This is a genomic window from Saccharopolyspora mangrovi (assembly GCF_035320975.1).
Lineage (GTDB): Bacteria > Actinomycetota > Actinomycetes > Mycobacteriales > Pseudonocardiaceae > Saccharopolyspora > Saccharopolyspora mangrovi.
On the sequence record NZ_JAWLNX010000024.1, the window covers coordinates 1 to 56,500 of the forward strand.

Annotated in this window: 53 protein-coding genes and 1 pseudogene (1 of these 54 cut by a window edge); 14 read left to right on the forward strand and 40 right to left on the reverse strand. The window is 70.6% G+C overall.

Annotated features, from left to right (window positions below):
* Positions 1–80: 80 nt before the first annotated feature.
* From hsaB to R4I43_RS26785, 13 genes are all read right to left on the reverse strand, one after another.
* Positions 81–635 carry a 3-hydroxy-9,10-secoandrosta-1,3,5(10)-triene-9,17-dione monooxygenase reductase subunit gene (gene hsaB / locus R4I43_RS26725; protein WP_324268070.1) on the reverse strand — a complete coding sequence of 185 codons (555 nt, stop codon included), beginning with the start codon at positions 633–635 and terminating at the stop codon, positions 81–83.
* Positions 636–646: 11 nt separating this feature from the next.
* Positions 647–1,558, reverse strand: coding sequence for an iron-dependent extradiol dioxygenase HsaC (hsaC, locus tag R4I43_RS26730; RefSeq protein ID WP_324268069.1), 912 nt, complete (start codon positions 1,556–1,558; stop codon positions 647–649).
* Between the two features lie 21 nt (positions 1,559–1,579).
* Positions 1,580–2,431: a 4,5:9,10-diseco-3-hydroxy-5,9,17-trioxoandrosta-1(10),2-diene-4-oate hydrolase gene (hsaD, locus tag R4I43_RS26735; protein ID WP_324268068.1), complete on the reverse strand. Its 852-nt coding sequence runs from the start codon at positions 2,429–2,431 to the stop codon at positions 1,580–1,582.
* Positions 2,431–3,603: a 3-hydroxy-9,10-secoandrosta-1,3,5(10)-triene-9,17-dione monooxygenase oxygenase subunit gene (hsaA, locus tag R4I43_RS26740; protein ID WP_324268067.1), complete on the reverse strand. Its 1,173-nt coding sequence runs from the start codon at positions 3,601–3,603 to the stop codon at positions 2,431–2,433. Before hsaA ends, hsaD begins: the two co-directional genes overlap by 1 nt.
* Positions 3,604–3,616: 13 nt before the next feature.
* Positions 3,617–4,660 carry a 4-hydroxy-2-oxovalerate aldolase gene (gene dmpG, locus R4I43_RS26745; protein WP_407691307.1) on the reverse strand — a complete coding sequence of 348 codons (1,044 nt, stop codon included), beginning with the start codon at positions 4,658–4,660 and terminating at the stop codon, positions 3,617–3,619.
* Complete coding sequence (locus tag R4I43_RS26750; protein ID WP_324268066.1) at positions 4,657–5,562, reverse strand: acetaldehyde dehydrogenase (acetylating); 906 nt, start codon at positions 5,560–5,562, stop codon at positions 4,657–4,659. The genes dmpG and R4I43_RS26750 overlap by 4 nt, the downstream gene beginning before the upstream one ends.
* Positions 5,563–5,572: 10 nt before the next feature.
* A complete protein-coding gene (locus R4I43_RS26755; protein ID WP_324268065.1) occupies positions 5,573–6,349 on the reverse strand; it encodes a 2-keto-4-pentenoate hydratase in 777 nt (258 codons plus the stop codon).
* Positions 6,350–6,460: 111 nt separating this feature from the next.
* Complete coding sequence (locus tag R4I43_RS26760; RefSeq protein ID WP_324268064.1) at positions 6,461–7,627, reverse strand: lipid-transfer protein; 1,167 nt, start codon at positions 7,625–7,627, stop codon at positions 6,461–6,463.
* On the reverse strand, positions 7,624–8,049 hold the full coding sequence (locus tag R4I43_RS26765; RefSeq protein WP_324268063.1) for a MaoC family dehydratase: 426 nt from the start codon (positions 8,047–8,049) through the stop codon (positions 7,624–7,626). The genes R4I43_RS26760 and R4I43_RS26765 overlap by 4 nt, the downstream gene beginning before the upstream one ends.
* Positions 8,046–9,011, reverse strand: coding sequence for a bifunctional MaoC family dehydratase N-terminal/OB-fold nucleic acid binding domain-containing protein (locus R4I43_RS26770; protein WP_324268062.1), 966 nt, complete (start codon positions 9,009–9,011; stop codon positions 8,046–8,048). The genes R4I43_RS26765 and R4I43_RS26770 overlap by 4 nt, the downstream gene beginning before the upstream one ends.
* A 14-nt stretch (positions 9,012–9,025) precedes the next feature.
* On the reverse strand, positions 9,026–10,180 hold the full coding sequence (locus R4I43_RS26775) for an acyl-CoA dehydrogenase family protein (protein ID WP_324268061.1): 1,155 nt from the start codon (positions 10,178–10,180) through the stop codon (positions 9,026–9,028).
* A gap of 9 nt (positions 10,181–10,189) precedes the next feature.
* Positions 10,190–11,245 carry an acyl-CoA dehydrogenase family protein gene (locus tag R4I43_RS26780; RefSeq protein ID WP_324268060.1) on the reverse strand — a complete coding sequence of 352 codons (1,056 nt, stop codon included), beginning with the start codon at positions 11,243–11,245 and terminating at the stop codon, positions 10,190–10,192.
* 78 nt (positions 11,246–11,323) lie between these two features.
* Positions 11,324–13,420 (reverse strand): acyl-CoA dehydrogenase, encoded by a 2,097-nt coding sequence (locus R4I43_RS26785; RefSeq protein WP_324268059.1) that lies wholly within the window; start codon positions 13,418–13,420, stop codon positions 11,324–11,326.
* 113 nt (positions 13,421–13,533) lie between these two features.
* Here R4I43_RS26785 and R4I43_RS26790 point away from each other — a divergent pair, with 113 nt between their 5' ends.
* On the forward strand, positions 13,534–14,217 hold the full coding sequence (locus tag R4I43_RS26790; RefSeq protein WP_324268058.1) for a class I SAM-dependent methyltransferase: 684 nt from the start codon (positions 13,534–13,536) through the stop codon (positions 14,215–14,217).
* A 225-nt stretch (positions 14,218–14,442) separates the two neighbouring features.
* Here R4I43_RS26790 and R4I43_RS26795 read toward each other — a convergent pair whose 3' ends face one another.
* From R4I43_RS26795 to R4I43_RS26805, 3 genes are read right to left on the reverse strand one after another with little or no spacing between them, the layout of a single operon-like run.
* Entirely contained in the window at positions 14,443–15,507 is a 1,065-nt protein-coding gene (locus R4I43_RS26795; RefSeq protein ID WP_324268057.1) for a prenyltransferase/squalene oxidase repeat-containing protein, read from the reverse strand.
* On the reverse strand, positions 15,494–16,207 hold the full coding sequence (locus tag R4I43_RS26800) for a methyltransferase domain-containing protein (protein WP_324268152.1): 714 nt from the start codon (positions 16,205–16,207) through the stop codon (positions 15,494–15,496). The genes R4I43_RS26795 and R4I43_RS26800 overlap by 14 nt, the downstream gene beginning before the upstream one ends.
* Before the next feature lie 2 nt (positions 16,208–16,209).
* Positions 16,210–17,466: a glycosyltransferase family 4 protein gene (locus R4I43_RS26805; protein WP_324268056.1), complete on the reverse strand. Its 1,257-nt coding sequence runs from the start codon at positions 17,464–17,466 to the stop codon at positions 16,210–16,212.
* 171 nt (positions 17,467–17,637) lie between these two features.
* On the opposite strand from R4I43_RS26805, the gene kstR reads away from it, so the two are divergent.
* Positions 17,638–18,243 carry a cholesterol catabolism transcriptional regulator KstR gene (gene kstR, locus R4I43_RS26810; protein ID WP_324268055.1) on the forward strand — a complete coding sequence of 202 codons (606 nt, stop codon included), beginning with the start codon at positions 17,638–17,640 and terminating at the stop codon, positions 18,241–18,243.
* Here kstR and R4I43_RS26815 read toward each other — a convergent pair.
* From R4I43_RS26815 to R4I43_RS26825, 3 genes are all read right to left on the reverse strand, one after another.
* Positions 18,229–19,254 carry an MBL fold metallo-hydrolase gene (locus R4I43_RS26815; RefSeq protein ID WP_324268054.1) on the reverse strand — a complete coding sequence of 342 codons (1,026 nt, stop codon included), beginning with the start codon at positions 19,252–19,254 and terminating at the stop codon, positions 18,229–18,231. The two genes, kstR and R4I43_RS26815, sit on opposite strands and share 15 nt — an antisense overlap.
* A 57-nt stretch (positions 19,255–19,311) precedes the next feature.
* Positions 19,312–20,217, reverse strand: coding sequence for an SDR family oxidoreductase (locus tag R4I43_RS26820; RefSeq protein ID WP_324268151.1), 906 nt, complete (start codon positions 20,215–20,217; stop codon positions 19,312–19,314).
* A 174-nt stretch (positions 20,218–20,391) separates the two neighbouring features.
* Positions 20,392–21,144, reverse strand: coding sequence for an SDR family oxidoreductase (locus R4I43_RS26825; protein ID WP_324268053.1), 753 nt, complete (start codon positions 21,142–21,144; stop codon positions 20,392–20,394).
* 94 nt (positions 21,145–21,238) lie between these two features.
* Here R4I43_RS26825 and R4I43_RS26830 point away from each other — a divergent pair, with 94 nt between their 5' ends.
* Genes R4I43_RS26830 through R4I43_RS26845 form a run of 4 tightly spaced genes read left to right on the forward strand, consistent with a single transcriptional unit; the run spans position 21,239 to position 24,665 of the window.
* Positions 21,239–21,988, forward strand: a complete 750-nt coding sequence (locus R4I43_RS26830; RefSeq protein WP_324268052.1) for an enoyl-CoA hydratase family protein — start codon at positions 21,239–21,241, stop codon at positions 21,986–21,988.
* Positions 21,989–22,858 (forward strand): CoA transferase subunit A, encoded by an 870-nt coding sequence (locus R4I43_RS26835; protein ID WP_324268051.1) that lies wholly within the window; start codon positions 21,989–21,991, stop codon positions 22,856–22,858.
* Positions 22,855–23,598: a CoA-transferase subunit beta gene (locus R4I43_RS26840; RefSeq protein WP_324268050.1), complete on the forward strand. Its 744-nt coding sequence runs from the start codon at positions 22,855–22,857 to the stop codon at positions 23,596–23,598. The genes R4I43_RS26835 and R4I43_RS26840 overlap by 4 nt, the downstream gene beginning before the upstream one ends.
* Before the next feature lie 11 nt (positions 23,599–23,609).
* Entirely contained in the window at positions 23,610–24,665 is a 1,056-nt protein-coding gene (locus R4I43_RS26845) for an NAD(P)H-dependent flavin oxidoreductase (protein WP_324268150.1), read from the forward strand.
* A 93-nt stretch (positions 24,666–24,758) separates the two neighbouring features.
* On the opposite strand, the gene R4I43_RS26850 is transcribed toward R4I43_RS26845, so the two are convergent.
* Genes R4I43_RS26850 through R4I43_RS26860 form a run of 3 tightly spaced genes read right to left on the reverse strand, consistent with a single transcriptional unit; the run spans position 24,759 to position 27,391 of the window.
* Positions 24,759–25,385: a TetR/AcrR family transcriptional regulator gene (locus R4I43_RS26850; protein ID WP_324268049.1), complete on the reverse strand. Its 627-nt coding sequence runs from the start codon at positions 25,383–25,385 to the stop codon at positions 24,759–24,761.
* Positions 25,386–25,430: 45 nt separating this feature from the next.
* The gene (locus tag R4I43_RS26855; RefSeq protein ID WP_324268048.1) at positions 25,431–26,204 is read right to left on the reverse strand and encodes an SDR family oxidoreductase; all 774 of its coding nucleotides are present in this window, start codon (positions 26,202–26,204) and stop codon (positions 25,431–25,433) included.
* Entirely contained in the window at positions 26,201–27,391 is a 1,191-nt protein-coding gene (locus tag R4I43_RS26860) for an acyl-CoA dehydrogenase family protein (RefSeq protein ID WP_324268474.1), read from the reverse strand. Before R4I43_RS26860 ends, R4I43_RS26855 begins: the two co-directional genes overlap by 4 nt.
* A 104-nt stretch (positions 27,392–27,495) precedes the next feature.
* On the opposite strand from R4I43_RS26860, the gene R4I43_RS26865 reads away from it, so the two are divergent.
* The 4 genes from R4I43_RS26865 to R4I43_RS26880 all read left to right on the forward strand — a co-directional run bounded on the left by R4I43_RS26865 (position 27,496) and on the right by R4I43_RS26880 (position 31,635).
* On the forward strand, positions 27,496–28,350 hold the full coding sequence (locus tag R4I43_RS26865; protein WP_324268475.1) for an enoyl-CoA hydratase: 855 nt from the start codon (positions 27,496–27,498) through the stop codon (positions 28,348–28,350).
* A 3-nt stretch (positions 28,351–28,353) separates the two neighbouring features.
* Positions 28,354–29,469: an acyl-CoA dehydrogenase family protein gene (locus tag R4I43_RS26870; protein ID WP_324268476.1), complete on the forward strand. Its 1,116-nt coding sequence runs from the start codon at positions 28,354–28,356 to the stop codon at positions 29,467–29,469.
* A complete protein-coding gene (locus R4I43_RS26875; RefSeq protein WP_324268477.1) occupies positions 29,466–30,440 on the forward strand; it encodes an acyl-CoA dehydrogenase in 975 nt (324 codons plus the stop codon). Before R4I43_RS26870 ends, R4I43_RS26875 begins: the two co-directional genes overlap by 4 nt.
* A 118-nt stretch (positions 30,441–30,558) precedes the next feature.
* Positions 30,559–31,635 carry an acyl-CoA dehydrogenase family protein gene (locus R4I43_RS26880; RefSeq protein WP_324268478.1) on the forward strand — a complete coding sequence of 359 codons (1,077 nt, stop codon included), beginning with the start codon at positions 30,559–30,561 and terminating at the stop codon, positions 31,633–31,635.
* On the opposite strand, the gene R4I43_RS26885 is transcribed toward R4I43_RS26880, so the two are convergent.
* Genes R4I43_RS26885 through R4I43_RS26895 form a run of 3 tightly spaced genes read right to left on the reverse strand, consistent with a single transcriptional unit; the run spans position 31,632 to position 33,696 of the window.
* Positions 31,632–32,066: a MaoC family dehydratase gene (locus R4I43_RS26885; RefSeq protein ID WP_324268479.1), complete on the reverse strand. Its 435-nt coding sequence runs from the start codon at positions 32,064–32,066 to the stop codon at positions 31,632–31,634. The two genes, R4I43_RS26880 and R4I43_RS26885, sit on opposite strands and share 4 nt — an antisense overlap.
* Positions 32,063–32,524: a MaoC family dehydratase N-terminal domain-containing protein gene (locus R4I43_RS26890; protein ID WP_324268480.1), complete on the reverse strand. Its 462-nt coding sequence runs from the start codon at positions 32,522–32,524 to the stop codon at positions 32,063–32,065. The genes R4I43_RS26885 and R4I43_RS26890 overlap by 4 nt, the downstream gene beginning before the upstream one ends.
* A gap of 11 nt (positions 32,525–32,535) precedes the next feature.
* The gene (locus R4I43_RS26895) at positions 32,536–33,696 is read right to left on the reverse strand and encodes an acetyl-CoA C-acetyltransferase (RefSeq protein WP_324268481.1); all 1,161 of its coding nucleotides are present in this window, start codon (positions 33,694–33,696) and stop codon (positions 32,536–32,538) included.
* Positions 33,697–33,918: 222 nt separating this feature from the next.
* On the opposite strand from R4I43_RS26895, the gene R4I43_RS26900 reads away from it, so the two are divergent.
* Positions 33,919–34,233: a hypothetical protein gene (locus tag R4I43_RS26900; RefSeq protein ID WP_324268482.1), complete on the forward strand. Its 315-nt coding sequence runs from the start codon at positions 33,919–33,921 to the stop codon at positions 34,231–34,233.
* Position 34,234: 1 nt separating this feature from the next.
* On the opposite strand, the gene R4I43_RS26905 is transcribed toward R4I43_RS26900, so the two are convergent.
* The 5 genes and pseudogenes from R4I43_RS26905 to R4I43_RS26925 all read right to left on the reverse strand — a co-directional run bounded on the left by R4I43_RS26905 (position 34,235) and on the right by R4I43_RS26925 (position 42,788).
* Complete coding sequence (locus tag R4I43_RS26905; protein ID WP_324268483.1) at positions 34,235–38,218, reverse strand: tetratricopeptide repeat protein; 3,984 nt, start codon at positions 38,216–38,218, stop codon at positions 34,235–34,237.
* A 192-nt stretch (positions 38,219–38,410) separates the two neighbouring features.
* Positions 38,411–39,616 carry a lysozyme gene (locus tag R4I43_RS26910; RefSeq protein WP_324268484.1) on the reverse strand — a complete coding sequence of 402 codons (1,206 nt, stop codon included), beginning with the start codon at positions 39,614–39,616 and terminating at the stop codon, positions 38,411–38,413.
* 210 nt (positions 39,617–39,826) lie between these two features.
* Positions 39,827–41,322 (reverse strand): annotated as a pseudogene (locus R4I43_RS26915) (tripartite tricarboxylate transporter permease).
* On the reverse strand, positions 41,323–41,784 hold the full coding sequence (locus tag R4I43_RS26920) for a tripartite tricarboxylate transporter TctB family protein (RefSeq protein ID WP_324268485.1): 462 nt from the start codon (positions 41,782–41,784) through the stop codon (positions 41,323–41,325).
* Between the two features lie 5 nt (positions 41,785–41,789).
* Entirely contained in the window at positions 41,790–42,788 is a 999-nt protein-coding gene (locus R4I43_RS26925; protein WP_324268486.1) for a tripartite tricarboxylate transporter substrate binding protein, read from the reverse strand.
* A 228-nt stretch (positions 42,789–43,016) separates the two neighbouring features.
* Between R4I43_RS26925 and R4I43_RS26930 the strand changes: the two genes are divergently transcribed.
* Positions 43,017–45,419 (forward strand): Tex family protein, encoded by a 2,403-nt coding sequence (locus R4I43_RS26930; RefSeq protein WP_324268487.1) that lies wholly within the window; start codon positions 43,017–43,019, stop codon positions 45,417–45,419.
* 54 nt (positions 45,420–45,473) lie between these two features.
* Here R4I43_RS26930 and R4I43_RS26935 read toward each other — a convergent pair whose 3' ends face one another.
* From R4I43_RS26935 to R4I43_RS26955, 5 genes are all read right to left on the reverse strand, one after another.
* Positions 45,474–45,668 (reverse strand): DUF397 domain-containing protein, encoded by a 195-nt coding sequence (locus R4I43_RS26935; RefSeq protein ID WP_324268488.1) that lies wholly within the window; start codon positions 45,666–45,668, stop codon positions 45,474–45,476.
* A gap of 422 nt (positions 45,669–46,090) precedes the next feature.
* Entirely contained in the window at positions 46,091–46,852 is a 762-nt protein-coding gene (locus R4I43_RS26940) for a MerR family transcriptional regulator (protein ID WP_324268489.1), read from the reverse strand.
* Between the two features lie 344 nt (positions 46,853–47,196).
* Positions 47,197–48,723, reverse strand: coding sequence for a tripartite tricarboxylate transporter permease (locus tag R4I43_RS26945; protein ID WP_324268490.1), 1,527 nt, complete (start codon positions 48,721–48,723; stop codon positions 47,197–47,199).
* Position 48,724: 1 nt separating this feature from the next.
* Positions 48,725–49,273: a tripartite tricarboxylate transporter TctB family protein gene (locus R4I43_RS26950; protein ID WP_324268491.1), complete on the reverse strand. Its 549-nt coding sequence runs from the start codon at positions 49,271–49,273 to the stop codon at positions 48,725–48,727.
* The gene (locus R4I43_RS26955) at positions 49,270–50,193 is read right to left on the reverse strand and encodes a Bug family tripartite tricarboxylate transporter substrate binding protein (RefSeq protein ID WP_407691320.1); all 924 of its coding nucleotides are present in this window, start codon (positions 50,191–50,193) and stop codon (positions 49,270–49,272) included. The genes R4I43_RS26950 and R4I43_RS26955 overlap by 4 nt, the downstream gene beginning before the upstream one ends.
* 293 nt (positions 50,194–50,486) lie before the next feature.
* On the opposite strand from R4I43_RS26955, the gene R4I43_RS26960 reads away from it, so the two are divergent.
* Entirely contained in the window at positions 50,487–52,019 is a 1,533-nt protein-coding gene (locus R4I43_RS26960) for a sensor histidine kinase (RefSeq protein ID WP_324268539.1), read from the forward strand.
* On the forward strand, positions 52,016–52,699 hold the full coding sequence (locus R4I43_RS26965) for a response regulator (protein WP_324268493.1): 684 nt from the start codon (positions 52,016–52,018) through the stop codon (positions 52,697–52,699). The genes R4I43_RS26960 and R4I43_RS26965 overlap by 4 nt, the downstream gene beginning before the upstream one ends.
* Before the next feature lie 108 nt (positions 52,700–52,807).
* Here the strand turns inward: R4I43_RS26965 and R4I43_RS26970 are convergent, their stop codons facing one another.
* The 5 genes from R4I43_RS26970 to R4I43_RS26990 form a co-directional block, all read right to left on the reverse strand.
* Positions 52,808–54,010 carry a cytochrome P450 gene (locus R4I43_RS26970; protein WP_324268494.1) on the reverse strand — a complete coding sequence of 401 codons (1,203 nt, stop codon included), beginning with the start codon at positions 54,008–54,010 and terminating at the stop codon, positions 52,808–52,810.
* Positions 54,010–54,540: a GTP-binding protein gene (locus R4I43_RS26975; RefSeq protein WP_324268540.1), complete on the reverse strand. Its 531-nt coding sequence runs from the start codon at positions 54,538–54,540 to the stop codon at positions 54,010–54,012. Before R4I43_RS26975 ends, R4I43_RS26970 begins: the two co-directional genes overlap by 1 nt.
* Positions 54,541–54,583: 43 nt before the next feature.
* A complete protein-coding gene (locus R4I43_RS26980) occupies positions 54,584–54,943 on the reverse strand; it encodes a DUF742 domain-containing protein (RefSeq protein WP_324268495.1) in 360 nt (119 codons plus the stop codon).
* Positions 54,940–55,344, reverse strand: coding sequence for a roadblock/LC7 domain-containing protein (locus R4I43_RS26985; RefSeq protein WP_324268496.1), 405 nt, complete (start codon positions 55,342–55,344; stop codon positions 54,940–54,942). Before R4I43_RS26985 ends, R4I43_RS26980 begins: the two co-directional genes overlap by 4 nt.
* Positions 55,345–55,411: 67 nt before the next feature.
* Positions 55,412–56,500 carry the 3' portion of an ATP-binding protein gene (locus tag R4I43_RS26990; RefSeq protein WP_324268497.1) on the reverse strand. It continues 249 nt past the right edge of the window, so the window shows 1,089 of its 1,338 coding nt (coding positions 250–1,338); its start codon lies beyond the right edge, outside the window; the stop codon is at positions 55,412–55,414.

The window sequence follows — 56,500 nt, forward strand, 5'->3', positions numbered from 1 at the left end:
GAAATTCGAGTCCGAAGTTCTGGACTCGAATTTCGCGCGAAATTGGGATTCCTCACCCGGCCGTGTGCAGGGGTGGCCGGTCAGAGCCAGTCTTCCGGGGTTCCGGTGAGGAAGTCCTCGGGCCAGCAGCGGGCGGGTGTCGTGGGGTGGGTGATTCCCGTGTAGGCGCCCTTGTAGAAGAGGAGCGGGTCTTCGTCCGCGGTCTCGCCCAGGGTGCGGACTCGGCCGAGGACGATGTGGTGGTCGCCGCCGTCGAGAACGGACTCGACCGCGCAGTCCAGCCACGTGAGGGTGCCGTCGAGGACCGGGGCGCCGGAAGGGGCCGGGGTCCAGTCCAGGCTGGCGAACTTGTCCTCGCCCCTGCGGCCGAATACCGTTGACACGTCTCGCTGCCCGGCCGCGAGCACGTTGACGCAGAAGTGGCCCGCGCGCTCGATGAGCGGCCACGTGCGGGAGGTCTTACCGGGGCAGAACAGCACCAGTGGCGGGTCCAGCGACAGCGCCGAGAACGACTGGCAGGCGAAGCCCACCGGCTCGCCGTCGCAGGCGGCGGTCACGACCGTGACGCCGGTGCAGAAGTGCCCGAGCGTGCGCCGGAACGCGGCGCCGTCGACCTCCGGGACCACCACGTCCATCGCCCCTCCCATCACTGCCCGGGCGGCCGGTTGCCGACCGAGAAGTCGTGACCCCACAGGCTCACCGCCGTGCTCTCCCGCGCGATCCAGTCACCGTCGTCGACCTGCCGTCCCTCGCAGCCGAACTCGACGTCGAACCCGCCGGGGGTCTTCATGTAGAACGACAGCATCAGGTCGTTGACGTGCCGTCCCAGCGTCGCCGACATCGGAACCTGGCGCCGGTAGGCGCGGTCGAGGGTGAGCCCGACGTCGTCGACGTCGGCGACCTCCACCATCAGGTGCACGATGCCGCTGGGCGTGGGCATCGGCAGGAACGCCAGGCTGTGGTGCCGGGGGTTGCAGCCGAAGAACCGCAGCCACGCCGGTTCGCCGTCGGAGGGGCGCCCGACCAGCTCGGGCGGCATCCGCATCGAGTCGCGCAGCTTGAACCCGAGCACGTCGCGGTAGAACCGCAGCGCCGCCTCGTCGTCGTGGGTGGACAGCACCACGTGCCCCAGGCCCTGCTCGCCGGTGACGAACGTGTGCCCGTAGGGGCTGACCACGCGGCGGTGCTGCAGCGCCGCGCCGTGGAAGACCTCCAGCTCGTTGCCCGACGGGTCGCTGAAGCGGATCAGCTCCATCACCCGGCGGTCGGCCAGCTCCTCCTTGGTGCCCTCCTTGAACGGAATCCCGTTGGCGCTCAACGAGTCCCGCACCTCCTGCAGGCCCGCCGCGTGCTCGGCCTCCCAGCCGGCGTGCAGCAGCCGGTCCTGCGAACCGGGCACGACCACCAGCCGCGCCGGGAAGTCGTCCATGCGCAGGTACAACGCGTCCGGATCACCACCGCTGCCCTCGACCATGCCGAGGACCTTCAGGCCGTAGGTCCGCCACGCCTCGATGTCGGTGGCCTCGATGCGCAGATACCCGAGCGAGCGAATCCCCATCGGACTACCTCCCTTCACCGGCTAGTTGAGCAGGAAATCCCGCGTCAAAGCGTTGAACTCCTCGAACTTCTCCAACTGCGCCCAGTGCCCGCAGCGGCCGAACACGTGCAGCTGCGCGCGCGGGATGAGCTTGAGCGCCACCAGAGCACCGTCCAGCGGGTTGACCCGGTCCTCCCGGCCCCAGATCAGCAGCACCCGCTGCCGCAGCTTGTAGGCCTCCCGCCACAGCAGGCCCTCCTCGTAGGTCTCGGGCTGGGCGAAGGACTTGCCCATCGCCTTCATCGCGGCCAGCGACTCGGGCGCGCTCGCCGCGGCGAAGCGCTCCTCGAGCAGCTCCTCGGTGATCAGCGACTGGTCGTAGACCATCGTGCGCAGGAACGCTTCGAGCTTCTCCTTGGTCGGGCCGGGCGGAGCGCCGAACTGGCCCAGCTTCTGCACGCCTTCGGTCGGGTCCGGCGCGAACACGTTGAGGCTCAGCCCGCCCGGGCCCATCAGCACCAATCGGCCCGCGCGGTCCGGGAAGTCCAGCGCGAAGCGCACCGCCGTCCCGCCGCCGAGCGAGTTGCCCAGCAGGTGCGCCTCGCCCACGCCCAGCACGTCGAAGAGCTCCTTCAACGCACCGGCGCTGTGGGTGAAGTACTGGCCGTGCTCGGTCGGTTTCGACGACTTGCCGAAACCTGGCTGGTCCACGGCGATGACGTGGAACTCCTCGCCGAACGCGGCGATGTTGCGGCTGAAGTTGCTCCACGCCGACGCCCCGGGACCACCGCCGTGCAACATGACCACAGTGGACTCGTTGCCGACCCCGGCCTCGTGGTAGTGCAGCGTCAGCCCGGAGGGCAGGGTCGCGTCCTGGCTCTTGATCTCCACCATCAGACCATCGAATCCTTCACCGGTAGACCGAATTCCCCGCTGCCGAACATCGTGTAGGCGCGCTCGGCGTCGTTGGCCGCGTGCACCCGGCCGGCGTGCGCGTCCCGCCAGAACCGCTGGATCGGCGTGCCCGCCTGCAGCGCCCGGCCGCCGGAGTTCTCGAAGAGCCGGTCCACCGCGGAGATCGCCCGCGCGGTGCCGCGCACCTGGTCGCGCCGCGCCTTCAACCGCAGCGACATCGGCACCTCCTCGCCCGCCTGCAGCAGCGCCAGTTCCTCGGCGATGTTGGTGGACAGCTGCAGCCACGCGGCGTCGATCTCGCTGGCCGCCTCGGCGATGCGGACCTTGGCGAACGGGTCGTCCTTGGCCTGCTCTCCGGCGTAGGCGGCGCGGACCCGCTTGGCCTGGTGCTCGACGTGGGCGTCGTAGGCGCCCTGCGCCATGCCGATGATCGGCGCGGTGATCGTCGACGGGTGCACGGTGCCCCACGGCAGCCGGTACAGCGGCGCGGTGTTGACCTCGTGGCCGGGGCACTGCGTCTTCGACATCGCCATGAAGCTCAGCGCCCGGTGGGACGGGATGAACACGTCGTCCACCACGATGTCGTTGCTGCCGGTGCCGCGCAGGCCGACGGTGTCCCACACGTCGTTGATGGTGTAGTCGCCCAGCGGCAGCAGGTAGGTGCAGAAGTCGACCATCTTGCCGTCGCCGTCGAGCGCGGGTCCGCCGACGAACACCCAGCTGGCGTGGTCGCAGCCGGACGAGAAGCTCCACTTGCCGGACAGCCGGTAGCCGCCGTCGACGACGGTGGCCTTGCCCATCGGCGCGTACGAGGAGGAGATCCTGGTGTGCGGGTCCTCGCCCCAGACGTCGTCCTGCGCCTGCTGCGGGAACAGCGCCAGGTGCCAGGGGTGCACGCCCAGGATGGAGGCGACCCAGCCGGTCGATCCGCAGGCGCTGGCGATGAGCTTGACCGCGCTGTAGAACTCCACCGGGTCGGCTTCGAAACCGCCGTAGCGCTCGGGCTGCAGCAGCGCGAAGAAACCCGCGTCCTGGAGTTCGGCGATCGATACCGCCGGGATCTTGCGGCCGTCCTCGGCCTGCTGCGCGCGATCCCGCAGCGCTGGAAGCAGTTTGCGCACCGCCTCGAGAACTTCAGTGCTGTCACTCATGCAGCGCTCCTTGTCACTTGGCCTGTTCGCGCTGCAGTTCCAGCGCGATGTCGATCAGCTGGTCCTCCTGGCCGCCGACGAGCTTGCGCTCACCGGCCCGCACCAGCAGTTGCGCCTGGCTGACGCCGTAGCGTTCGGCCTGGTTGGCGGCGTGCTTGAGGAAGCTGGAGTACACCCCGGCGTAGCCCATCATCAGCGCGGAGCGGTCGAGCAGGCATTCCTCGGGCATCGCCGGGCGCACCACGTCCTCCGCGGCGTCGGCGATGGCGAAGAAGTCCACCCCGGTGCGGAAACCGAGCTTGTCGCACACCCCGACGAACGCCTCCACCGGCGTGTTGCCGGCCCCGGCGCCGAAACGCCGTGCGCTGCCGTCGATCTGGACGGCACCGGCGCGCGCGGCGGCCACCGAGTTGGCCACGGCGACGCCGAGGTTCTCGTGCCCGTGGAAGCCGATCTGCGCGTCGCCGCCGATCTCGGCGTCGATGGCCTGGACCCGCTCGGCGACCTGCTCCAGCACCAGAGCGCCGGCGGAGTCGACGACGTAGACGCACTGGCAGCCGGCGTCGACCATGATCCGCGCCTGCTTGGCCAGCACCTCCGGTGGCTGGGAGTGGGCCATCATCAGGAATCCGACGGTCTCCATGCCCTGCTCGCGCGCGAGCCCGAAGTGCTGCACCGACACGTCGGCTTCGGTGCAGTGGGTGGCGATCCGGCACACCGAGGCGCCGTTGTCGCGGGAGATCACGATGTCGTCGGTGACGCCCACCCCGGGCAGCATCAGCACGGCGATCTTGGCGTTGCGCGCGGTCTCGGCCGCGAGGGTGATCAGCTCCTGCTCGGGGGTGCGCGAGAACCCGTAGTTGAACGAGGATCCGCCGAGCCCGTCGCCGTGGGTCACCTCGATCACCGGCACCCCGGCGCCGTCGAGCGCGGTGACGATGTCGCGCACCTCGTCGGCGGTGAACTGGTGGCGCTTGTGGTGCGAGCCGTCGCGCAGCGAGGTGTCGGTGATGCGCAGGTCCAGCTCGTTGCTGTAGGTCTTGGGCAGTCCGGTCACCGCGCGGCCTCCTTCTGCAGCGCCCCGGTGCGGGCGAGTTCTTCGCCGACCCGCACGGCGGCGGCGGTCATGATGTCGAGATTCCCGGAGTACTTCGGCAGGAAGTCGCCTGCGCCCTCGACCTCGACGAACACCGCCACGCGGGCCTGGCCGCCGGTGACGGCCGAGGGCGGGTCGAACTGCGGCTCGGACAGCAGCCGGTAGCCGGGGACGTACTCGGCGATGTCGCGAGCCATCCGGGTGATCGACTCACCGATGGCGTCGGTGTCGGCGTCGGCCGGGATGGCGCAGAAGATGGTGTCCCGCATGATCATGGGCGGGTCCGCGGGGTTGAGCACGATGATCGCCTTGCCGCGCTCGGCTCCGCCGATGACCTCGATGCCCTTGGCCGTCGTGCGGGTGAACTCGTCGATGTTGGACCGGGTTCCGGGCCCGGCCGACACCGAGGCGACCGAGGCGACGATCTCGGCGTAGGCGACCGGGACCACCCGCGAGACGGCGTGCACGATCGGGATGGTGGCCTGCCCGCCGCAGGTGATGAGGTTGATGTTCGGCGCCTCGAGGTGCTCGCCGATGTTGACCGGCGGCACCACGTACGGACCGACGGCGGCCGGGGTGAGGTCGATGGCCCGGATGCCGCGCTCGGCGTAGCGCGGCGCGTTGGCCTTGTGCACGTAGGCCGAAGTCGCCTCGAAGACGATGTCCGGGGTTTCGTTGGCCAGCAACCAGTCCACGCCGTCGGCGCTGGCGGTCACCCCCATGTCGGCCGCGCGGCGCAGGCCATCGCTGTCGGGATCGATGCCGATCATCCAGGCCGGTTCGACGTGTTCGGCCCGGCTGAGCTTGTAGAGCAGGTCGGTGCCGATGTTGCCCGACCCGACGATGGCCGCCTTCGCGGTCATGACGCCCTCCCTAGGGTTTCGCGGTGAGACCGACGGTGCCGAGACCCGAGAACTCGGCGCGGAACGCATCTCCGGGCCGCAGGTCGATGGCGCGGGTGCAGGAACCGGGCAGTACGACGTTGCCCGCGCGCAGCCGCACCCCGAACCCGGCGACCTTGCCTGCCAGCCAGGCCACGGCGGTGGCGGGGTTGCCGAGCACCGCGTCGGAGCGGCCCTCGGCGACGACCTCGCCGTTGCGGTGCAGCACGGCGTCGATGCCGCGCGCGTCGAGCTCGCCGGGCGCCACCCGAGCGGCGCCGAGCACGTAGCCGGCGGAGGAGGCGTTGTCGGCGATGGTGTCGGCGATGCCGATGCGCCAGTCGCGGATGCGGCTGTCGATGAGCTCGATGGACGGGATCAGCGCCTCGGTGCGCTCCAGCACGCCCTGCTCGTCGCAGTCCGGCGGGATGTCTTCGGCCAGCAGGAACCCGACCTCGACCTCCACGCGCGGGTAGCAGTAGGCGCGTGCGTCGATCGGGACGTCCTCGGCCAGCTGCATGTCGGCGAGCAGGTGCCCGTAGTCGGGTTCGTCGACGCCCATCATCTGCTGCATCGCCGGCGAGGACAGCCCGACCTTGTGCCCGGCGACCGCGACGTCGCGGCGGCGGATGTTGATCAGCTGGATCTCGTAGGCGTCGACCACGTCGATGTCGGGGTGCGACTCGACCAGCGGCGGGATCGGCTCCCGTTCGCGCTCGGCCTGCCGCAGCCGCGCGGCGAGGCCTTCCCGGGTCTCGGCACTGAGCATGCGACCTCCACGACACCGTACTGGAACAGGTTCCCTTTGGCGGTAAAACCGGTTCACGTGCTGTTACGCGTCACATCATACTGCCCGAAGCGGCAAAATCTATAACATGTTTCAGTTGGTTGTGAGCACCAGTCCGCTGGTGGGGACGCCAGTGCCCGCGGTCACCAGGACGTTGCCGACCTCGTCGACCTGGTTGACCGCCGTGCCCCGGATCTGGCGGACCGCCTCGGCGATGCCGTTCATCCCGTGGATGTAGGCCTCCCCCAACTGCCCGCCGTGGGTGTTCAGCGGCAACCGCCCGCCGTGCTCGATGGCGCCGTCGGCGATGAAGTCCTTGGCCTCGCCCCGGCCGCAGAAACCCAGCTCCTCGAGCTGGACCAGCACCAACGGCGTGAAGTGGTCGTAGAGGACGCCCACCTGCACGTCCTGCGGCCCGATCCCGGACTGCTCCCACAGCTGCCGCGCCACCAGGCCCATCTCCGGCAGCCCGGTCAACGAGTCGCGGTAGTAGCTGGTCATGGTGAACTGGTCCGGCCCGCTGCCCTGGGCCGCCGCGGCCACCACCGCGGGCGGGTGGGCCAGGTCGCGGGCGCGGTCGAGGCTGGTGACCACCAGTGCCACGCCGCCGTCGCTCTCCTGGCAGCAGTCCAGCAGCCGCAGCGGCTCGGTGATCCACCGCGAGTTCTGGTGGTCCTCCAGCGTGATCGGCCGCTGGTAGAACCAGGCGTTCGGGTTGGTGGCCGCGTGCTTGCGGTCGGCGACCGCGATCCGGCCGAAGTCCTCGCTGGTCGCGCCGTACTCGTGCATGTAGCGGCGGGCGAACATGGCCACCTGCGCGCCCGGCGTGCCCAGCCCCATCGGGTAGGACCAGCTGTTGTCCACCCCGGTGGAGGTCGCCTGCCCGGACAGCCCGGCGTTGAACTGGCCGAACCGCTGCCCGGAGCGCTCGTTGAACGCCCGGTAGCAGACCACGACCTCGGCCATCCCGGTCGCCACCGCCATCGCCGCCTGCTGCACGGTGGCGCAGGCCGCGCCTCCGCCGTAGTGGATGCGGCTGAAGTAGCTCAGGTTCGGGATGCCGACCTCGCGGGCCACCGCCACCTCGGTGTTGGTGTCCATCGTGAAGGTGACCAAACCGTCCACATCGGACGGCGAAAGCCCGGCGTCGGCGAGCGCGGTGCGCACGCATTCGGCGGCCAGCTGGAGCTCGCTGCGCCCGGAGTCCTTGGAGAACTCGGTCGCGCCGATGCCGGCGATGGCGGTCTTGCCTGAGATCATCGGGCCACCTCCGGCAGCTCCAGCCGCACCCGGCCGGTGACGTGGGTGCCGAGCTGGTTGCGGCCCAGCACCTCGACGACGAACACGCCGTCGCCGCGTTCCAGCACCTGACCGTGCATGGTCAGCGTGTCGTACGCGTAGCAGGGCACGCCGAGCTTGATCGACACCCCGCGCACCAGCGCCTCCGGGCCCGCCCAGTCGGTGACGTAGCGCTGCACCAGTCCGGTCGTGGCGAGGATGTTGAGGAAGATGTCCTCCGACCCCTTGGCCTGGGCCAGGTCGCGGTCGTGGTGCACGTCCTGGAAGTCGCGGGTGGCGATGGCCGTGCTGACGATGAAGGTCGGGGTCGCCTCGATGCGCTCCTCGGGCAGCGCGTCGCCGATGGCGACCTCACCCGCCGAGCGCGTGCGCGTCAGGATCATTCTGTCTCCACGGGTTTCCAGTACGGCAAGGTCAGTTCGTCGTCGACGCGCTGGTAGGCGACCTGGACGCGTTGCCCGATCGTCACCTCGTCGGGATCGACGTCGTGCAGCTCGCCGAGGACGCGCACGCCCTCGTCGAGCTCGACCAGCGCGATCACCAGCGGCAGCTCCTTGCCCGGGATCGCGGGCCGGTGGTGCACGACGTAGCTGCAGACCTCGCCGAGCCCGTCGGAGACCAGGTGCGTGCGCTTGGTGGCACCGCACTCCGGGCACATCGGCCCCGGCGGGTGCCGCAGCAGACCGCAGCCGCCGCAGCGCTGGATGCGCAGCTCACCGGCGGCCGTGCCCTCCCAGAAGTAGGCGGTGTCGCGGTTGATCGCGGGCCGGATGACCTCGGCCGGCGGCTCCGGTTCCGGCTGCGGTTCGGCGGGTTTCGCGTCGGCGGGCTTGAACTTCAGGACCCGGAACATCATCTCGGCCACGGGTTCGTCGCCGACGTACCAGGTGTTGCGAGTGGTGACGAACCAGCCTTCACCCAGACCGGTCTTCTTCGGCCCGACCACCGAGTCGAGCTTGGTGGTGACCGTGACGTGCTCGCCGTGCCGCAGGTAGCGGTGGTAGGTCTGGTCGCAGTTGGTGGCCACGACCGAGACGTAACCGGCCTCGTCGAGCGCGCCCATCATCGCGTAGAGCGGGTCGTCGGGGTCGCGCTGCGGGTGGAGCCCGCCCATCGTCCACACCTGCGCCATCGCCGGGGGCGCGACCAGTCCACCGTGGACGGATTCGGCGGCGGCCTCGGCGTCGTTGTAGACCGGGTTGGCGTCGCGCATCGCCTCGACCCAGTTGTTGATCATAGGCAGGTTCACCGGGTCGCGCGCGGAACGCGGTGCGCTGGCACCGCCCTCGGCGATCCGCTTCGCCGCCGCCCGGATCTCGTCGGCTTCGGTGGCGGTACTGGTCATGTCACTCCCATTCCTCAGCGCGGCACCCGCGGCAGTCCCAGCCCGGCGGTGGCGATCAGCTCTCGCTGCACTTCGCTGACACCGCCGCCGAAGGTCAGCACGAGGTTGCGCTTGGCCTGGACGTCCAGCCAGTGCAGCAGTTCTGCGGTGTCCTCATCGGAGGGATCACCGTGGCGTCCGACGATCTCCTCCAGCTCGCGGCCCAGCACCTGCACGGTCTCGGACGAGAACACCTTGGTCGCCGAGGCGTCGGCGACCTCCACCGGACCGAGCGAGGCCGAGGCCGCGACCTGCCAGTTGAGCAGTTCGTTGACCCGCTCGAAGGCCCGCACCCGCGCGAGAACCCGTCGCACGTCGGGGAGTTCCAGCAGACCGTGCGAGCGCGCCCACGCGTGCACGCGCTCGCGCAGCCCGCCGGTGCGGCCGGACGGGCCGAGCATGACGCGCTCGTGGTTGAGCTGGGTGGTGATCAGCTTCCAACCCCGGTCCTGCTCCCCCACCAGCATCGACGCCGGGACCCGCACGTCGTTGAAGTAGGTGGCGTTGACGTGGTGCGAGCCGTCGGCGGTGATGATCGGCGTCCACGAGTAGCCGGGGTCGCTGGTGTCGACGATGAGGATCGAGATGCCCTTGTGCTTGGGCGCGTCGGGGTTGGTGCGGCAGGCCAGCCAGATGTGGTCGGCGTCGTGCCCGCCGGTGGTGAAGATCTTCTGCCCGTTGACCACGAACTCATCGCCGTCGCGCACCGCGGTGGTGCGCAGCGAGGCCAGGTCGGTGCCCGCCTCGGGCTCGGTGTAGCCGATGGCGAAGTGCACGTCCCCAGCGAGGATCTTGGGCAGGAAGAAGGACTTCTGCTCCTCGGTGCCGTAGGCCTGCAGGGTGGGCCCGACGGTCTGCAGCGTCACCGACGGCAGCTGCACGTCGGCGCGGGCGGCCTCGTTGGCGAAGATGTACTGCTCGACGTCGCCGAAACCCCGTCCGCCGTACTCCTGCGGCCAGCCCACGCCGAGCCAGCCGTCGCGACCCATCCGGCGCACGACCGCGCGGTGCGCCTGGTCGTGCCGGTCGACGGCCAGCGCTGCGCGCTCCTCGGGGGTGACGAGGTTGCTGAAGTACTCGCGCAGCTCGGCCTGCAGCGCCCGCTGCTCCTCGGTGAGTTCGATGAACACGGCTTCTCCTCAGGCGTGTCGGGCGAGGACGTCGACGCGGTGCGCGGCGCCGCCCGCGAGCCGCGCGAGGTCCTTGACCTGCGAGTAGTAGCGGTGCATCGGGTAGGTGATGTCCACCCCGAGCCCGCCGTGCAGGTGGTGGCAGGTGTGCATCGCGCCCGGCGCCTGGTCGGTGAGCCAGAACGCGGCGACGTCGAGGTCTTCGCCCGCGTCGCGCCCGGTCCCCAGCCGCCAGGACGCCGACAGCGCGGCCAGGTGCAGGGTGCGGTTGACGACGTAGACGTCGGCGATCTGCTGCGCGACCGCCTGGAACGCCGCCAGCGGCTTGCCGAACTGGTGGCGGGTGCGCAGGTGCTCTGCGGTGAGCTCCAGCGCCCCGGCCACGGCTCCGTCACCGAGCGCGCACATGCCCGCGAGCGCGCAGGCGTGCACGTCGTCGAGCAGCTCTTCTCCTGGCGCGCCGAGGATTTCGCATTCGACCGCGTCGAGGTCGACGACCCATTCGGTGCCGGTCGAGGACTTGGCGGAGTGCAGCGTGACGCCGTCGGCGTGCGGGTCGACGAGCGCGATCGCGGGCCCGCGCTCGGTGCTCGCCGAGACGAGCAGCCGGTGAGCGGTGTCGGCGTGCAGCACACCGGTCTTGCGCCCGGTGACGCGCGATACCCGCACCACCGCAGCGGGTTTCACCGGCAGCGGGTTCGAGACCTCGTTGAGCGCGGCGCTGAACACGCGGCCCGGCTCGGCGAGCAACCGCTCCTGCTGGTCGTGCTCGCCGTGCCGCGCGATGGGCAGGACGCCGAAGGCGAGGGTGGCCAGCGCCGGGACGCCGACCCCGGCCTTGCCGACCTCGGTGAGCACCAGGCCGACCTCCAGGGGGCCGAGACCGGCACCACCGAGGCGCTCGGGGACCGGCAACGACAGCAGGCCGGCTTCGCCGAGCGCCTTCCACACCGACTCGTCGAAACCGATTCCAGTTGAGGCGGCCGACCGCTCGGTCTCCCGCGCCAGAACTTCAGCCGCGAGATCCCGCACTGCCTGCTGCGTCTCTCCGAGCGTGAACTCCATCCCGCCCCCTCGACCAACCCTGGCCACGTTGTGAAACTTGTTCTACTTCTACCGTCTGAGCGACCTCCCGCGCAAGCCTCAGCGAGGCAGCCCGAGGATCCGTTCGGCGATGACGTTGAGCAGGATCTGCGTCGTGCCACCGGCGATGGACAGGGCGCGGGTGAGCAGCACCTCGTGCACCGGTTCGGCCTCCACCACGAGCGCTTCGGCGCCGAGCACCTCGGTGCCGAGCTCGGCGACGTTCTGGCGGTGCCACACGCCCAGCAGCTTCTCGACGCTGGACTCCGCGCCCGGCCCCCGGCCGTGCAGGCTGCGCAGGGTGGAGCGCAGGCGCAGCAGCGAGCCGGTCAGGCCGTCGACCACGGCCGCTCCGAGGCGTTCGCGCATCGACGGGTCCGCGCAGCCGGGATCGGCCAACAGCCGCTCGACCTCCTGACCGAGGCTCGACCCGCCGCCGAGCGCGACGCGCTCGTTGGCCAGCGTCGTGCGCGCGAGCTTCCATCCCTGGCCAGGTTCGGCGACCAGGCAGTCGTCGGGGACGAAGACCTCGTCGAGGAACACCTCGTTGAACCGCTCCACGCCGGTGATCTCGCGCAGCGGGCGCACCGTGATGCCCTCGGAGCGCATGTCGACCAGGAAGTAGCTGATGCCGCGGTGCTTCGGCGCCTCCGGATCGGTGCGGGCCAGGCAGATCCCCCAGTCGGCCTCCTGCGCGAGCGAGGTCCACACCTTCTGGCCGGTGAGCTTCCAACCGCCGTCGACGCGTTCGGCCTTGGTGCGCAGCCCGGCGAGATCGGAACCGGCGCCCGGCTCGGAGAACAGCTGGCACCAGGTGACCTCGCCGCGCAGCGTCGGCCAGACGAACCGCTCGCGCTGGGCGTCGGTGCCGTGCTCGACGATGGTCGGCACGGCCCAGTTGCCCACGACCATGTCGGGGCGCCGCACGCCCGCGCGGTCGAGCTCCTCGTCGATGAGCAGCTGCTCGTGCGGGCTCGCGCCGCAGCCGTAGGGCCGGGGCCAGTGCGGGGCGAGGTAGCCGGTCTCGGCGAGCCGGATCCGCTGCTGCTGCGGGGAAAGCGCGGCGATCCCCTCGACCGCGCTGCGGATCTCACCGCGCCGGTCCTCGGGGAGTTCGGCCGACAGGCTCAGCCGCCTGCGCGCACCGGAAGCCGACAGGTCCGCGACGCGGCGACGCCAGCCGGCCGAGCCGCCGACGGTCTGCCGCAGAGCCAGCGCCCGGCGGAGGTAGAGGTGGGCGTCGTGCTCCCAGGTGAAGCCGATGCCGCCGAGCACCTGGATGCAGTCCTTGGCGACCTCCACCGCCGCGTCGAAGACCGCGGCTCCGGCCGCGGCGGCGGCCAGCGGGTGCTCGTCCGGGGCGTCCTCGGCCGCGCGGGCGGCGTCCCAGGCCAGCGCGGTGGCCTTCTCGACCTCGCAGAGCATCCGGGCGCAGAAGTGCTTGACGGCCTGGAACGAGCCGATGACCTGGCCGAACTGCTCGCGGGTTCCCGCGTGCTCCACCGCGGTGCGCAGGCACCAGCTCGCGATCCCGGCGGCCTCGGCGGCGGCGAGCGTGACCGCGAGGTCCCGGACGTCGCGGTCGAGGACGTTCTCGGCCGGGATCGCGACGTCGCGGAGCACGACCTCGGCGACCGGGCGGGACAGGTCCAGCGACGCGCGCGGGTGACGTTCCGCCTGGTCGGCTGCGACGAGGAACCAGACCTCGCGGTCGCCCGAGCGGGCGGGCAGCAGCAGGTGGGTCACCCCCATCGCGCCCGGGACGGCCGCGATGCGGCCGGAAACCACCAGCCCGTCAGCGGTTTCGACGGCGTTCAGCTCGCCGGGCTCCAGCGCAGCGGCGGCGGTGGCCCGGCCTTCGGCGAAGTCGGCGTCGCCCAGCAGCGCGACGGCCAGGGCCGTGGACCACACCGGACCTGGGACCAGCGCATCGGCCGCCTGCTCCAGACCGGCGGCGAGGTCGGCCAGCGTGCCGATCCCCTCGGCGAGCAGTGAGAACACGCCGATCTCGGTCAAGCCGGTCCAGGTCTCCTCCTCGTGCCAGACCGGGGCCTCGGCGCTCTCCAGCTTGCGCACCGGATCGGTGCCCAGCCCCTCGGCCCAAGATCGGATGGACTCCTGCAGGGCCCGCTGCTCGTCGGTGATCGCGATCGGCACAACGCCTCCTCGTCCGCGCCCGCACTGCGAGAATTAGAACATGTTCTAACAAGCTAGCGGGTGGACCGGGTACGCTGCAACGCGCATCAGTACCGATTCGAAAGAGGCACCACGTGACGCAGGGATCGACCACCGACCGCGAGCACCACCCGTCGATGCCTGTGGAACTGCTCGACCTCGCCGAGCAGGCGACCGGGTTCATGCCCACCGACGAGGGCCTGGCGCTGCACGAGACCGCCCTGGCGCACCTGGGCCAGGGCGTGGGCGTGGAGATCGGCACCTACTGCGGGAAGTCGACGATCTTCCTGGGTGCGGCAGCCCGGCGCACCGGCGGCCGGATCGTCACCCTCGACCACCACCGGGGCTCCGAGGAGCACCAGCCCGGCTGGGAGTACCACGACCCGACGCTGGTCGACCCCGCCGTCGGCAAGCTCGACACCCTCGGCGAGTTCCGCCGGACCATCGCCCGCGCGAGACTGGAGGACGAGGTCACGGCCATCGTCGGCCGCTCCGGCGAGGTCGCGTCGTTCTGGCGGACGCCGCTGACCTTCGTGTTCATCGACGGCGGCCACACCGAGGAGGCCGCCATCACCGACTACGAGGGCTGGGCGCACTGGCTGGTCCCCGGCGGCGCCCTGGTCATCCACGACGTCTTCCCCAACCCCGAGGACGGCGGCCAGGCCCCCTACGGCATCTACCGCCGAGCCCTCGCCACCGGCGCCTTCACCGAAACCCGGGTCACGGGCTCCATGCGAGTCCTCGAACGCACGACGGGCGAACCCGGCTCCCTCCCCTGACCCGGGCATCTCCAATTTCGCGCGAAATTCGAACGCCACACCTCCCCCTCGAACTTCGCGCGAAATTCGAGCCCCACCCCGTGACCAGGCCCTACACGCCCGGGCGCGGGTGAGGATTCGAATTTCGCGCGAAGTTGTGGTGCCCTCCAGGCCGGTCGAACTTCGCGCGAAATTCGAAAAACCCCACTCGGCCGGGTGGTTTCGTGGGCCGAGTGGGGTGATGGGTCAGCGGGTGCGTTCGTAGGTGCAGCAGGCGGCGTTCTCGACCGGGAGGCCGTTCGGGAGGTCTTCGCCTCGGAAGATGCCGTTGCCCAGCGAGGTTCGGGTCAGGGCGTCGGTGGCGAGGACGACCGCCGCGGCGGTCCAGGACGACTGCTCCTCCGGCCAGCGCTTGCCGTCGGCGAAGACGAAACCCGTCCAGTACGAGCCGTCGGGGTCGCGGAGGTGCTGCATCGCGCTCAGCTGCTGCACCGCGCGGTCGTGCTCGCCGAGGGCGTCGAGGGCCAGCACCAGCTCGCAGGTCTCGGCGCCGGTGACCCACGGGTGGTCGTCGACGCAGCGGATGCCGAGACCGTCGACGACGAAGTCGTCCCAGCGCTCGTCGATGCGCCGCAGACCGGCCTCGCCGCGCACCGCACCGCCCAGGATCGGGTAGTACCAGTCCATCGAGTACCGGGTCTTCGGCGTGAACGCCTCCGGATGCCTGCGCAGCGCGTGCCCGAGGCGGCCGACGGCCACCTCCCAGCTCGGCTGCGGCACCCCGACGCGCTCGGCCAGCGCCAGCGCGCACCGCAGGCTCTGGTGGATGCTGGAGCTGCCCGACAGCAGGGCCTCACCGGTCGGCCCGGCTTCGCCGATGCCCCAATCGATTTCGCCGCGCTGGTGCTGCGCGGTGAGCACGAAGTCGATGGCGTCGCGCACCATCGGCCACATCCGCTCGGCGAACGACTCGTCGCCGGTGATCAGCACGTGGTGCCACACGCCCACCGCCGGGTAGGCGCAGTAGTTGGTGTCGGCGCCAGCGTCCTCGACCACGCCGTCGCGCACCTGCAGCGGCCAGGAACCGTCGGCGCGCTGGGTGCTGCGCAGCCACTCGTAGGCGCGCTCGGCCTCGGTGAGCTGCCCGACCACCGACAGCGCCATCGCGCACTCGACGTGGTCCCACGGGTCGGTGTGCCCGCCCGGAAACCACGGGATCTCCCCGGAGGGGAGCTGAACGGACGCGATGGCCTTGCCGGTCTGGACGAGCGCCTCGGCTGAGACGACGCCCGGCAGCTCAGGCGCGGGCACGAGGTTTGCCCAGGTAGACCGCGATGCTCTTGCCGGCGACGGGGTTGAGCAGCTTCTCGGCGGTGCGCGAGATCCACGGCGCCTTCATCATGTCCCACACCAGGAACGCGTGGTACGCCTTGGCCAGCGGGTGGTCGTCGTTGTCGGTGCCCACCGCGCACTTGATCCACCAGTACGGCGAGTGCAGCGCGTGCGCGTAGTCGCGGAAGACGTAGCGCAACCCGGCGTCGGTGAGCTTGCCGATGAGCTCCTCGGCGGAGTAGATCCGCACGTGGCCGCCCTCGACCTGGTGGTACTCGTCCGACAGCGCCCAGCAGATCCGCTCCGGCCAGGCGCGCGGGACGGTGACCACGACGCGACCGCCGGGCTTGACCACGCGGACGAGCTCGCGCATCGCCTTCTCGTCCTCGGGGATGTGCTCCATGATCTCCGAGGCGATGACGACGTCGAACTCGCCGTCGGCGAACGGCAGGGCCAGCGCGTCACCGGAGACGGTCTGGGCCTTGGCGCCCTCGGGCACCTCGCCCTCGTCCTTCATGGCGGCGAACATCGCGGCCACGTTCTCCAGCTCTTCGACGTCCTGGTCGAAGGCGGTGACGTCGGTGCCGCGCCGGTACAGCTCGAACGCGTGCCGGCCGCCACCGCAGCCCAGGTCCAGCACCCGCTGTCCCGGCCGCACGCCGAGCCTGTCGAAGTCCACCGTCAGCAACGCGTTGCTCCCTTCCCACCGCGCGGGCTGCGCGCGATCGCTTCGGCGTAGCAGTCGACGGTCGCCGCTGCCACGGATTTCCAGCTGTAGCGGGCCAGCACCCGCTCACGACCGTTGGCGCCCAGGCGGGCGCGGCGCTCCGGCGAGTCCAGCAGCCGGGCCAGCGCCTTGGCCAGCGCTTCGGCGTCGCCCGGTGGCACCAGGTCGGCGCACTCCCCGTCCGGCCCGGCGACCTCGGGGATCGCGCCCGCGCGGCTGGCGACCAGCGGCGTGCCGCAGGCCATCGCCTCCACCGTCGGCAGCGAGAAGCCCTCGTAGAGCGAGGGAACGCTGGCGACCTCGGCGGAGCCGAACAGCTCGGCCAGCTCCTCGTCGCTGATGCCCTTGACGGTGCGCACCACGTCGCCGATGGCCAGTTCCTCGATGCGCTGCTCGGTCGGCCCACCGGGGGTCAGCTTGCTGACCAGCACCAGCTCCACCTCGCGCTCGGTGCGCAGCTTCGCGACGGCCTCCAGCAGCGTGCCGACGCCCTTCATCGGGGTGTCGGCGCTGGCCATCGCCACGATCCGGCCGGGCACGCGCGGCTTCGCCGGCGGCGTGAACACCTCCGCGTCCACGCCCAGCGGCACCACGCGCAGCTGATCGGGCCGGACGCCGAAGTCCTCGCGGATGTCGTCGGCGGAGTTCTGCGAGACGGTCAGCAGCTGCGGGATCTGCCGCGCGACGCGCGCCTGCATGCGGGTGAAGCCGTACCAGCGGCGCACGGTGAGCTTGCGCCAGCCCTTGGCGTCGGCGAGGTCGACCCGGCGGTCGTGGGTGATCGGGTGGTGCACGGTGGCGACCAGCGGGATCCCGGCTCGCTGCAGCGAGAGCAGGCCGGTGCCCAGGCACTGGTTGTCGTGGACGACGTCGAACTCGTGCGCGCGGGCCTTGAGCAGCCGGGCGGCGCGCATGCTGAAGGTCATCGGTTCGGGGAACCCGGCGGTCCACATGGTGCCGACCTCCAGCAGGTCGATGTGGTCGCGCAGTTCGCGCCAGTGCGGGGTGCGGAACGGGTCGTCGTCGTTGTAGAGGTCGAGGCTGTCCACCGGGGTCAGGTCGCCGCCGGGGTCCAGGTCCGGGTAGGGCTGCCCGGAGAAGACCTCGACGTGATGTCCCAGCTCGGCGAGGCCGCGGCTGAGGTAGCGGACGTAGACACCCTGTCCGCCGCAATGCGGCTTGCTCCGATAGGAAAGCAGCGCGATCCGCACGATTCACCTCACACTGCCCGGGGGCCGCGGGCTGGGTAGACTGGAACATGTTTCGGTCGAGGTAACCCGCTTACCTTAACCCGTTAGTAGCCCCGGACGATGAGTCGCGTGGCGACGAACACGCTTCGCCGTCACCCGCTGTCCGTCGACTGTTCAAGGAGAGCCCGGCCCATGGAAAGCTCGCAGAACGTGCTGGAGGCACTCCGGGGCAGCACGACCGGCACCACGGCGCAGGCTGAGCGCCGCAAGCGCATCATCGACGCCACCCTCGCGCTGGCGAGCAAGGGCGGCTACGACGCCGTGCAGATGCGCGCGGTCGCCGAGAAGGCCGATGTCGCCCTGGGCACCCTCTACCGCTACTTCCCGTCGAAGATCCACCTGCTGGTGGTCGGCCTGGCGCGGGAGTTCGCCCGGGAGCAGGAGAAGCTGGACCGGTCGAAGATCCCGGGTGACACCGCCTACGACCGGGTGCTGCACGTGCTCAACCGCACCACCCGCCAGCTGCAGCGCAACCCCGAGCTGACCGAGGCGATGACCAGGGCGTTCATGTTCGCCGACACCTCGGTGGCCAACGAGGTCGACACCGTGGCGCTGCTGATGGAGCAGCTGTTCACCCAGGCCATGACGCCCGACGAGCCCACCGAGGAGCAGAAGGCGATCGCGCGGGTGATCGGCGACGTGTGGCTGTCCAACCTGGTCGCGTGGGTGACCCGGCGAGCCTCGGCGTCCGACGTGTCCAACCGCCTCGAGCTGACCGTCCGGCTACTGCTGGCCTGAGTACTCCACCGCATCCCCGTTCTGGGTGGCGGTGAGCTCGCCGCGCTGCACCAGCAGGTCCAGGTGCGCGCTGGTCTCTCCGACGGCCAGGACCTGGTTGAACAGGTCGAGGTCGGCGAAGTTCTTGTTGCGCCGGGTCCAGCCGAGCTTCAGCGCGGCTTCGTAGGCGGTTCCGGCGCCGTCGCGGACGACCTCGGCGGTCTGCTGCAGGCGTTCGTCGTGGTGGCTGAGCAGCTCTTCGACCCGCTGGTGTGAACTGCCGCCAACGGGCCCGTGCGCGGGCAGCAGCCGCAGGTCGGGGTAGGTCTGCATGAGCCGCAGCGAGTCCAGGAAGTCGCCCAGCGGCAGGTCCGGGCGGGCCGATTCGACGCCGATCGAGGGCGTGATGTGCGGCAGGATGTGGTCGCCGGAGAACAGCACCGACGAGTCGGCGTCGAGGAACACGACGTGCCCGCGGGTGTGCCCCGGCGTGGGCACGGCCAGCAGCGTGCGGGAGCCCAGCGGGATCTCGACCTTGCCGTGCAGCCACTCGTCCGGCGGCTCGTAGGGGTTCTCTCCCTTGCGCTCCGGCGGTTTTCCGTACTCCTCGGCGAGCCTGCCGAGGAGTTCCTGCGCGCCCCAGCGCTGCAGCCGCCGCATCTCGGCGAGTTCGGTGCCACCGGCCAGGATCGCGTCCATCGTGGGCTGTTCTCCCGCACCGAGGCTGATCTTGGACCCGAAGGTGCGGCGCAGCTGCACCGCCAGCGTGTAGTGGTCGCGGTGCACGTGGGTGACCAGGAACCGCTGCACGTCGGCGAAGTCGTAGCCGATCTCGCCGAGGCCCTTCTCCAGCTGCGCGCGGGCCTCCTCCAGCGCCCAGCCGGAGTCGATGAGCACCAGCCCGTCGGAGTCCTCGATGGCGTAGACGTTGACCGCCCGCAGGCCGTCGTTGGGCAGCGGCAGCGGGATGCGGTGCACGCCCGGGCCGACCTGTTCCACGCCGGGCTCGATCCACGCGTGCCGATCGCTCACCGCTGTCCTCCGAGAATTCGACGAACTTCCTGAAAAGAGATGTACCACCCCGCTCGCTCAGGTGCCGTAGACGGGGCCGGGAACCGGGGCCTTGGCGAGCAGTTCTGACACGACGGGGCCCAATTCGCCGGCGTTCCAGCGGCGTCCCGCGTCGCGGGAGGGTCCTCGGGTCCAGCCGGTGGCCACGGTGATGTCCCCACCGGCGACCTCGAAGACCCGGCCGGTGACCTCGGCGGATTCGACGCTGCCGAGCCACGCCACCAGCGGCGAGACGTTCTCCGGGGCCATCTCGTCGAAACCCTGGTCGGGCTGGGCCATCATGTCGGCGAAGACGGTCTCGGTCATGCGGGTGCGCGCCGAGGGCGCGATGGCGTTGACGGTGACGCCGTAGCGGGCGAGTTCGGCCGCGGTGTTGAGGGTGAGCGCGATGATCCCGGCCTTGGCCGACGCGTAGTTGGTCTGGCCGACGCTGCCGAGCAGTCCGGCCCCTGAGGTCGTGTTGATGATCCGCGCCTGCACGGACTCACCCGCCTTGGTGCGGTCGCGCCAGTGCTGCGCGGCGTGCCGCATGGTTGCGGCGTGGCCCTTGAGGTGGACGCGGATGACCTGGTCCCACTCGTCCTCGGCGAGGTTGACGAACATCCGGTCCCGCACGAACCCGGCGTTGTTCACCAGCACGTCGAGGCGTCCGAACCGCTCCACGGCGAACTCCACGAGCTCCCGCGCCTGGCTCCAGTCGGCGACGTCGGCCCCGTGCACCTCGGCCTCACCCCCGAGCGCCCGGATCTCCTCGGCGACCTCCGCGGCCGCCGACCCGTCCCCGCCGGTCCCATCGAGCTGCACGCCGATGTCGTTGACGACGACCTTCGCCCCCTGCCGCGCGAACTCCAACGAGTGCGCCCGCCCGAGCCCACGCGCACCCCCGGTCACGATCACGACCCTGTCCTGACAGATCACGTCAATCCTCCTCGAAGTTCGTAGCGTTCAACGGATTACCGCCGTAATCCGCACCCCGATTACGGCGGTAATCCGCCTCCCCGGTCTCGGGACCCGGATTACTCCGGTAATCCGTTCCCCAATTACCGGAGTAACCCGGGTCCACGAGGGGGATCACTGCGGTGATCGGGGTTGGTGGGGTCATGGGCGGATGGTGTTGAGGTAGGTCGAGGTTTCGCCTCCGCCGTGGACGGTGAGGTCCGAGCCGGTGATGTAGGCCGCCAGCGGGGAGGCGAGGAAGAGGCAGGCGTTGCCGACGTCGGACGGTTCGGCGAGGCGCCCCAGCGGGACGATCGAGCTCAGGTCGGTCTCGCCGTAGTGGTCGGTTTGGTCCTCGGAGCTGACCAGGCCCACCACGACGCCGTTGACGCGGACCTCGGGGGCCAGTTCCTGGGCGAGCGTGGCGGTGAGGTTGTCCAGGCCGGCCTTGGCCGCGCCGTAGGCGGCGGTGCCCGGTGAGGGGCGGCGGCCGGAGACGCTGCTGATGTTGATGATCGAGCCCCCGGTCTCCGCGAGTGCGTCGCGGGCGTGCTGGGCCAGCAGCAGCGGTGCGATGAGGTTGAGCTCGACGACCTTGCGGTGCAAGCGGATCGAGGACGTCGCGGTGTCGGCGACCGGGGTGCCGCCGACGTTGTTCACCAGCACGTCCAGCCGTCCGGAGCGCTGCCGGATTCCCTCGACCAGCTCGGCGACCTGGTCGCTCTCGCGGACGTCGACCTGCGTGAAGTGCGCGGTGGCCGAGCCGTGCGAGGGCAGTTCGTCGACGGGTTTGCGGGCGCAGACGTGCACTTCCGCTCCTGCGCGCAGGAACGTCTCGGCGATTCCCGCGCCGATGCCGCGCGTTCCGCCGGTCACCAGCACGACCCGGCCGGTCAGGTCGATCTCGATGCCCATCCGCCGCTCCCTGCGTTCTCGCCCCTGGCGGGGTGTCCTGCGGTGTTGCTACGGTAACAACCCAACCAAACAAGTGCTAGGTTTGGCAGGTGGCATGGGCACGCAAATCGAACGGCGGGACGGCGGAATCGTCGTCATCACCGTCGACCACCCACCGGTGAACGCACTGCCGGTCAAGGGCTGGTTCGACCTCGCCGAAGCGCTGCGCGACAGCGGTGCCGACCCGCAAACCCGGGTCGTGGTGCTGCGCGCCGAGGGACGCGGTTTCAACGCGGGTGTGGACATCAAGGAACTGGCCGCCGACCCCGGCCACGACAAGCTCGTCGCCGTCAACAACGGCTGCTACGAGGCGTTCAAGGCCGTCTACGAGTGCCCGGTCCCGGTGATCAGCGCCGTGCAGGGCTTCTGCGTCGGCGGCGGCATCGGCCTGGTCGGCAACTCCGACCTCATCGTCGCCAGCGACGACGCCACCTTCGGCCTGCCGGAGGTCGACCGGGGCGCGCTGGGCGCGGCCACGCACCTGTCCCGGCTGGTGCCGCAGCACATGATGCGCGCGATGTTCTACACCGGGCAGACCGCCACCGCGCAGCAGCTCGCCGAGTTCGGCTCGGTGCACGGAGTCGTTGCGCGCGAAGGTCTCCTGGACGCGGCGCTGGCGGTGGCCGCCGACATCGCCGCGAAGAACCCGCTGGTGATCCGCAAGGCCAAGGCCGCGCTCAACGGCATCGACCCGGTCGACGTCAACCGCAGCTACCGGTTCGAGCAGGGCTTCACCTTCGAGCTCAACCTCACCGGAGTGTCGGGCGAGATCCGCGCCGAGTTCGGCCGCGAGAAGGAGGCGTAGGTGCAGGACAAGCAGCTGACCGTCGACGAGGTGGTCGCCCACCTGCGCGACGGCATGACGATCGGCATCGGCGGCTGGGGTTCCCGGCGCAAGCCGATGGCGCTGGTGCGCGCGATCCTGCGCTCCGACCTCAAGGACCTGACGCTGGTGTCCTACGGCGGACCCGACGTCGGATTGCTGTGCGCTGCGGGCAAACTCCGCAAGGTCGTCTACGGTTTCGTGTCGCTGGACTCGATCCCGCTCGACCCGCACTTCCGCGCGGCCCGCCAGCGCGGTGAGCTCGACGTCGCCGAGTACGACGAGGGAATGGTGCTGGCCGGTCTGCGCGCGGCGGCGGCCCGACTGCCGTTCCTGCCCACCCGCACCGGGATCGGTTCCGACGTGATGGCGCTCAACCCCGGTCTGCGCACCGTCCGCTCCCCCTACCCCGACGGCGAAGAGCTGGTCGCGATGCCCGCTCTGAACCTCGACGTGGCGCTGGTGCACATGAACCGCGCCGACCGGCACGGCAACGGCCAGTACCTCGGCCCGGACCCGTACTTCGACGACGTGATGTGCGCGGCGGCCGAGCGCAGCTTCCTCAGCTGCGAGCGGATCGTGCCCACCGAGGAGCTCACCGAAACCGCTCCCCCGCAGTCGCTGCTGATCAACCGGCTCCACCCGCAGGGCGTGGTGGAAACCCCCAACGGCGCGCACTTCACCAGCTGCGTGCCCGACTACGGCCGCGACGAGGCGTTCCAGCGGCGCTACGCCGCCAGCGCGAAACTCGGTCAGTGGGAGGAGTTCCGCGCCGAGTTCCTGAGCGGCGACGAGGCGGAGTACCAGGCGGCGGTCGAGAAGTTCCACGCGCGTGCGGAGGTGCCGGCATGACGATCACCAGGGCCGAGGTCTGCGCGGTGGCCTGCGCCGACAGCTTCGCCGACGCGGGGTCGGTCATCGCCTCGCCGTTCGGCACGATCCCCTCGATCGGCGCCCGGCTGGCACGGCTGACCAGCGCACCCGAGCTGCTGCTCACCGACGGCGAGGCGATGCTGCTGGTCGAGCCGACCCCGCTGGGCGAGGAGTCCACCGGCACGGTCGAGGGCTGGCTGCCCTACGGCAAGGTCCTGGACCTGCTGGCCGGTGGCAAGCGCCGGGTGATGATGGGCGCTTCGCAGGTGGACCGGTTCGGCAACCAGAACATCTCCCGCATCGGTGACTGGGCGCAGCCGAAGGTGCAGCTGATCGGGGTGCGCGGGGCTCCGGGCAACTCGGTCAACCACACCACGAACTACTGGATCCCCCAGCACAGCACCAAGATCTTCGTCGAGTCGGTCGACCTGGTGGCCGGTGTCGGGCACGACCGGGCGAACCAGGTGGGCGCGAAGTTCCACGACGTGCAGGTCGTGGTGACCGACCTGGCGGTGCTGGACTTCCGGGGTCCCGACGGCGCGATGCGGCTGCGCTCGGTGCACCCGGGTGTGAGCGTGGACGAGGTGCGCGACAAGACCGGTTTCGAGCTGGCCGTCGACGAGGTCGCCGAGACCCGGCTGCCGACCGACGAGGAGCTGTCGCTGATCCGGGACCACATCGACCCGAAGGGGTTGCGGGACAAGGAGGTCGCGGCGTGATCGAGCAGCAGCTGCGCACGCCGCTGTGCGACCTGACCGGTGTGCGTCATCCGATCGTGCAGACCGGTATGGGCTGGGTCGCCGGGCCGAGCCTGGTCTCGGCGACCGCCAACGCGGGCGGGCTCGGCGTGCTGGCCTCGGCGACGATGACGCTGCCGCAGCTCACCGACGCGGTCCGCGAGGTCAAGGAGCGCACCGGGGAGCCGTTCGGGGTGAACCTGCGCGCGGACGCCGGTGATGCGGAGGAACGCGTCGACCTGCTCATCCGCGAGGGCGTGAAGGTGGCCTCGTTCGCGCTGGCGCCGTCGCAGCGGCTCATCGGCAAGCTCAAGGACGCCGGGGTCGTGGTGGTCCCGTCCATCGGGGCCCGGCGGCACGCCGAGAAGGTCGCCGCGTGGGGCGCCGATGCCGTGCTGGTGCAGGGCGGTGAGGGCGGCGGGCACACCGGTCCGGTCGCCACCACGCTGCTGCTGCCGCAGGTCGTGGACGCGGTCGACATCCCGGTGATCGCCGCCGGCGGGTTCTTCGACGGACGCGGGCTGGCCGCCGCGCTGTGCTACGGCGCGGCCGGGGTGGCGATGGGCACCCGCTTCCTGCTCACCACCGACAGCCGGGTTCCCGACGAGGTCAAGCGCTCCTACCTGGAGGCGCAGGTGGGCGACACGGTCGTGACGTCCAAGGTGGACGGTCTGCCGCACCGGATGCTGCGCACCGACCTCACCGACTCCGCCGAGTCGCAGGGCCTGCTCCGACGCCTCCCCCGCGCGCTGCGCCAGGCGGTGGCGTTCAAGTCGCTCACCGGCATGACCTGGCGGCAGCTCGCCAGCGACGGCCTGGCCATGCGCAAGGCCCAGAAGCTCCCCCTCAACCGGGTCCTGCTGGCGGCCAACACCCCGATGCTGATCAAATCGGCCCTGGTGGACGGCCATCCCGAGGCGGGAGTCCTGCCGGCGGGCCAGGTCGTCGGCATGATCGACGAACTCCCCAGCTGCGAGAAGCTCATCGACGCCCTGATCACCGAAGCGGCCAGCACCCTCCGCCGGACCGCGGGGCCCCTGACCTCCTGACCACGATTTCGCGCGAAGTTCGACCTCCGAAGTTCGCACTCGAATTTCGCGCGAAATTCGAATCCCCCACGCGACCAGGAGCGTTACCGCTGGTCAGCGGGTTACGATGCCGTCGCAGAGAATGTTGATGTACTGGTCCGCGATGGACTTGATGCTCAGCTTCCCGTTCGGGTTGAACCAGTGCACCGTCGTCCAGACGGTGTCGCGGATGAAGCGGTAGGTGAGCTTGAGGTTGAGGTCCTCGCGGAAGACACCCGCCTTCTGGCCCTCCTGGAGCACGCGCAGCCAGGTCTTCTCGAACTCGTCGGCCACCCCGGGCAGGTAGTCGAAGCGCTCGAACTGGGCCAGGTAGTTGGCCTCGTTCTGGAAGATCGCGATGGCGGCCGGGTGCTTGCGCAGCGCCGAGTAGGACCGCTTGATCAGCTCGGTCAGCGCGGTGCGCGGATCCGGCGCCTCCTCGATGATCTTGGCGTTGGCCTGCCGCTGGTCGTCGAGGAACTCGCGCAGGATCTCGTCCACCATCGCCTCCTTGGAGTCGAAGTGGTGGTAGAGGCTCCCCGAGAGGATGCCGGCTGCATCGGCGATGTCGCGGACCGTGGTCGCCAGGAACCCACGGGTGGCGAACAGCTCGCCGGCGATGGCGAGCAGTTCGGCGCGACGTTCGGAGCCGTTCTCCCGCGCCGGGCGGTTGCGTGCGGACAAGCGCTTGGTCGAGACCACGAGGCCATCCTCTCAAAGCCGCTCCGGCGGGGCGCGCCGGAGGGTTCACGGGTGCTGGTTGGAGACCGAGATGACCTCGCCGGTGAGGTACGTCGAGTAGTCCGAGGCGAGGAAGACGATCACGTTGGCGATCTCCCACGGCTCGGCGGAGCGGCCGAACGCCTCGCGTTCGGTGAGCGTGGCCAGCAGGTCGTCGGAGGTGACCTTGGCCAGGTTCTCGTGCATCACCAGGCTTGGCGCGACGGCGTTGATCCGGACCCCGAGCTCGGCGGCGTCCATCGCGGCGCACCTGGTCAGGGCCATCACACCGGCCTTGGCGGCGGCGTAGTGGGACTGCCCGGCCTGGGCGCGCCAGCCGACGACGGAGGCGTTGTTGACCACCACACCGGGGTTGCCCTGCTCGCGGAACAGCCGGGTCGCGGCGCGCGTGCAGCGGAAGGTGCCGCCGAGGGTGACGTCGACGACCTTGTCCCACTGCTCGTCGGTCATCTCCAGGATCGAGGCCGTCCCGCCCAGCCCGGCGTTGTTGACCACCACGTCGACCTGGCCGAAGGTGCTGGTCGCGGTGTCGAACATGCGCTGCACCTGGGACTCGTCGGTGACGTCGCAGGCCACCGAGGCGACCTTGGCGCCGGGCAGCTCGGCGAGCTCGGCGCAGGTCTCGGCGAGCCTGCGCTCGTGCCGGTCGCTGATCAGCACCTGGGCGCCTTCCTCCAGCATCCGGCGCGCCACGGCCGAGCCGATGCCGGTGCCCGCGGCGGCGGAGACGACCGCGGTCTTGCCGTTGAGCAGCCCGTGCGCGGGCGGTGCCTGGGTCATCGGGTGCCCTCCTGGGGTCGGGGTTCGCGCGGCAGGCCGAGCACCCGCTCGGCGATGATGTTGCGCTGGATCTCGTTGGAGCCGCCGTAGATCGTGTCGGCGCGGGTGAACAGGAACAGCCGCTGCCCGCTGTCGAGGTCGTACGGCTCGCCCTGGGCGACGAGCCCGGCGGGCCCGGCCACGGCCATCGCGAGCTCGCCGAGCTCGCGGTGCAAGTTCGACCACAGCAGCTTGACCACCGAGGACTCCGGCCCGGGTGGCCCTTCGGCACCGAGCAGCCGGAAGACGGTGCAGCGCAACGCTTCCAGATCGGTCCAGGCGCGGGCGACGCGGTCGCGCAGCAGCGGGTCGTCGAGCGCGCCGTGGGCGCGGGCCTGCTCGGTGATCTCGGCGAGCTCGCGGCGGAAGACGACCTGCTGGTCGACGGTGCCGATGCCGCGCTCGAAACCGAGCGTGCCCATCGCGACCTTCCAGCCCTGCCCGACCTCGCCGACGACGTGCCCGGCCGCGGTGCGGGCGTCGTCGAAGAACACCTCGTTGAACTCGGAGGTGCCGGTGAGCTGCATGATCGGCCGCACCCGAATGCCGGGCTGGCCCATCGGCACCAGGAAGTACGACAGCCCCTGGTGGCGGCGCGCATCGGGATCGGTGCGGGCGAGCACGAAGCACCAGTCGGCGACGTGCGCCATCGACGTCCACACCTTCTGGCCGTTGAGCACCCACTCGTCGCCTTCCAGGCGCGCGGTCGTGGCGACGTTGGCCAGGTCGGAACCGGCCCCGGGCTCGGAGTAGCCCTGGCACCACAGCTCGCGCGCGCCGACGATCTCGGGCAGGAACCGCTTCTGCTGCTCGGGGCTGCCGAAGGCCATCAGGGTGGGTCCGAGCAGCTCTTCGCCGATGTGGCCGACGCGGACGGGCGCTTGGGCCCGCGCGTACTCCTCGTGGAAGATGATCTGCTGCCCGACGGTGGCTTCGCGCCCGCCGTACTCGGCCGGCCATCCCAGGCAGGTCCAGCCGTGCTCGGCCAGCAGCCGGTCCCAGGCCAGCCGCACGTCGAAGCCCTCGTGCTCGCGGCCCGGGCCGCCGAGCCCCCGCGCGTCGGCGAATTCGCCGGTCAGGTGCTCGGACAGCCACTTCCGGACTTCGCGGCGGAAGGCCGCTTCCCCGGCGCTGTCGGTGAGGTCCACAACCGCCTCCTCGGCGTCGTTCCCGCGTCGTCACTCTACCAAGCACTTGCTTGTTCAGCTAACCTCGACGTGCCGCAATCGCAAGGCCGAGCTAGGAGCGCCCGATGGCAGCAGAACGAGCGGTCGTCCACTACGAGGTCCGCGACCAGATCGCCGTGGTGACCATGAACCGGCCCGACTACCGCAACGCCCAGAACTCGGTGATGACCTACGCGCTCGACGACGCGTTCTACCGCGCCTGCGAGGACGACCGGGTCAAGGTCATCGTGCTGGCGGGCGAGGGCAAGCACTTCTCCGCCGGGCACGACATCGGCTCCCCCGAGCGCGACATCGACGTCAGCTACCCGCGCCGCGCCGGACTGTGGTGGGACCACACCACGCGCAGCGGCGGTGAATCGCGCTTCGCCCGCGAGCAGGAGGTCTACCTGGGCATGTGCCGCCGGTGGCGGGAGATGCCCAAGCCCGCGATCGCCTCGGTGCAGGGCGCCTGCGTGGCCGGGGGCCTGATGCTGGCGTGGGTGTGCGACCTGATCGTGGCCAGCGACGACGCGTTCTTCGCCGATCCCGTGGTCAAGATGGGCATCCCGGGAGTGGAGTACTTCGCGCACCCGTGGGTGCTGGGCCCTCGGGTGGCCAAGGAGTTCCTGTTCACCGGCAAGCGGATGAGCGCGCAGCGGGCCTACGAGGTCGGCATGGTCAACGAGGTCGTGCCGCGCGAAGAACTCTCCGAGGCCACGATGCGGCTGGCCGGCACCGTCGCGGAGATGCCGATGTTCGGGCTGTCGCTGACGAAGAAGGCCATCAACCAGGCCGAGGACCTGATGGGCATGCAGAGCGGCATGGACTCGGTGTTCGGCCTGCACCACTTCGCCCACGCGCACAACGCCGAGGTCGGCAAGGACTCGCTGGCGGGCATGGACGCGCGCAGCATGAAGAAGTCCAACGAGGAGCGTGGGTGAGCCGTGGATCTGTCGTTCTCGGACACCGATCTGGCCTTCCGCGACGAGGTGCGGACGTGGCTGCGCGAGCACGTGCCCGCCGAACCGCTGCCGTCGCTGGAGACCGCTGAGGGGTTCGCCGCGCACCGCGAGTGGGAGAAGCTGCTGCACTCGGCGGGGTTGTCGGTGGTGTCGTGGCCGCAGGAGTTCGGCGGTCGCGGGGCTTCGCTGCTGCAGTGGGTGATCTTCGAGGAGGAGTACTACGCGGCCGGGGCGCCCGGCCGGGTCAGCCAGAACGGCATCTTCCTGCTGGCTCCCACGCTCTTCGAGCACGGGACGGTGCAGCAGAAGCAGCGCTACCTGCCGAGGATGGCTGCTGCCGAGGACATCTGGGCGCAGGCGTGGTCCGAGCCCGAGGCGGGCAGCGACCTGGCCGGCATCCGCTCGACCGCGCGGCGCGTCGACGGCGGCTGGCTGCTCAGCGGGAACAAGACGTGGAGTTCGCGCGCGGCCTTCGCCGACATCGCCTTCGGCCTGTTCCGCAGCGACCCCGACGCGCCCCGGCACAAGGGGCTGACCTACTTCCTGTTCCCGCTGGACGCGCCCGGCGTGACGGTGCGCCCGATCCAGCGCATCGACGGCAAACCGGCGTTCGCGGAGCTGTTCCTCGACGAGGTCTTCGTGCCCGACGAGGACGTGCTGGGCGGGGTCGGCGACGGCTGGCGGGTGGCGATGAGCACCGCGAGCAACGAGCGCGGTCTCACGCTGCGCAGCCCCGGCCGCTTCCTGGCCACCGCGCGACGGCTCACCGAGGTCCCCGGCGCGCTGGACGACGACCGGGTGGTCGACGCGTGGATCTCCGCGCAGGCCTACCGGCTGGCGACGTTCGAGACGGTCACGAAGGTCCTCGACGGCGCCGGACTGGGCGCGGAGGCGAGCCTGAACAAGATCTTCTGGTCCGAACTGGACACCTCGATGCACGAAACCGCGTGGGACCTACTGGGTCCGGAGGCGGAGACGAGCTCGTGGGTCGAGGGCTACCTGTTCTCGCTGGCCGGGCCGATCTACGCCGGGACCAACGAGATCCAGCGCAACATCGCCGCCGAGCGGGTGCTCGGCCTGCCGAGGGGGTCGCGATGAGGTTCGTGCTCGAAGCCGAGCAGCAGGACATGGCCGACACCCTGCGCTCGGTGTTCACCGCGGCCGACGTGCCGGGCATCGCGCACGCCTGGTCCGGCGGCGACGCCGAGGGCTGGCGGAAGCTGTGGCAGAGCCTCGCCGACCTCGGCGTCACCGGGGTGACGCTGCCGGAGGAGCGCGGCGGGCTCGGTCTCGGCCCCGTGGAACTGACCCTCTGCCTGCAGGAATGCGGCTACGCCGGGCTGCCCGGCCCGGTGATCGAGTCGCTGGCGCTGCTGCCCGCGCTGCTGCCGGAGCTCACCGCCGACGCGGCGGTGCGCACGGCGATCGTCGAACCGCACGTGCCCCGCGCGCTCGACGCCGACCTCGCCGACGAGGTCTACGCGTGCGGGCCGGGATCGACCCGCCGGTTGACCGGGGTCTCGTGGCAGCGCGCGGAATCCTTCGACCCAGCGCGGCGGTTGTTCGAGGTGCGGGCCACCGCTGGCGAGGAGGTCGCCGGGGCGGAGCTCGAGCGGGCCTTCGACCTCGCGGTGCTGGGCTGCGCGGCGTACCTGCTCGGGCTCGGGCACCGGATGCTCGACCTGGCCACCGAGCACGTCATGCAGCGGCAGCAGTTCGGCCGGCCGGTCGGGGAGTTCCAGGCGGTCAAGCACCACCTCGCCAACGCCCTGCTCCAGCTGGAGTTCGCGCGGCCCCTCGTCCGGGGCGCGGCGTTGACGGCGGGCAGCGCCCACGGCGGGCGCGACGCCTCGGCGGCCAAGCTCGCCGCGGGCGAGGCAGCCCACCTCACCGCCCGCACCGCGCTGCAGGTCCACGGCGCCATCGGCTACACCGCCGAGCACGAGCTCCACCGCCACCTCACCAAGACCGCAGCGCTGCGCCAGTCCTGGGGCACCCCCACCTGGCACCGACGCCGCGTCGCCCGATCCCTGGCCACCGACCCGGAAACCCCCATCGGAAGCCCCTGACCCGAGGAGGTCCCCGATTTCAATGGAAGTCGGATTCCTGATTTCCATTGATATCGGGGACCTCGCCGGGCCGCGGGACCGAATCGACGTGGACGAGCAGCGGAGCTGGGAGGTTGTAGTGCGGTTCGCTTTCACCGAGGAGCAGGAGGAACTTCGGGAGGTCGTGCGGCGGTTGGTGAACCGCCGCGGCGGCCCTGAGGTTCGGGAGCCCGATGTCGTGGCCGAGGGTTTCGACCGGGAGGTGTGGTCGCAGCTTGCCGAGCAGGTGGGGGCGCACTCGCTGGGGATCCCCGAGGAGTTCGGGGGCGGCGGTTTCAGCCTGCTGGAGACGTTGATCGTCGTCGAGGAGCTCGGGCGGCGGTTGTCGGACATCCCGTTCCTGGGCAGCGTCGTGCTCGCCGCGGAGGCGGTGCTGGCCACCGGGCACCGGGCGGCGTGCGAGCGGCTGCTCCCGGGCATCGCCTCGGGCGAGCAGGTCATCTCCCTGGCCTGGGCGGAGCCCGGAACCGGCTGGGCGCGTGAGGGTTTCGCCACCACCGCCCGCCAGGACGGCGATGCGTGGCTGCTCGACGGCCGCAAGGTGCACGTGCTCGACGGGGCGCAGGCCGACACCGTCCTGGTGCTGGCCACCGCCGACGGGCGACCCGCCTTGTTCGAGGTCGAGGAGCCCGACACCGCGGCGACCACTCCCCTGGACCTGACCCGCCGGATGGCCGAGGTCCACCTGCGGGGCACCCCCGCGCGCCTGCTGGGAACGCCGTCGATGCAGCGCATCTCCGACGTCGCCGCGGCTGCGGTGGCCGCGGAGTCGGTGGGGGCGGCACAGCGGTGGCTGCACGAGACGGTCGAGTACACCAAGGTGCGGAACCAGTTCGGCCGCCCGATCGGCTCGTTCCAGGCGCTCAAGCACCGGTTGGCCGACTGCTACGTGGCCGTGGAATCCGCCCGGTCGCTGTCCTACGCCGCGTCCTGGGCGGTGTCCACGCAGGACGAGCGGGCCGGCGAGCTGGCGGCGATGGCGAAGTCGGCCTGCACCGAGGCCTACTGCGCGATCGCCGCCGAAGGGGTGCAGCTGCACGGTGGTATCGGGATCACCTGGGAGCACGAAGCGCACCTGCACCTCAAGCGCGCCCACGCCGCCAGCCAGCTGTTCGGCACCCCGAGCAACCACCGCGCAACACTGCTCACCGCTTAGGAGAGCCGGACCACCGCGCGGGCTCGGGCCAGCACGTCGACGCCGCCGGAGGTCGCCGAGAGCTCGACCACCGCGCGGTTTCCGTCGAGCTTCTCGGTCACCCGGCCGGCCACCTCGACCTCGACGCCGGTGTCGTCGTCGGGCACGACAACGGGTTTGGCGAACCGCACCCCGTACTCCTCCACCGCGCCTGGGTCACCGGCCCAATCGGTGACCAGCCGCGCCGCTTCGGCCATCGTGAGCATGCCGTGCGCGATGACGTCGGGCAGCCCGGCGGACTTGGCGATCCGCTCGTTCCAGTGGATGGTGTTGAAATCGCCCGAGGCGCCGCAGTAGCGCACCAGCGTCAGCCGCTGGATGGGATAGCGCTGCGGCGGGATCTCGGTTCCGACCTCGACCTGGTCGAACGCCACGCTCGCGGCCACGGTCACTGCCCTCCCTCTGCGGTCCCACGAGAGATGATCGTGTTGACCGCGGTTCCGACCAGGTCGCCGTCGGCGTCGACGATCTCGGTCTCGATGCGCACCAGCTCGTTGCGCCCGGCGTCGCGGATCTCCGCGATCCGCCCCTTGGTGCTGAGCACGTCCCCGGCCCGGATGGGGCGCCGGTAGCTGAACTTCTGCTCGCCGTGCACCACCATCCGGTAGTTCAGCCCGAAGTCCGGGCGCAGGATCGGGTTCTTCTCCGATGCCGCACCGGTGGCCACGATCCCGAAGGTCGGCGGCGCGATCACGTCCGGGTGCCCCAGCGCGCGAGCGGCGGCCCGATCCCGGTAAGCCGGGTTCGGGTCGCCGACGGCGTCGGCGAACTCGCGGATCTTGCCGCGCGTGACCTCGTAGGCCTCGTCGGAGGTGAACTCGAAGCCGATGTAGTCCCTGTTGATCGCCACGTCGCCTCCGCCTACAGCCGCTCGATGATGGTCACGTTGGCGGTTCCGCCGCCTTCGCACATGGTTTGCAGGCCGTAGCGGCCGCCGGTGCGTTCCAGCTCGTGGAGCATCGTGGTCATCAGCTTCGCGCCGGTGGCGCCGAGCGGGTGCCCCAGGGCGATGGCACCGCCATTGGGGTTCACCCTCGCGGGGTCGATGTCGATCTCCTTCTGCCAGGCCAGCACGACGCTGGCGAAGGCCTCGTTGATCTCCACGACGTCGATGTCCGAACCCTTGAGCCCGGTCTTGTCCAGCGCGTGCTTGGTCGCCGGGATGGGCGCGGTCAGCATCTTGACCGGGTCGTCGCCGCGCACGCTCATGTGGTGCACGCGGGCGCGCGGGGTGAGCCCGTGCTGCTCGACGGCCTGCTCGGAGGCCACCAGCAGCGCCGCCGAACCGTCCGAGATCTGGCTGGCCGCGCCCGCGGTGAGCCGTCCGCCGTCGCTGAGGGTCTTGAGCCCGGCGAGCTTGTCCTTGTCGGTGTCCCGCCGCGGCCCTTCGTCGTGCTCGACGCCCGCCAGCGGTGCGGTCTCGCGGTCGAAGTGCCCGCCGTCGATGGCCGCGATCGCGCGGAGGTGGCTGGTCAGCGCGAACTCCTCCATCTCCGCGCGGGAGATGTCCCACTGCTCGGCGATGAGCTCGGCGCCCCGGAACTGGGTGACGACCTCGTCGCCGTAGCGCTTGGCCCAGCCCTCCGAACCGCAGTCCGGCCCGTAGGCGCGGGGGAATCCGAGCTGGTCGGAGCCGCGCAGCGAGCTGCCGATCGGGATCGCGGTCATGTTCTGCACGCCGCCCGCGACGACCAGGTCGTTGACGCCGGACATCACCCCCTGGGCGGCGAAGTGCACCGCCTGCTGCGAGGAACCGCACTGGCGGTCCACGGTGACGCCGGGAACGTGCTCGGGGTAGCCGGCCGCGAGCCAGCCGGTGCGGCCGATGTTGCCCGCTTGCGCGCCGACCGTGTCGACGCAGCCCCAGACCACGTCGTCGACCGCCGCGGGGTCGATTCCGGTGCGGTCCACCAGGTTCTGCAGCACGTGCGCGGACAGGTCCGCCGGGTGGATCCCGCTGAGCCCGCCGCCGCGCTTACCGACCGGCGTGCGAACCGCGTCGATGATGTAAGCCTCCGCCATGAGGAGTCCCTTTCGTCGCCACCAGTGGCCGATTCAGAGTAGTCCCCGCGCGAGGTCGAAAACAAGCAAGCGTTTGGTTGTACCGAGTCGAAAAGCGTTCGCCCTGCGAACTCCTCGTGCACTCACTTTCCGTGATCGACCGGTAGCTCTCCGTTGTGTTAAAGTCTGGCGATCGCACGTCCACGTGCCGATGAGCTGCGACGAAGAATCTGGGGGCTGCAGATGCTCTCGTCAGAAGATGCGGGCGAACCCGATCCGAGCATGTGGTTGCGCCAGCTGGTGCTGCGCGGCTTCCAACTCATGCCACCGGTGCGCGACGGCACCGGCGAACTCGAGGCGCTGATCTACGTGCGCCCGCACGGCGACGTCATCGACATCGTCGAAGTCCTGGCCGAAGACCACGTCCGCGCCGCGCGGGTCCCGCGCCGCGGCGAGATCCGCACCGACAGCAGCGCAGCCTACTGGCGCATCACCGGTGACGTCATCGACGTCGTCGATCGGGTCCTCGCGCTGCCCGAGCCGCTCATCCGCGTCTGACTCAGCGCGCTTCCCTGCTGCCGACCGGGGTTTCGGCCGCCCGCAGTTCGTTGAGCCGGTAGTTCGCCTGGGCGGCCAGGTGCTCGTCCGCGCCCAGGACCCGTTCGTAGGCCTGGCGGGCACCGGCGAGGTCGCCACGCCGGTGCAGCGCTTCGCCCAGGGCCAGCACGGCCTCCGGGGTCGGGTCGGGCGCGCCGATCTCCACCGCGCACCGCAGGTACACCAGCGCCGAGTCGGCGTCGTCGTCGGCCAGCAGGGCCGAACCCGTCTCCTGCGCCCATTCCGCGACGTGCGCCTCCGGGACCACCGCGGTCATCCGGCGCAACGTGTCGGCGGCCTCCAGGTGATCGCCGTGACCGCGCTGCTCGTCGAGGACGACGCGCACGTTGTTCAGCGCGTCCTCCCCCAGCTCGCCCTCGGGCACGTGCCCGGCGGCCTTGACGAACGCGTGCACCGCGCCCGGCAGGTCGCCGGTCTCGTAGCGGATCAAGCCGATGCCGAACTCGCCGCGCGCGGCGACCTCCGGGTCCTGGCAATGGCTGACCCGCTCGAAGTGCTGCTTCGCGGCGTCCTTGTCGCCGTCCTCCAGCAGCAGTTCGCCCAGCCGGCCGCGGGCGGATTCGGAGTGCACCGGCACGCCCATCGCGGCCGCGCGCTCCAGCCAGCCGACCTTCTCGGTCCGGTCGCCGGCGCGGTCGGCCAGCATCAGGTGCGCCAGGACCGCGGTGGCCGGGTCCTCGCACTCGGCCGCGCGCGCCAGCATCTCCGCCGATTCGGGGGCGGCCTCGCCGACGGCCCGGATGCGACGCTGCAACGCCACGCCGAAGATCTCGGCGGAGTCCGCGGCCCGCTCCGTCTCGTCCCAGGTCTGCTCGGCGGAGGCCGCCTCGCCGACCCGGTGCTGCAGGTGCCCCAGCAGCACACCGGCCTCCACGGCGGCCGTTCCGGCGCCTTCGACCTTGGCGTGGCGGGCGACAGCGATGGCGCCGTTGAGGTCGTGCACCCGGACCAGCAGCTGTGCCATGAGCACCCCGGCGCGCGCTATGGCGGCGGGTTCACCGGTGCGGATCGCACGTCGGTACCAGCTCAGCGCGATGGCGTGCTCGCCGCGCCCGTCGGCGAGCTTGCCCAGCGCTATGTGCGCCTTGGGCAGCGCGACGGGGTGACCGTGGTCGGCGACCAGGCGGAAGAACGCGGGTGCGTCCGAGCCGCCCGCGGCCTGCGAGCGGCGACCGAAGTCCAGGCCCAGCTCGGAGCAGACGCGCGCGTCCTCGTCATCCGCACCGGCCAGGACGCGGGCGGCCACCGACAGGTCGGTCCAGGCCGCGCACCAGAAGTCCGCGACCAGCTCGGAGGCGTAGTGCTCGGCGACCACTGCCCGTGCGGCCTCGACATCTCCCTGGCGCAGCAGCCGGTGCGCGCGCTCGTCGGCGTCCTCCTGCTGCGCAGGCGTTTCCGGTTCGGGCGTGCTGGCCCGGACCTCGGCGAGCCGGGCGGCGGCCTGCTCGGAGCTGCCGACCCCGGCAGCGGCGACCTCGGCGAGCAGCTCGGCCGCGTGCTCGGGTTTTCCGCCGCGCTGCAGCAGATCCGCCATGCTGACCTTCGCGACGGCGGCTTCCTCCGGGTCGGTGCCCTCGGCGGCCTGCTGCCAGGCGTCCAGAGCCGCATCGCCGTCGCCGTTCTCCTCGCGCAGCGCACCGAGGAACAGCAGAGCGCGCTGCCGCAGCTTCACGTGCCCGGACTCGGCGAGCAGCTCCAGCGCCCAGCCGGTGAACTCCGGGACACCGCGCCGCAGGTAGCTGTGGGCCAGGCTGAGGCACAGCTGGCTGACGGTGAAGTGCTGCTCGTCATCGTCCGCGAGCCACCTGAAGCTGGCGCGCGCCGGATCGAGCTCCTGGCGCAGCGCGCGCATCGCGAACACCGCCGCCGGAGCCACCGTCGACGACGACCCCGCGGCGCGGGTGAACATCTCCAGCGCCTGGTCGAGGCGGTCGCGCTCGACGTGGTGCTCACCGAGCAGGAAGGCCGCGCGCGGCCCGTACTCGGCGTGCCCGCTGTCCGCGGTGCGCTGGTACAGGTCGATCAACGCCCCGTGGCGCTCCAGCGTGCGGTAGATCAGCGAGAGCTTGCCGAACGCCTCGCCGAGGATCGCCGGATGCCGCGTGGCCAGCGCGGTTTCGAACGCGGCGATGGTGCCGTCCGGGTCGCCGTGCTCCATGAGCAGCTCACCGAGCCGACCGGCGCTCCACGGCCGCAGCGCGGGATGGCCCTCGTCGACCACGCGCTGCAGCAGTCGGCGCGCCTGCTCCGGTTCGTCGCGCCGCAGCAGGTCCTCGGCGAGCGCGTTGCGCGCGGCGGTGGCGACCAGCGCGTTCGGCGACTCGGCGAGGCGAGCGAGCTCCTCGGCCGGTGCGCGGCCGGTGCGTTCGGCGCGGGCGGCCTCGGCGAGTTCGCACACCGCCGGTTCAGCACCGGCGAGCATGGCGTCCACTTCGGACTCCTCATCGCGCTCCAGGCGCAGCAGCACCGGGAGCACGCCGCGCGCCGCGGGTTCCTGGAGCAACGCGTCGATGAACGCGGCGTGCCGCGCCTCGGGCCCGGGTTCGGCCGCGAGCCCGCGCAGCAGCTGCCGGGCGCGTGCCGGATCGCCCAGCGCGGCCTCGGCGAGGGCGAGCGAAATCCGCGCGTTCGAGCCGTTTTCCGGATCGGCGTCGATGAGGCCCTGGTAGGCCTCCCGCGCTGCGACGATGTCGCCGGAGGCTGCGGCCTGCCGCGCCCGGCGTTCCAGCTCGACCGGTTCGACAGGCTCGGTTTCGGCCGGTGGGGCGGTGTCCTCCGCGCCCACCTCGCCGAAGTCCATCGTGGACAGGGCTAATTCCGCCTCGTGCGCGACGTTGGTGTCCTCGGCCTCGGCGGCCAAGCGGAAGGCCTCCACCGCGGCGGCTTGATCGCCCTGCTCGTAGCGCAGCACACCGACGTGGTACGCGGCACGCGGTGCCTTGTCGGGATGCCCGGAGTCCACCACCAGGCCGAACGTCTCGATCGCGGCCGCGATGTCGCCGGTGTCGCGCTGCAGCTCGGCCAGCACGCCCAGCGCCTCCAGGCTGAAGCGGGGGTGACGGCTGTCGATGACGCGCTGCAGCGCTCGACGGGCCCGCGGGAGCTCGTCGACCCGGCGCAGCTGCAGGCTCAGCTGGATCAGCGCGCGCAGTCGCACGCTGGGACGCGGGTCCTGCGCTGCGCGCTCGTAGACCTGCGCGGCCCCGGCCGGGTCGTCCAGCGCGACCAGCACGCCACCCAGCAGCACGTGACCCCACGCGACGTGCTCGGGGTGGCCGAGCTCGATGATCCGCTCGGCCAGTCCCCTGGTGACGTCGGTGTCGTCGACGTGCAGCGCGTAGAGCTTGCCCGCGCCCAGCGAGCCGTAGTGCGGGTGCCCGCTGTCGAGGAGCTTGCGCAGCAGCGGTTCGGCGTCGTGGTCGCGTCCCTGCTCCAGCATCGCCAGCGCCCGCTGGTAGGCGATCTGCAGGAACTCGGTCCCCTCGGTGCGCTCGGGCGGCAGGTTGAGCTGCTGGGCGGCCTCGACGACGGCGGGGTCGCCGCAGGACAGCGCGCGGGTGCGGGCCTCGCGGGCGCCGCCGATGTCGCCGAGCTGCTGGAGCACCTGCGCCAGCAGGACGTCGGCGCGGCCGGCCTCGTCGGGTTCGGCGCCCTCGGTGGCGAAGCGCAGCAGCACCTGGGCGGTGGGCAGTTCCCCGGTGTTGAGCAGCAGGTGGCCGAGGGCGAGAGCAGCGGCTTGGGCGTGCACGGGATGACCGGAATCAATCACCCGCTGGTGGACGTCGCGGGCGGCGGCGAGGTCGTCGTTCTCGGTGAGGATCGCGCCGAGCATCAGCCCGGCCTGGGCGGCGGCTTCGTAGTCGCCTTCGTCCAGCACGGTGCGTAACGCCTGGGCCGCGGCGTCGTGATCACTGTCGAGCAGCAACCGCCTCGCTCGAGTGACCTCTTGCTCCCACCGTGACATTCCGCTGCGCCCTCCGATCGGGTGATCGCCGATCACGAGAATATCGCCCTTGGCGCGTGGGGAAACCGGCCGCAGCCACCTTTCCCCCGCACGCGCGAAGGAGCGGGCCGCCCATGCGATGGACGACCCGCTCCGCGTGGTTGCAGCACTCGGTCAGCTGGCGAGCTGCTTGAGCCGCTCGATGCCTTCCTTGTACTGGTTGATGTCGGTGTTGCCGCTGATGCCGGCAACCTTGCCCTTGTCGGTGTACTGCCAGAAGTCCCAGTCCTGGAAGCCCTTGGGCACCGTGGGGCTGTCGACCTCGTAGGCGGCCAGCCACAGGTTGTGGTTGCTGAAGGAGTCGGTGCCGCCCATGCACTGCTTCCAGAAGGACGGGTTCGCGTAGATGATCGGGTCCTTGCCGGTGCGCTGCTTGACCGTGTCGTTGAACGACTTGGTCCACTGGTGCATCCCGTCGACGCTCTTGCCGTAGCAGCTTCCGCCGTTGGGGTCGACCTCGAGGTCGAGGACCGGCGGCAGGGTCTTGCCGTCGTTCTTGTAGTCGATGATGTCCAGGAACCGGTTGGCCTGGGTCGCGCCGTCGGAGTCGTCGGGCCGCGCGAAGTGGTAGGCGCCGGCGATCAGACCCGCGTCCTTGGCACCGTGGTACTGCTGGGAGTACTTCGGGTTGGTGAAGTTGGTGCCGTCGCTGGCCAGCACGAAGGTGAACTTCTTGTTGTCCTCGGCGACCTTCTTCCAGTCGATGTTCCCGTTGTGGTTGGAAACGTCGATGCCCTCGATGGGCGGGCCCAGCGGAGCTTCCTTCTTCGGCTCCTCCGACTTGGCCTCGGACTTCGTCTCGGACTTGGTCTCCGCGCGGGTCTGCGGCGGCTCGGCCTTCTTCTGCTCGGCGGGCTGCGGGGCGGCCTGCTGGACCGGTGCCTGCTGGACCGGGGCCTGCTGCGCCTGCATCGGGGCGGCCACGGCGGCCTCCTCGACGTCGCGCTGGTCGCCACCACCGGCGAGGCCGCCGATGATCAGGCCGACGACGCCGACGGCGGCCACTCCGGCACCCACCTGCACGGGGCGCAGGCGGGAAGCGCTCTTGACTGACTCGGGGACGTGCGGCGCAACCCTCTCCCGGAGGCGCCGCACGGCGGGGGCGTTCTGGACGCGCTGCAGCAGCGGCGAGAGCCACTGCATCAGGCGCTGGAGCAGCGGTGCGAGCCACTGGCCAACGCGATCCGCTGCCATGCGCGGACCGCTGTCAGCGCCCGCCGCCTTGGCGTGCCGCCCACCCTCGGTCGCCTCGTTCTTGGGGGTCGAGGCGTGATCGTTGTTTTCGGGGGATCTGCTGTGGTCGGGGGTCTCGGGATTCACGAGCCCCACACTCCGCGACGGAGCGTGGTCTGCCATCGAGGTTTATACCTAGACGACTACCTAGTTTCACCCTATCGGGTATCAATGCCCACATATTCGACTACGCGCCGTGAAACAGCCCCGGAGTTCGCCGAATCCTAACCACACCACGTCCCCACTCGGTCACCACCCCACCTCCTCCGCGGCGGGAGGCGAGACCCGCGGTGCTCGTCAGCGCGAGTACCGCGGGTCTCGCCCCTTCCCGCCGCGGAGCGGGGCGGCGATGGCGAGGAGGAGGGCGAGGAGGGCGACGACCCAGAGGGTGATGGTGATGGGGCTGGAGACCAAGATCGCGGGGTCGCCCTCGGAGATGGTCAGGGCGCGGCGGAGCTGCTGTTCGGCGATCGGGCCGAGGATGAGGCCGACCACCGCCGGGGCCACCGGGATGCCGGCCTGGCGCATCAGGAGTCCCACCAGCCCCAGCACGCACAGGACCACCAGGTCACCGGTCGTGCCACCGGCGGCGTAGGTGCCGAGCGCGGCGAACACCAGCACCCCGGCGTAGATGCCGTAGGCGGGGATCGTGAGCAGCCTGGCCCACATCCGCACCAGCGGGAGGTTGAGCACCAGCAGCATCAGGTTGCCGAGGTAGAGGCTGGCGATGAGCGTCCACACCAGCGGTCCGGACTCCTCGAACAGTTCCGGTCCCGGTTGCAGCCCGTAGGACTGGAACGCGGTGAGGATGACCGCCGCCGTCGCCGAGGTCGGCAGCCCGATGGTCAGCAGCGGCACCAGCACGCCCGCCGAGGCGGCGTTGTTGGCCGCCTCGGGCCCGGCCACGCCCTCGATGGCGCCGCCTCGGGGTGCTTGGTCAGCTTCCGCTCGACGCTGTAGCTCAGGAACGTCGGCACCTCCGCGCCGCCGGCGGGCAGGCTGCCGATCGGGAACCCCAGCAGGGTGCCGCGCAACCACGCGGGCCAGGAACGCCGCAGGTCGGAGCGGGAGAGCACGACGCGCTCGCGCAGCGGCTGCACGGTCGACGAGCCGGTGCCGCTGAGCAGGTGGCCGAAGGACTCGCTGAGCGCGAACAGCGCGATCACCACGATGACCACGTCGACGCCGTCCAGCAGCGAGTCCACGCCGAAGGTCAGCCGGGGCTGACCGGTCTGCGAGTCGATGCCCACCAGCCCGACCGCCACCCCGACCAGCAGGCTCGCGACGCCCTTGAGCAGGTCGGGGCCGAGCAGCGCGCTGACGGTCACGAACGCCACGGCCATCAGCGCCACGTACTCCGGTGGCCCGAAGCTGGTGGCGAACCCGGCGACCGCGGGCGCCAGGAACGTCAGCCCCAGCGTGCCGATGGTCCCGGCCACGAAGCTGCCGAGCGCGGCGGTGGCCAGGGCGGCCGAGGCGCGCCCGGCCCGGGCCATCTTGTTGCCCTCCAGCGCCGACACCATCGAGGCGCTCTCACCCGGGGTGTTGAGCAGGATCGAGGTGGTCGACCCGCCGTACATGCCGCCGTAGTAGATGCCCGCGAACAGGATCAGCGCGCTGGAGGCCTCCAGCCGGAAGGTGATCGGCAGCAGCAGCGCCACGGTCAGCGCCGGCCCGATGCCGGGCAGCACCCCCACGGCGGTACCGATGGTCACGCCCACCAGCGCCCACAGCAGGTGCCCCGGCGTGAGTGCGCTGGCGAACCCGTCGAGCAGCAGTCCCCACTGTTCCATCTAGAAACCCCAAGGTCCGCTGGGCAGGCTCAACCCGATGAGCCGGTCGAAGACGAAGAACACCGCCGCTGCCAGCGCCCACCCGTAGGCGAGCAGCACCCAGCGGCGGGGAGCGCCGAGCAGCAGCGCGGCGGACACGAACAACCCGGTCGCGGTGACCACGTAGCCGAGCAGCGGCAGCAGCGCGGCGAAGGCCAGCAGCGCGCCGACCAGCGCGACCACCCGCCACCCGGCACCGGAGCGCGGAGTCGGCTCCGCTGCGCGAAGCCGGATCCCGGCCTGCACGAGCAGTCCGAAGCCGACCGCGGCGAGCAGGGCGGCGACGATCAGCGGCATGACGGCAGGCCCCGTCGCCGAGTCCTGCTCCGGCAGCCGCCTCGCGTCGACGACGACCACCACGGCGGCGACCAGCATCAGCGCCCCGAACAGTCCGGTGGCCAGCGCGGTTCGACGGTCCTGCACGGCCCTCACCCCAACCCGATCTCGCCGAGCACGTCGGACACCCTGCCCTGCTCGTGCCGCAGGAAGGTCTCGAACTCCGGGCCGCCGAGGGTGGCGTCACCCCAGCCCTCCTCGGCGAGCGCTTCGCGCCACTTCGGCGAGCGGGCCATCTCCAGCAGCGCCTGCTCCAGGGCCCGCTCCTGCTCCGGGGAGATGTCCCCGGGTGCGACGACGCCGCGCCAGTTGTCCAGCTCCACGTCCAGGCCGCTCTCCCGGAGCGTCGGCACGTCGGGCAGCGTCGGCGCCCGCTGCGCGCTGGAGACCGCCAGCGCCCGCATCTGCCCGGAGGTGATCTGCGGCTCCAGTTCGGAGACACCGGAGATCGCGATTGTGGCGCGCCCGGACAACGCGGTGCTGAGCAGTTCACCGCCGCCGGAGTGCGCGACGTAGGACAGCTGCGCGGGGTCGGCGCCGACGGCTTGGGCGAGCAGGCCGGCCAGGATGTGCTCGGCTCCCCCGGCCGACCCGCCGGCGATGGACACCGCGTGCAGGTCGTCGTGCATGCGCGCGGTGAGGTCGTGCAGCGTGCGGATCGGTGAGTCCTTCGGCACCGCGATGACTTCGGCGTCGGTGGTGAGCCGGATCAGCGGTGTGGTGTCGTCGAGCGAGACGGGTGATCCGTTGGCCTTCACCGCGCCGACCATGATCAGCCCGGTCACCATCAGCTGCGTCGGATCGCTCTGGTGGCGGACGAACTGGCTGAGCCCGATCGTCCCGCCCGCGCCGGTGACGTTGTGGACCTCGGTGCGCCCGACCTGGTCCTGCAGCGCGTTCTGCATCTCGCGGGCGGTCTGGTCCCAGCCGCCGCCGGGCGCGGCAGGCGCCATCAGCCGCAGCTGCCGGTCGCCGAGCAGCTGCGCCACCGGGCTGCCGTGCGTTCGCTCGTCGGGGGCGGTGACGACGACGGCGCAGGTGAGCAGCACCGCCACCACCCACGGGATCACTTTCGCCGGAGAGGGCCGCATGGATCGCCTCGTTCAACGCCGAACGGAGTGTCCACAGATGTATACAGTCCCGTCGATCGCTGAGACAAGGGTCACAAGGTCTCGAAACCGGTACGTCGCAACGGAACGCCGGAGGACCCCGGCTGACCCGACACGCCGAGCCGAGTGGCACGGTTGCGCTGGTGTCGGGTCGGGCACAATGCTCGATCGGATCTGGCGAAGATCGCAGAGAAGGCGGAACCAGGAAACGTGACGACTGTTCATCAGAAGATCGCCGAGGAGCTCGGGGTCCGCGAAGGCCAGGTGGCCTCTGCTGTCGAGTTGCTCGACGGCGGGTCGACCGTGCCCTTCATCGCGCGCTACCGGAAGGAAGTGACCGGGGCGCTCGACGACGCCCAGCTGCGCACGCTCGAGGAACGGCTGCGCTACCTGCGCGAGCTCGAAGAGCGGCGCGCCACGGTGCTGGAGTCGGTCCGCTCGCAGGGCAAGCTCACCGACGAGCTCGAAACCCAGATCAACGCCGCCGATTCCAAGGCGCGCCTGGAGGACATCTACCTCCCCTACAAGCCCAAGCGGCGCACCAAGGCCCAGATCGCCATCGAGGCAGGTCTGGAACCCCTCGCCGACCAGCTCCTCTCGGACCCGGGCAACGACCCGCAGGCCACCGCCGAGGGTTTCGTGGACGCCGACAAGGGCGTCGCCGACACCCAAGCCGCGCTCGACGGCGCCCGCTCGATCCTGGTGGAGCGCTTCTCCGAGGACGCCGACCTGATCGGCGAGCTGCGCGAGCAGGTCTGGACCCGCGGCCGGATCGTCTCCAAGGTCCGCGAGGGCAAGGAGGACGAGGGCGCGAAGTTCGCCGACTACTTCGAGTTCGACGAGCCCTTCACCGCGCTGCCCTCGCACCGCATCCTCGCGCTGTTCCGCGGTGAGAACGAAGAGGTCCTGGAGCTCTCGCTGGAGCCCGACGACGGCACCCCGGTCGAAGGCCCGACCTCCTACGAGCTGCGGATCGCCCAGCAGTTCGGCATCTCCTCCCAGGGCCGCCCGGCCGACAAGTGGCTCTCCGACGTGGTCCGCTGGGCCTGGCGGACCCGCATCCTGACCCGGCTGAGCGTCGACCTGCGGCTGCGGCTGCGCCAGCACGCCGAGGACGAGGCCGTCCGGGTGTTCGCGGCGAACCTGCGCGACCTGCTGCTGGCCGCCCCGGCCGGTTCCCGCGCCACGATGGGCCTGGACCCGGGTTACCGCACCGGCGTGAAGGTCGCGATCGTCGACGGCACCGGCAAGGTCGTGGCCACCGACACGATCTACCCGCACCAGCCGCAGCGGCAGTGGGACCAGGCGCTGGCCAAGCTCGCCGCGCTGGCCCAGCAGCACCAGGTGGACCTGGTCGCGATCGGCAACGGCACCGCCTCGCGCGAGACCGACAAGCTCGCCGGTGAGCTGATCAGCAAGCACCCGGAGCTGGGGCTCAGCAAGGTGTCGGTCTCCGAGGCCGGCGCGTCGGTCTACTCGGCGTCGGCCTACGCCTCGCGGGAGCTGCCGGAGCTGGACGTGTCGCTGCGCGGCGCGGTCTCGATCGCGCGCCGGCTGCAGGACCCGCTGGCCGAGCTGGTCAAGATCGACCCGAAGTCGATCGGCGTGGGCCAGTACCAGCACGACGTCTCGGAGTCGAAGCTGTCGCGCTCGCTGGACGCGGTGGTCGAGGACTGCGTGAACGCCGTGGGCGTGGACGTCAACACCGCGTCGGCGCCGCTGCTGACCCGGGTTTCGGGCATCAGCGAGACGCTGGCCGAGAACATCGTGGGACACCGCGACAGCAACGGTCCGTTCCACAACCGCAAGGCGCTCAAGGACGTGGCCCGGCTGGGCCCGAAGGCCTTCGAGCAGTGCGCGGGATTCCTGCGGATCCCCGACGGCGACGACCCGCTGGACTCCTCCGCCGTGCACCCCGAGGCCTACCCGGTGGTGCACCGGATCCTGCAGAGCACGCAGAGCGAGATCGACGCGCTGATCGGCAACGCGAAGCTGCTCAAGCAGCTGAGCCCGCAGGACTTCGTGGACGAGCAGTTCGGTCTGCCGACGGTCACCGACATCCTCGCCGAGCTCGACAAGCCGGGCCGCGACCCACGTCCGGAGTTCAAGACCGCGACGTTCGCCGAAGGCGTCGAGAAGATCGCCGACCTGCAGCAGGGCATGACGCTGGAGGGCGTGGTCACCAACGTCGCGGCGTTCGGCGCGTTCGTCGACGTCGGCGTGCACCAGGACGGCCTGGTGCACGTGTCGGCGATGTCGAAGAACTTCGTCAACGACCCGCACGACGTGGTCAAGTCCGGTGACATCGTCCGAGTCAAGGTCCTCGACGTCGACATCCCGCGCAAGCGGATCTCGCTGACGCTGCGGCTAGACGACGAGCCCGGCAAGGGCGGCAAGCCCGAGCGGGCCGAGCAGGGCGCCCGCGCAGGCGGCGGCCGGGGCAACGGCCCGCGCAACGGCGGTGGCGGCAACGGCGGCGGGAACCGCGGTGGCGGCAACCGCGGCGGTGGCGGCAAGCAGAACCGCGGCGGCGGCGGAGGCCGTCAGCGCAACGACGCTCCCAGCGGCGCGATGGCCGAGGCCCTCCGCAGGGCGGGTTTCGGAAAGAACTGAAGCTGATCCGGGAAGGGGCTCCTCCGTTGCACCTCGGAGGAGCCCCTTCTCGCGTCACCGGTCGAAACGCCCGGCCTTGACCGCAGCCACGAACAATCGCCACTGCTCGGCCGATGCTGTGATGTGGTCGCCTTCCTGGAGCGCCGAATCGCGCACGGCAACACCGGTTCTTAAGGGGCCGACCTCGAGGCGGGAACTCACGTTCTGAGACCGCGACGAAGCTCGCCAACCGGCCGGGTTCGCTGTCATGTTCTCGCGCCTTCCAGCTCATCGAGGATGTCCGCGATCAAATCCGTTGTCTCACACGGACCCGTCGCCAGTCCCAGAAGGGTAATCACCGCCTCCGGGCAGGTGATCACTCCGACCGGGACAGGACCCGGTCTACCCCGCGCAGGTCGCGGTCAAACCTGGAATCCGGCCCGCTGCGGGATGACTGGTTTCAGTCACGACTGATCCGATGGAGGGCACGATGATCAGAGCGTTCCGGACCACACCGGCGCACTCGCGCCGAGAGCCCGACCGCGCAGCTGAACCGTCCACAAGGGACTGACGAAAGCGTCGGGAAGGACCCGAGGGTGGAACTCACCAGGAAGAAAGGAGCGGGAAAGGGCGAAATCGCCTCACTTCCGCATGACCGGCCCCATTGGGATCACCAACGGCACCCGGAAGGCTCAGTTGCCGGCCGGTTCCCGGCTGCCGTCCGGGGCGGTGCGCTGCGACATGACCTCGGCCATGCGCTCGCCGACGACGGCCGGGATCAGGCGCTCGGCGGAGCGGATCGCAGCCGCCTGCAGCGCGTTGAACACCAGCGGCCGCAGCCGGTCGATGACCTCGCCGTAGAACGAGGTGGCCTCCTCCGCGCTGGACGCGCGCGTGACCACGTGCTGCCGCACCAGGCCGGCGAGGTCGTCCCCGAGCGAGTCGACCTTCTTGAGCAGCTCTTCGGCGATCGTCAGGGTGTCGGCGAGCGGGATGCCGAGGTCGACCAACTCCGCCGCCGCGTCGTAGAGCAGCGGGCTCGTGGTCACGAACCCACGTCCACGCCGCTCCAGGATCCCCAGGTCGATGACGCGCTTGATCGCGCTCGGGGTGATCTGGTTGCCGAACTTCCTGCGCAGCTCGCCGAGCGTCACCGCGCGCGGCGCTTCGACCGCCCAAGTCCGGTCGGCCACCGCTTCTTCCAGACCGAGCACCTCACCGAGGCTGCGACCGGATTCCCAAGCGCCGAGCATCTCCTTGATCTGCGCGAACGCGTACCCGCGCTCCAGCATGCTGATGATGAGCTTGAGCCGGGTCAGGTGCGCGTCGGAGTAGATCGCCGTGCGACCTTCCTTGCGAGGTGGCGGCAAGAGCTCGCGGTCCTGGTAGACGCGCACGTTGCGCACCGTCGTTCCCGCTGCCCGGGCGAGGTCGTCGATCCGATAGTCCACCACCCGGGCCAGTGTAGTTACACCCCGCAAGCCGTGCCGATCAGCGTCCGCGCGTCCTTCGGCGTCAGGAAAGGAAACCGCGCAGCACCGACGCGGTTCCCTCCAGGTGCGCGGCCATCGCGGTTCGGGCCTGGTGGAGCGCACCACGTCCTCGTGCTGCTCGATGTTGTGCTCCAGCCCTGGAATCGCCTGCTTCTGCTGCACAGACACCACCTGCGCCGCCGACGCCCCGGAGGAAGCACCCTCGATGCCGCCGAGGACGACCTCACCTGAAAAGCGGAGAGGTGGCCCGGTCGGACGGGGGTCCTCGACCGGGCCACCTCAACGGGCGGGAACGCCTGCGGGGGTCAGGCGTCCACCCGCTCCCCCTCCTGGGGCTCTTCCTGATCGGCCTTGCGGCCGGGCAGGAGCTTGGCCAGCAGCGGCCAGACGAGGATCAGCGCGACGACGCAGTAGACCGTGATCGAGAACGGCGTGTTGACCAGCCCGCTCAGGCTGCCGTCGCTGATCTGCAGAGCTCGGCGCATCTGCTGCTCGGACGTCGGGCCCAAGATGACCGCGATGATCGCCGGGAGGACCGGCAGACCGTAGCGGCGCATCGCGAAACCGATCAGGCCGATGACGAACAGCACCACCAGGTCGAGCGGTTCACCGCCGACCGCGTACGCGCCGACGCTGGCGAAGAACAGGATGCCCGCGTACAGGTACGGTCGCGGGATCTGCAGCAGCTTCGCCCAGACGGGAGCCAGCGGCAGGTTCAGCACCAACAGCAGGACCGAGCCGATGAACATGCTGGCGATCAGCGCCCAAACCAGGTTCGATTCCTTCTGGAACAGCAGCGGTCCAGGCTGGATGCCGTACTGCTGGAACGCTGCCAGCATCACCGCGGCCGTCGCGGTCGTGGGCAGGCCCAGGGTCAGCATGGAGACCATCGTTCCGGCCGCCGATGCGCTCGCCGTCGCCTCCGGTCCGGCAACGCCCTCGATCGCGCCGTTGCCGAACTCGTCCTTGTGCTTCGACAGCTTGCGCTCGGCCACATAGGACAAGAACGTGGGGATTTCCGCACCGCCCGCGGGAATCGCGCCGAACGGGAACCCGATCAGCGGACCGCGCAGCCACGGCTTCCAGGACCGGCGCACGTCCGCAGCGCCCAGCCAGGGGCGCCCCACCGGGATCGGCTTGCCGCTGGTGCGGCGCAAGTGCGCCGCGACCCACAAAGCCTCACCGATCGCGAACAACCCGACCGCCACGACCACCACGTCGATGCCGTCGGCCAAGTGCAGCAGACCGAAAGTCAGCCGTTGCTGACCGGTCATCTGGTCCAGCCCGATCAGGCCGATCGTGAGACCGATCAGCAGCGACGCGAAGCCGCGCAGCCGCGAAGTACCCATCACCGAGGTGACCGCGATGAAGGCCAGCACCATGATCGCCAGGAAATCCGGCGCACCGATGTTGACCGCGAGACCCGCGATCGTGGGCCCCAGCAGTGCCAGCAACGTGACGCCGATGATCGCGCCGATGAAGTGCCCGATCGCGGCGGCCGCCAGCGCCTGAGCCCCGCGTCCCTTGCGGGCCATCGGGTTTCCTTCCAGCGCGGCCACCACCGAGAAGCTCTCACCCGGCGTGTTCAACAGGATCGACGTCGTCGAACCACCGAACATGCCGCCGAAGTAGATCCCGGCGAACATGATGAACGCGCTGGTGGGTTCCAAGCCGTAGGTCAACGGCAGCAGCAGGGCCACCGCCATCGCCGGACCGATCCCCGGCAGCACGCCGATCGCGGTGCCCAGCAGCACACCGATCGCCGCCCACAGCAGGTTCATCGGCGTGAGCGCGGTGGCGAAACCGTCCAGAAGCAGGCTCAGCGAATCCATGTCACACCCCCAGCAGCGGAATGCCCGGGAGCGAAACGCCGAGCAGGTAGTTGAACACCACGTAGGTGAGTACGGTCAGCCCCGCGGCGATCAACGGGTCCCGGTTGAAGGCACGGCTGCCGAGGGCGTAGGCCGAGCCCCAAAACAGGATCACTCCGGAGAGCAGGAACCCGACGACGTTGATCAGCGCCGCGTTCGCGAGGAAAGCCGCGGCCAGCAGCAGCACCGTCTTCCAGTCCGCCGGCACCGACAGGTCGACGTCTTCACCGATCTCCGACTCGCCGCGGCCTCCCCGCAGGACGTCCACCACCAGCAGCGCGGACACCACGAGGAGCCCCGAACCCACGACGATCGGCATCGTCTTCGGGCCCACCGGACCCCGCTGGGCGAAGTCCGTCGAGATCAGCAACGCGTCTACGAGGACGAAAGCGCCGAGTGCGGCCAGCAGCACGCAGATGCCGAGCTCGGAATGGTCCCGCAACCACGTCGAACCGGACGGGGTTTCCCCCGGGCGGTCTTGCCCGGGGGAGGTCACGCGACTCTCGCTCATGCCAGTCCCAACTCCTTGAGCACCGAGGCCACTCGGTCGTTCTCGGACTGCATGAACTTGGCGAACTCGTCACCGGACTGGAAAGCGTTGGTCCAGCCGTTGCGCTTCAAGGTGTCCTGCCACTGCGGAGACTCGTTGAGCTTGGTGTAGAGCGAAACCAGCTTCTCGCGGTCGGCGTCGTTGAGGCCGGGAGGTGCCACCACGCCGCGCCAGTTGGTGAACTCCACGTCGATGCCGGATTCCTTCAGCGTCGGGGCGTTCACCCCGGCGGCGCGCTGCGCGCTGGTCACTGCCAGCACCCGCAGCTCACCCGCGTCGATCTGATCGCGCACCTCACCGATGCCGGTCACGCCGAAGGCGACCTTGCCGCCGAGCAACGAGGCCAGCAGCTCGCCACCACCGTCGAACGGCACGTAGTTGACCGCTTTCGGCTCCAGACCGGCCGCCTTGGCCGTCAGCATCGGAGCCAGGTGGTCCGGACCGCCGGGGGACGAGCCGCCGCCCACCGGGAGACCGCCGGGGTTCGCCTTCCAGTCCTGGACCAGCTGCTTGATGTCCTGGTACTGGGAGCTCTTCGGCACCACGATGATGTCGGGCTCTTCGGTGAGCTTGGCGATCGGCGTGGTGTCCTTGAGCTGGACCGGGGACTTGTTAGTGTAGGAAGCGCCGACCACGCCCAGGCCCATCTGCAGGGCGAGCTTGCCGTTGCCGTTCTCAGCGGCCGTGCGGCCGAGGCCGATCGTGCCGCCCGCACCCGGCACGTTGAACACCTCGACGTTGCTGTTGAGCTTGGCCTCTTCCATCACCTTCGCCGCGGACCGGGCGGTCGTGTCGTAGCCACCGCCGGGCTCGGTGGGGACCATGATCCGCAGTCCTTGGATTTCGCTGTCCTGGGATTGCCCGCCGGAGCTGAACTTCATCACGACCGGGATACCGATGATGAGTGCCAGGGCCGCGATCACGGCCAGCACAGTGCGTGCGCGCACTTCGAACCCGCCTCTCCGTTGTGGTGGGTGCTGCATGAGATCCTGGCCATAGTTGCCACTCCTAAACCCGGATGTCTCGCTTTAGCACGTATCGGCACTTTTGTTACTTGCGTAACCCGATCCGGGGGGCAGCCAGAACGGGTTGACCGGACGTCTAACGTTTCGAGACCGGTGGTGGAGAGGAGGTGGGTCTGGTGTTTCGGGTGCGCGGTTCGCTGTCGCGTCAGATGCTGAGCGGGCAGCTCGTGATCATCTTGTTGCTGCTGGCGTCCGTCGCGGTGTTCTCGGTGGCGGAGACCGACCAGACGTTCCGGGCCACCGAAGGCCGCAAGATGCTGTCGGTGGCCGAGGACGTCGCCGCCACCGGAGGCGTCCGGGTCAGCCTCACCGACGAAGTGTCCTCGCAACGCTTGCTGGCGATCTTCGCGCAGAGCGCGCAGAACCTCTCGGGCGCCGACTTCGTGATCATCGCCGACCATCGCGGCACCGTGCTCGCCGCGACGGACCCCGACCAACGCGGACTACCGCTCCCGCTGGGCGAATCGAGGGTGCTCAGCGGCCGGGCCTGGGTCGGCGAGATGGCCATCGGCGGCGTCGACTCCCTCGTCGCGCACGTTCCGGTTGTCTCCCGCGACGGCGGCATCCTCGGTATCGTCGCCGCAGGCCGGCACTCCCCCGACCTGTTCCAGGCGGTCCGCCAGGCACCGGAGTACCCGCTCGGCCTGCTGGCCTTCGCCGCGTTCCTCGGCATCGCCGGTTCGGTGCTGCTGGCACGGCGGGTCAAGCGACAGACCCTCGGACTGGAACCGCAGGAGATCACCCGGCTCGTCGAGCACCGCGAGGCACTGCTGCACGGCGTGCGCGAAGGCGTCCTCGGCGTGGACGAGCAGAACCGGATCACACTGGTCAACGACCAGGCGCTACGCCTGCTGGCGCTGCCGGCGGACTCCTTGGGACGCGACATCGACTCCCTCGACCTCGGCGACCGGGCGCGCGACGTGCTCACCGGACGGACCGACGGGGTGGACCAGATCGTGCTGCGGCGCGGGCGGGTCGTGGTGCTCAACCGGATGCCGATCTCCTCGGTCGGCGCGGTGGTGACGATGCGCGACCGCACCGAACTGGTCGACCTGCAGCGCGAGCTGGCGGTGCACCGCGACACCACCGACACGCTGCGCGCCCAGGCCCACGAGTTCTCCAACCGGCTGCACACCATCTCCGGTCTGGTGGAGCTCGGCGAGTACGACGAGCTGCAGCGCTACGTGCAGCGGATCAGCCACCACAGCGAGCAGTGGCACGCCGAGGTGACCGCGCGCGTGCAGGACCCGGCCACGGCCGCGCTGCTGATCGCCAAGTCGAGCCTGGCCGCCGAGCGCGGGGTGGGGTTGCGGCTGCACGAGGGCGGCTTCCTCGGCGAGATCGACGAGGAGCTCTCCGCCGACGTGGTCACGGTGCTCGGCAACCTCGTCGACAACGCGCTGGACGCGCTGGAGTCCACGAAGGACGCTTGGATCGAGGTGGAGCTGCGGCACAGCGACGAGATCACCGTCGTGGTGCGCGATTCCGGTCCGGGCGTGGCGCCGGAGATCGTCGAGGAGGTCTTCCGGCACGGCTTCACCACCAAGGCCGCGCGCGGTGGTGAGCGCGGCCTGGGACTGGCGCTGACCAGGCAGATCTGCCGCAGGCGCGGCGGATCGGTGGAGGTGCACAACGCCGACGGCGCGGTGTTCACCGCGCGGCTGCCGTTGGAGGAGGCATGATCAGGGTTCTGGTCGTCGACGACGACTTCATGGTCGCCAAGGTCCACAGCGGGTACGTCTCGCGGGTGGACGGGTTCGAGGTCGTCGGCGTCGCGCACACCGGGGCCGACGCCGTGGTGGCCGTCGACGAGCTGCGGCCGGACCTGGTGCTGCTGGACATCTACCTGCCCGACGTCGACGGCCTGTCGGTGCTGCGCCAGCTGCGCGGCCGGCCGTCGGCCGATCCGGACGTCATCGTCATCACCGCGGCGCGCGACCTGGACACCGTCCGGGGCGCGATCCACGGCGGGGCGCTGCACTACCTGATCAAGCCGTTCAGCTACGAGGCGCTGCGGGAGCGGCTGGAGAGCTTCCGCTCGGTCCACCGCGCGCTGGCCGACCTCCCGGGCGATGCCCCGACCGCGCAGCAGGACGTCGACCGCCTCTTCGGCACCAGGGCTCGCGGCGTGACCCCGCCGAAGGGCTTGTCGCCCGAGACCTCCCGCATCGTCGAGGAGATCCTCCGCGACCGCTCCGCCGACGGCGGCGACCTCTCGGCCACCGAGTGCGCCGACGCCACCGAGCTCTCCCGGGTCAGCGCCCGCAAGTACCTGGAGCACTTCGTCGAGTCCGGCAGGGCCGAGGTCCACCTCCGCTACGGAGGGACCGGCCGCCCAGAACGCCGCTACCGCTGGCTCTGACCCCCGCCGTGCTGTCGCGGATCCGATTTCAATGGAAGTCCGATCCATGATTTCCATTGAAATCGGAGGTCGGGTTTCCATTGAAATCGGGGACTTCGCCCGGTGGGGCTAGTGCGGGGCGAAGGTCACCGGTAGTGAGGTGAGGCCTCGCATCAGCAGCGAGGGGCGCCAGGTGAGGTCCTCCGGGTCGACTCCCAGGGTGGTGTCCGGGAGGCGGTCGAGGAGGACCTCGATGCCGGTGGTGGTGATGGTCCTGGCGATCTCCTGGGCCGCGTAGGGGCAGCCGTACTCGCCGTGGCTGAACGACAGGTGCGCGTGGTTGCCGGTGGCGCCCTCGTGGCCGTGCGGGCGGACCTGGGGGTCGGCGTTGGCCGCGGCCAGGCCGAGAACCAGCAGGTCCCCCCGCCGGATGGGTTTGCCGCCGAGCTGGACGTCCTGGTTCGCCCAGCGCCCCACCTGGTTCTGGGTGGGGGTGTCCTCCCAGAGGACCTCGTTGAGGGCGTGGCCCACGCTGCCGCGGCCACCCGCCAGGTCGATGGCGAACCGGGCTTCGGTGAGCATCAGCCGCAGCGCGTTGGCCATCCAGTCCGATGTGGTCAGGTGCGCCTTGCCGAGGGTGATGAACAGGTCTGCGGCGATCTCGTCCTCGGAGAAGCCGATCGGGTGCTCCACCAGGTAGGACACCAGGTCGCCGGACGGATCGGCGCGGCGTTCGCGCACCAGCCGCAGCATCCGGCGGACGGTGCGCTCGTGCGCGCGCACCGCCTCCTCGCCCTCCTGCCCGGACAGCGCGACGTCGTGGGTGAGCATCGGGACGTCGTCGTCGGGCAGCCCGTAGATCTTGGCCATCGCCAGCAGCGGGATCTGGTGGGTGTACTCCACGACGAGGTCGGCGAAGCCGCGCCCGGCGAACCGGTCGATGAGTGTGTCGCAGATCCGCTCCACCGCACCGGAGATCTCGAACGGGTCCACAGTGGCCAGTGCGTCGTGCACGACGGGGGCGCGCGTGCGGTGCTCGTGCACGTCGGCCAGCAGGGCCGAGGGACGGGGTTCGACGTAGGCGCGCAGCGACCAGTCCTCCGGAACCCGGTGCCACTGGTTCCAGCGCCGCGGATCGCGGGTGAACAGCTCGGGGTTGCCGACCACGTGGTGCACTTCGCGGTACCCGAGCACGCACCAGGCGGGAACGCCGCCCTCCAGCTGGATCGGCGCCACCGGCCCGTGGTCCCGCCGCAGCCGCCGGTACACCGCGGCGGGGTCGCGGTGGAAGCGCTCGCCGAAGAACGGCGACGCGCCCGCGGACGGGTCCATCACGACTCCCGGGCCAGCGACATCTCGTGCAGGTGCTCCACCAGCCGCACCAACACCCCCTTGCTGGACCCGCGGTCGCGGGCGTCGCAGTCGAGCATCGGCACCTCGCCGGGCAGGTCCAACGCCTCGCGCACGTGCTCCAGGCTGTGCTTGGGAACGCCGAAGTTGTTGCGCGCCACCACGAACGGCGTCCCCTGCTCCTCCAGCCGGTCGATGGCGTACCAGCAGTCGGCGATGCGGCGGGAGTCCACCAGCACGACCGCGCCGAGGCAACCGCTGAACAGCTGGTCCCAGATGAACCAGAACCGCTCCTGGCCGGGTGCGCCGAACAGGTACAGCACCATCCGTTCGTTGAGCGTGATGCGCCCGAAGTCGAAGGCGACCGTGGTCGTGGTCTTGGCGCCGACGCCGGCGGTGGAGTCCACGCCGACGCTGGCGACCGTCATCGTCTCCTCGGTGTTCAGCGGCCGGATCTCGCTGACCGAGCGCACCATCGTGGTCTTGCCGACCGCGAAACCACCGATGACCACGACCTTGAGCCCGTCGGAGGCGCTGCGCCGCAACGGGATCCGGTCAGATGTTGCGAAGTCCAACGAGCACCTGCTTGAGGAAGTCGGGTGTCGGGATCTCCGACGGGTCGCGCCGGGCCGAGGGGTGCCGCGCGGTGATCTTGCCCATCGCCTGGAGATCACCGAGCAGGATGCGCACCACGCTCACCGGCAACCGGAGCTCGGCGGCGAGTTCCACCACCGAGATCGGTTCGCGACCCAGTCGCAGGATGGCGGCATGCTCGGACTGCATGCCCGGAGTCGGTTCGCCCTCGGCGACCACGAGGGTCACCGCGTCGAAGGCGTCATCGGCGGGACGGGTGCGGCCGCCGGTGACGATGTAGAGCCGGTCCGGGTCCTCGTCGTCGAGCAGCCGCCGCGTCATGAGACCTCGACCCGGTTCGGACTGCGCAGGTGCTCGCCGATCTGCTCGACGAGCTCGTTCATGTTGTGGCCGACGACGCCCACGTCGGCCTCGTCGGAGGCCAGCACGGCCAGGTGGGCGCCGAAACCGGCCTCGACGATGCACAGCACGCCGCCGTAGAACTCGGTCATCGACTGCCGCACTCCCCCGCTGCCGTCGCCGAACTCCACCGAGGCGCCGTAGGACAAGCTCTGGATGCCGGAGGCGATGGCCGAGAGCTGGTCGGCTTGGTCGGAGGTCAGGCCGGCGGTGTGGCAGAGCTTGAGACCGTCCTTGGACAGCACCAGCGCGTGCCTGCTGCCGGGGGTGTTCTGCAGCAGGTTCTCCAGCATCCAGTCGAGCTCGCGGGTGTCGATGGTCATCGCGGTGGCGGGACCGCGGGCGGGGCGACCCGTGGTCCCACACCTCCAATCGGGGTCTTCCAGGGGGTCATCGGGGTTCGTCGTCCGATGTGGACGATTCGTCGCGGCGGGACTTGGAGAACGCGCCGAAGCGCGAGCCCGCGTCCAGCCGCTTGCCCTCGGCCTTCCTGGGTGCGGGGGCCGAGCGCACGGCGGTGAGGGTCTTGCCCCGGCGGCGCTTGGGGAGTTCGCCGGGATCGGTTGTTTCCACTGCGGTTTCGGCGTGCGGGTCCAGCGTCGGCTTGGCCGGTTCCTCCTCGGCGAGAGGTTCGGACTCCGGACGCGGCTGGGTGATCAGCTTCTGCGGGATCATCACCACCACGCCGGTCCCGCCGCGCGCGGAACCGCGGAAGGACACCGACAGCTCGTGCTTGCGCGCCAGGCAGCCGACGACGGCCAGGCCGAGCCGGCTGCCGGAGATCTCGGCGAGGTCCAGCGGCGCGTCCGACACCGCCTGCTCGGCGCGGGCGAGCGCGGCGTCGCTCATCGCCAGCCCGCTGTCCTCGACGGTGACCACCACCCCGCTGTGCACCTCTTCGACGTAGACGTGCACCTCTTCGGTGGGCGGGGAGAACTTGGTGGCGTTGTCCATGATCTCGGCCAGCGCGTGCATGACGCCCTCGGCCGCGTAGCCCACGACCGCGACGGTGCTGGTGGAGTGCAAGCGGATTCGCTGGTAGGCGCTGATGCGGCCCATCGCGCCGCGCAGCACGCTCTCCACCACGATCGGCTTTGTCCAGCGGCGTCCGCTGCGCGCTCCGGTGAGCACCGCGATGCTGTCGGCGAGCCGCCCGGCCTGCGCGGTGGTGTGGTCGAGCTTGAGCAGGTCGGCCAGCACGTCCTCGGACTCGTGCTTGCCCTCCATCTCGCGCAGGTCGGCGAGCATCCCGGTGGCCAGCGCCTGGACCCGGCCCGCGGCGGTGGAGCAGGTGGACAGCGCTGCGGCGCGCGCCTTCTCGCTGGTGGCCAGCTCCTTGGACAGGGCCTTGATGACGCGCCGGTGCGGAACGCTGTAGTCGTGCTTGATCTCCTTGTCGGCTTCCTCGGCGGTGGCGCCGCCGCGCAGCTGCCGGGCCAGGCCGGGCAGGGTCTCGTCGGCCAGCTTCACCATGTCGCT

Coding starts and splice junctions, on each gene's coding strand:
- hsaB (WP_324268070.1), bottom strand. CDS start 635: ATGGACGTGGTGGTCCCGGAGGTCGACGGCGCCGCGTTCCGGCGCACG.
- hsaC (WP_324268069.1), bottom strand. CDS start 1,558: ATGGGGATTCGCTCGCTCGGGTATCTGCGCATCGAGGCCACCGACATC.
- hsaD (WP_324268068.1), bottom strand. CDS start 2,431: ATGGTGGAGATCAAGAGCCAGGACGCGACCCTGCCCTCCGGGCTGACG.
- hsaA (WP_324268067.1), bottom strand. CDS start 3,603: ATGAGTGACAGCACTGAAGTTCTCGAGGCGGTGCGCAAACTGCTTCCA.
- R4I43_RS26750 (WP_324268066.1), bottom strand. CDS start 5,562: ATGACCGCGAAGGCGGCCATCGTCGGGTCGGGCAACATCGGCACCGAC.
- R4I43_RS26755 (WP_324268065.1), bottom strand. CDS start 6,349: ATGCTCAGTGCCGAGACCCGGGAAGGCCTCGCCGCGCGGCTGCGGCAG.
- R4I43_RS26760 (WP_324268064.1), bottom strand. CDS start 7,627: ATGATCTCAGGCAAGACCGCCATCGCCGGCATCGGCGCGACCGAGTTC.
- R4I43_RS26765 (WP_324268063.1), bottom strand. CDS start 8,049: ATGATCCTGACGCGCACGCGCTCGGCGGGTGAGGTCGCCATCGGCGAC.
- R4I43_RS26770 (WP_324268062.1), bottom strand. CDS start 9,011: ATGACCAGTACCGCCACCGAAGCCGACGAGATCCGGGCGGCGGCGAAG.
- R4I43_RS26780 (WP_324268060.1), bottom strand. CDS start 11,245: ATGGAGTTCACGCTCGGAGAGACGCAGCAGGCAGTGCGGGATCTCGCG.
- kstR (WP_324268055.1), top strand. CDS start 17,638: ATGGAAAGCTCGCAGAACGTGCTGGAGGCACTCCGGGGCAGCACGACC.
- R4I43_RS26825 (WP_324268053.1), bottom strand. CDS start 21,144: ATGGGCATCGAGATCGACCTGACCGGCCGGGTCGTGCTGGTGACCGGC.
- R4I43_RS26830 (WP_324268052.1), top strand. CDS start 21,239: ATGGGCACGCAAATCGAACGGCGGGACGGCGGAATCGTCGTCATCACC.
- R4I43_RS26840 (WP_324268050.1), top strand. CDS start 22,855: ATGACGATCACCAGGGCCGAGGTCTGCGCGGTGGCCTGCGCCGACAGC.
- R4I43_RS26855 (WP_324268048.1), bottom strand. CDS start 26,204: ATGACCCAGGCACCGCCCGCGCACGGGCTGCTCAACGGCAAGACCGCG.
- R4I43_RS26865 (WP_324268475.1), top strand. CDS start 27,496: ATGGCAGCAGAACGAGCGGTCGTCCACTACGAGGTCCGCGACCAGATC.
- R4I43_RS26875 (WP_324268477.1), top strand. CDS start 29,466: ATGAGGTTCGTGCTCGAAGCCGAGCAGCAGGACATGGCCGACACCCTG.
- R4I43_RS26895 (WP_324268481.1), bottom strand. CDS start 33,696: ATGGCGGAGGCTTACATCATCGACGCGGTTCGCACGCCGGTCGGTAAG.
- R4I43_RS26900 (WP_324268482.1), top strand. CDS start 33,919: ATGCTCTCGTCAGAAGATGCGGGCGAACCCGATCCGAGCATGTGGTTG.
- R4I43_RS26925 (WP_324268486.1), bottom strand. CDS start 42,788: ATGCGGCCCTCTCCGGCGAAAGTGATCCCGTGGGTGGTGGCGGTGCTG.
- R4I43_RS26935 (WP_324268488.1), bottom strand. CDS start 45,668: ATGACAGCGAACCCGGCCGGTTGGCGAGCTTCGTCGCGGTCTCAGAAC.
- R4I43_RS26945 (WP_324268490.1), bottom strand. CDS start 48,723: ATGGATTCGCTGAGCCTGCTTCTGGACGGTTTCGCCACCGCGCTCACG.
- R4I43_RS26950 (WP_324268491.1), bottom strand. CDS start 49,273: ATGAGCGAGAGTCGCGTGACCTCCCCCGGGCAAGACCGCCCGGGGGAA.
- R4I43_RS26955 (WP_407691320.1), bottom strand. CDS start 50,193: ATGAAGTTCAGCTCCGGCGGGCAATCCCAGGACAGCGAAATCCAAGGA.
- R4I43_RS26960 (WP_324268539.1), top strand. CDS start 50,487: ATGCTGAGCGGGCAGCTCGTGATCATCTTGTTGCTGCTGGCGTCCGTC.
- R4I43_RS26965 (WP_324268493.1), top strand. CDS start 52,016: ATGATCAGGGTTCTGGTCGTCGACGACGACTTCATGGTCGCCAAGGTC.
- R4I43_RS26970 (WP_324268494.1), bottom strand. CDS start 54,010: ATGGACCCGTCCGCGGGCGCGTCGCCGTTCTTCGGCGAGCGCTTCCAC.
- R4I43_RS26980 (WP_324268495.1), bottom strand. CDS start 54,943: ATGACGCGGCGGCTGCTCGACGACGAGGACCCGGACCGGCTCTACATC.
- R4I43_RS26985 (WP_324268496.1), bottom strand. CDS start 55,344: ATGACCATCGACACCCGCGAGCTCGACTGGATGCTGGAGAACCTGCTG.